Consider the following 53,243-nt stretch of genomic DNA (forward strand, 5'->3'; position numbering starts at 1 on the left):
GCCGACATGGTGGGAACGAGCCGGGACGGCAGCGGCTTCGGCGGGCTTGTCCTCACTTACGTCGTCCGCAGCGAGGCGCGGGTCGACGAGATCATGGCAGAGGCCGAGAAGGCCGGTGCCACGATCCTCAAGCCTGCCGGCGCGCTGCCGTGGGGCGGGTACGGCGGCACCTTCGCCGACCCGGACGGCTACATCTGGAGCCTCGGCTACAGCGCCCAGGGACAGGACCAGCCGTACGCCGAGTGACTCCGCCGGCGGCCTCAGCGGGCCTGGAGCCCCTTGCGGCTGTGGATCGACCAGTGACAGCATGCGCCGGTGCATCCATTGAGGCTGATCGAGCCGACCCCGGGAGAGTACTCACTGTTGCTGGAGGCAGGAACCACGCGGGTCGACGACGTGATCGAAGATCTCGGCCATGAGCCGAACGGATACTTCTGGGAGGGCGTCGCGCAGGTGCTCGTCGGCACCGAGGCTCCCGCTCTGGAAGGCCGATTCTCGTACGACCCCGAAGGCGACACGTTCTGCGCGTACGGAAAGGACCGCGGCGCGCTGGAGGAACTCGGCATCCTGATGGCGACCATCGTGACGGACGCCGACCGCGTGCGGCGGCTCGTGGCGGCCGCCGAGGCGAACGGTTTCGAGTTCGACGACTGACTCGCCTGCCGCTGAAAGACAGGCGCTCTGAGCTGCGGAAAACTGAGGCGGGCTCGGCGCGAAGCCGAGCCCGCCCGTTTCGGATCCGCCCGGTCCCGGCGTTGGTACGTCAGGACGTACGGGCGGGACCTGTGTCATGCCTTGGCGCTGCAGGGTCAGCAGGCCCGGGTGCTAAGGCAGGAGACCATGGTCGCCGCCGGAGCTGGGGCTGCGGCCCTGGTAGAGGAGCGGCAGGTTGCAGGGGTCGACGGTCTTGGTCTGGTCGGGGTTGCTGTGGACCAGGTCACCGTGGCTGATGTCGTTGGTCCAGGCGGCGCGCTGTTGGCCTTGCCGGCGAACGGGTTGCTCTCGGTCGCGGCGTTCGGCGTCCACGAGCCGTCCAGGCGCAGTGGCTCATGCGGTCATCGAATTGATGACTGCCTCAGTGATTAGAGAGGACGCTGGCCTGGCTTACCGCTTGTCGCCGTCTGGCCCTCGACTACGAACGAGACCCGAAGATCTCCGCGGCCGTCATCCGCTGGGCCGCCATCGCCGGTATGGCCCGCCGTCCCACCCGCACGGGCCCCGCTCGGCGACAGGCCAGAATCGTCTGCGACTGACGAAGCATCATGCCGCGGCGGCGTAGACCTCACACCTCAAGAATCAAGGCCTGTGATCACCAGGCAGGGCTTTGACCTGTTCGGAGATTTTCGGCATCCACAGGCTGGGCGGATGCCGTGGTCACGAGGCCGGTGCGCAGGCCCGGCGTACGGCGGGCAGATGGGTAGTCAGGGTCTGCGCGTAGGCGATGAGCACCGCCGGAATCTCATCGCCGATCTTCATCCAGGCGATTCCCTGGGCTTCAGTCTGTACGGCTTGCTGTTCCTGACCGGCGCCATCCATCTCGACGGCGGCCTCCATCAGCAGGTGGCTGTGGATCGAGGCGGCCAACGCCGCTGAGCTGGGGCTTCACCGTTGCAGGGCCGGAGCCTCGTAGGCAGCCGCAGGCCGCTGGAAGCCGCCGGATGCCGAGCGCCGAGTTGCCCCGTGCCTACGTTCACCGGAAGATGCCGCGGCGCCACGCCGCCCATCCCACGAAGGCCGCAGCGACCCCGGGACGTGGATGCGCGCGCGGCCGGGGAGGATGGGCCGGGTGGCCGTCAGCTTCGGGCGGGGTGCGTGATGCGTTCGAGCCATCGCCGCAGAAGGGCGGCCTCGACCGGTTCCAGTGCCTGCGTCCCGGTGAGATCGAGCTGTGCGTGCAGGCGCAGCGCCGCAGTGTGCAGCGGGTCAGCGTCGTTCGCGGCGGCCGGTTCAGCCAGTACGTGTGAGAACACGGCGTCCCTCATGCGGTGGGACAGCGCGGGGTCGCCGAACGGGTCGGGTCTGGCGATGTGGTCAAGGGCGGTCCCGACGTTCGCCGACAGGATGAGCCGGGCGGCGGTGTGCGGCTCGACCTTGAGCGCGCCCACCGCCGCACACCGCGTGAGTGCCGCCACCAGCAGGTCCATCACGCGCTCTCGAGCTGTTGAGCGCGACCACGGCCTCGGGGTGAACATCAGCTGGTAGAGGGCCGGGTTCGCCTGTGCGAAGGCCATGTGGCCGTCCCAGCCGGCGTGCAGGTCGGCCACCGGGTCGCCGGTCTGCTCCTGGGCGGCCTTGAGCGCGGCGTAGCGCTCGTAGCCGTGGTCGGCGACGGCGTCCAGCAGGCCGCGCTTGTCGCCGAACAGCCGGTAGAGCACGGGCTGGCTCACGCCGACGGCCTCGCAGACCGTCCGTGTGGCGACCTCGTGGTCGGTGGACGACGCGAGCTGCCGCTCCGCAGCCTCGATCATCGCCGCGCGAAGCGAGTCGTCCTCTGGCATGCAATCAATGATAGCGGCAAAAGCTAGCGAGGTTACGGAGCTGTGCTATCGTCGGAGCGTAACGTCGATACGGCATTCCCATATCGGCGATAAGATCAAGGGGTCTTCCATGAATGCTCAGCGTGTGGCCGTCGTCGGCGGCGGCTCCCGTGGAATAGGCAAGGCGATCGCGGTGGCGCTGGGGGCACGGGGCTACGCGGTCGCGGTGGGTTTCCACGGATCGGACCTCGCCGCGGTGCAGGTGACCGAGGAGATCACGACATCCGGCGGCCGGGCGATCGCGGTCCAGGCCGACGTGGCCGACGAGGACGCCGTCGCGAAGATGTTCGACGTGGCGGAGAAATCCTTCGGCGGGATCGACGTGGTCGTCAATTCGGCGGGGCGGCTGTCGCTGTCCCCGATCGCCGACCTCGACCTCGACGAGCTGGACGCCCTGCACCGCACCAACATCCGCGGCACCTTCGTCATGGCCAGGGAGGCCGCACGCCGCGTGCGCGCCGGGGGCGCGATCGTCAACCTGTCCACCTCCGTGGTCGGCCTGCAGTTTCCCGGCTACGGCGCGTACGCCGCCAGCAAGGGCGCCGTCGAGGCGATGACACTGGTGCTCGCCCGAGAGCTGCGCGGACGGGACATCACGGTCAACGCCGTCGCTCCCGGCCCGACCGCCACCGAACTGTTCCTCGACGGCAAGGACGAGGCGACGATCGAACGGCTCGCGAAGCAGCCACCGCTGGAGCGCCTCGGCACCCCGCAGGACATCGCCGAGGTCGTCGCCTTCCTGGCGAGCCCGGCCGGGCACTGGATCAACGGCCAGGTCGTGCGCGCCAACGGCGGAATCATCTGATGACCGCCGTGCTAGCGGTCGGCTCACGGGCGGGGCCCGGCACGGGGCACGCCGTCGCGGCCGGCACGAGGCGGACCGCCGACCGCACCGCCCCGCCGTCACTGCCCTGCAACGGCTCGCCGCCGACGAAGACCTCACGTTGCCGGCGTCCGAGCTGGACGTGCAGTCGATCGCCGACGAGGTCGTCCCGATCGTCGCCGACCGCCTCCGCACCGAGTTCTACCGACGTGTAGGCGTCGAGGACCTGCTGTCCTCAACCGCCTCGCTCTGAATCACCACTACAGGAAGGTCATCACCATGCCATTCGCCAACCTCAAGGTGCCCGCCGACACCCTGACCCCCGAGTCCAAGAAGAAGCTCATCGACGCCGTCACAGACGCCTACGCCACGGTCTACGGAGAACGAGCCCGCGCCACCACCCTGGTCCTCCTGGAGGAGGTCCCGGACGGCGGCTGGGGCGTGGGCGGCAACGTCCTGACCGCCGAGATGCTCGGCCGTAGCTGACCCGTCCGGCGGTAGGGCCGCACCCCCGGACCTACTGCCGGGCCTCGCCCGCCCGTTCTCTCACCTGGCACGGGCGGGTCCGAGCCGGGCGGGGCAGGTCTACGAGCTGACCGGGCCCAGGCTGCTGACGTTCGCCCGGGCCACCGCCGAGATTGCCGCGGCCGCCGCGCGCGAGATCGACTACACCCAGATCCCGGTCGACGCGTACGTGCAGCACGTGCCCGAGGGCGTCGCCGGCTTCCTGACCCACCTGTTCACGACAGTGCTCGACGGCCGCGACGCCTCGCTCGGCGACGGGATCCAGCGCACGCTGGGCCGCGAGCCGCGCGCCTTCGCCGACTTCGCCCGCCAGGGCGCGGCGAGGGGAATCTGGAGCGCCGTCCGGCGGTCGCGGTCGGTTCGCGCTGTCGGTGGTGATGCTGCGTGGTCACCCTGGCGGCGAACGTGCCGCTCAACGACGCGCTCGCCGCGGGTCAGGTGACGCGGTCCGGGTTCGAGGGCGTCTGGGACACCTGGAACGTGGTGCGAGCGGTGGCCGCCACCGGCTCGCTGGTGCCGGACAGCTTCCCCAGGCTCGGGGGTTCCTCCGTGTGGGCGATATACGCAGCCTGCTCGGACGGGCTGAATCTTCCCTCGTCGCCTCCCGAGAGATCGCCGTCGCCTGTCGCGCCCGGCGACCAGCCAAGCGATGGGTTTTGTCCGTGATGGCGGAACAGTGCGGAGACTTCCTCCGGCTACCGCCTCGCGATCAGCCGTACGCGTGCCCATGCTGGCCCAACGGGTCGGCCAGTTTGACCGAAGAGCGGCGGCGCTACCGAGAAATGCGGGGACTGCCGCCGCTGGAGCTGTGACAGCAACGGCCACGGACGAAGGCCGATTGGTCGGCTCCGCCTCGCGGGACATACGCGGGATCGGCCTCCTGCAGGCGATGTCTGTGAGGCATTCCCAGAGGTCATCACTCGATGGCCGTTCTCATTTCACGGCACCACGCCTATGACCAGGTCAAACTCGTACACCACTTCCGTGGACGTAACCCCTCACGGGCACGGATATCGGGTCGAGCATCGCGCGCGGCCGCGCCTGAAGAGGACCTGGGTGGCGCCGAGGCATCAGCGCTATTGTTGTGAACGCATGTTCATGCTACTGTCGTGGACAGCTGTTCACGATGGCGTGAACGCTTCGATCAACCGCCTCAATGCCTGGGCGGGCCTGCGCATCCGCAACAGCCGGCGCACCTCGTCGCGGCATGCCCTCGCGTCCTAAGTGATCTGCCAGGCCCACCGGCCGGCCGAGGATGCCGCGTCCAGCACCCCATTCACGTTGGAGGCCACATGACCACTGATCGCAAAAGCCCCACCGTCTCTACGTCCAGGACGAACGTGCAGGTGCTGGCGTGGTGCAGCGCCAACGCGCTGATCACCACCGTTCATCACGTGTACGGCGCCGTCATCTACGGCACCCCTGGGCGTTATCACGCCGTCCTCGCCGCCGCGTTGCTGTTGGCTCTGGACGTGGCCGCATACGCTTGGGCCCGGCGCCCGGTGGCTTGGTGGATCCACTGGTCGGTGTCCCTGGTCGGTTTCGTACTTTCGTTCGGGCTCTTCGAGGGCCTGTACACCCACGTGCTCTCCCCGCTCCTCCAAGGGGGCTACATGACGCCTGGGCAGCCGTTCGACCTGCTCTTCCAGGCTACCGGTGTGCTGCACGTCCTCCCCGCCGCCGTGACGGCGCTGCTGCTCGTGCGCCTGTTGCGCGAGCGTGGCCAGGCGGTGACCTCGTGAGCAACAGCACCAGAGCATGGCGGCATGCGCACCGGATCGCGGGCAGGCCGTTGATGGCAGCGCCCAGCCCGCAAGGCCACGTCGGGAGCCTGTGGTCCCGGACCTTTCACGAACGAGCCACGACGAGACCCATATGAAGGTCATAGTCCTGGGCGGCTACGGTGCCGTCGGCTCCCAAGCGGTCGCTTATCTCCGGGAGATGGCTGCGCACGTCCTGGCCGCAGGACGTGATCCGAAGCGCGCCGATCTGCTGATTGACGCCGGTCATCCCCACGGCCTCGATCGCGTGTTGAAGGACGTGGACGTGGTGCTCAACTGCGCCGGCACAGAAGACGCCGCCCTGGCGGACCAGGTCACCCGCCACGGCGCGGCTTTCGTGGACATCACGGCGAGCGTGGAATACACATCCGCCGTCGAACGCCTCAAGCCGTCCGCCCCCATCCTGCTCAGCGTGGGCTTGGCCCCAGGTTTGACCAACCTGCTCGCTGCCGCTGTCCAGCAGGAAGCGCCGGCCCAGCCCATCGACATCGCTTTGTTGCTCGGCGCCGGTGAGCGCTACGGCAAGGCTTCCACCACCTGGGCCTACCAGTTGCTCGGTCAGGACTTCGCCGATCCGGCGACGGGCGAAAGAATCCGCAACTACAGCCGTCCCCGGCGCTTCCACCTGCCCGTGTACGGGGTACGCCGGCTGCTTCGGGTCGACTACAGCGACCAGCACGTCCTCCACCGCGACCTCGGCGTGCCCGTCCGTACGTACTTCGGACTCACGTCCCGTCTGGCGACCGCCGCCCTGGCCGCCCTGACACGTCTTCCCGCGGCCGCTCACGCGGCGCCTTCCTGGCACCTCCCAGGCGATCAACGATGGTTGGCCCTGGCGCGCAGCGCCGACGGCCGCACCCATACGCTCGGCGGCCGGGTCCAGGCGCATGCCACCGCCGCGATAGCGGCCATCGCCGCTGTGAAGGCCGCCCGCCTACCGCGCGGGGTCCATCACCTCCACCACGTACTGGATCTGTCGGACCTCGCAGCTCTGCCGATCAGGCTCCATCCCTGGTATCCGCCGACCCCCGAGCCCAACCACTGAAGCCCACTAGAGAACAGGTACGGTTATGCCTCTTATCACGGTCACCCGGTTCCAGATCGATCCCGCCGACGCCGAACAGTTGCGGGTCCGGCACGCCGCCCTCGTCGCCGCGACCAGAGCCGCAGTGCCAGGGCTGGAGGAGGCGTGGCTGGGCAGAGTCGACGATGAGCACTGGGCCGGCATCTGGCGCTGGGACTCGGCCGCCAGCCTGGCGACGGCCCGGCAGGCAGCGGCCGGCAGCCCTGAAGTCGCCGCCGCCTTCGCGCTGACCCGGGGGGCCGGCGCAGAAGACTTCGAGATCCTCGACGAGCACTGACGATCCGCAGCCGACGCCGGCCAGATCACCTCAGGGGACCCCGTAGTCCCAATGGGACGCGGCAGGCGACAGCGGCCACTCAGAGCATCCGGTGACGCTGCGGGAAGCGCGGAAGGGAATCCAGCAGGTCGTGCAAGTCCGCGGGCGCATGAATCCGGCGTCACCGAGAACGGCTCGCTGAGGGTACCGCCTTCGCAGTGAAGAAGCTCTCCGCGTGGGCAAACCCCTGAAGCAGGGCGAGAATCAGGGCTTCACGGAGACCTGCCAGCGGCTGGCGGGCCAGGCTGGAGGCCGCGCTGAAGCCGTACGAGAGCTCTGCGGGCGTGCTGCTGCCGGGTGCCCAGTGGCTGGTCACCGCGCACGCGCCGGGCTCGCTCGGGACACGCCGCCAGCTATCATGAACAATTGTTCATGGTAGGCTTCGGGGTCACGATGCAGTCGCGACACTGTGGAGGGGTCATAGCACCGGCCCGACGTGGGGCCGCCGCGACGGCGGCGCTGCACGCTTCGATGATCGACCACGCCGCCCAGCTCGTCCGTCGTGACGGGGCCGACGCGCTCACCATGCGGGCGCTGGCCCAGGAGGCGGGATGTTCCCTCGGCATGCTGTACAAGATCTTCGACAGCCGGGAAGCGCTCGTTCTCGCGGTCGTGGACCGACAGTTCCGGGACCTCACGGCGAGCCTGGAGGAGATCGTGGCGCGGGCCGGCACGGGCACCGTGGCGGAAAACCTGGGACGGTTCGCCGAGGTGCTGCTGGGCCCGGCCGCCGAAGTGATCAAGCTGGCCGCCGGGGTGCCCGTACAGGAACGGGGCTTCCACGACTCGGCCATGGGCAGCGGGTTCGTCGACGCCCTGCCGACCACCGTCACCCGCTACATCGCCGCCGAGAAGCGCCTGGACAGGATCGGGGCTCGGGTGGACGAGCACGCGATCGGGTTCCTGGTGACCGGAGCGGTGCACAACCTGCTCGTCTCCGGCGAGGCGTATCCCCGGCCGTCGCTGTCCGAGGTGCGGGAGTTGCTGGGCGCACTCGCCGAGCTCCTGGTGGACGGGTCCTGAGCCCGGCGAGGCCATAGCCCGTCCCACGGCTGGACTCAGGCATGTCGGCGGCTTCGGTAGGCGGCGGTCTTGGCGCGTGCCGTGCACGCGCTACTGCAGTAGCGCCGCGATCCGTTGCGGGTGAGGTCGATATAGACGGCGTCACACCGGTGAGCTGCGCATTGCCCGAACCGGTCCGGACCGTAGCCGTCCACGATCAGGGCCAGCGCGGTGGCGAACTCGCCTCCCAACGCTTCCACGCAGGTGCCGCCTGCCCCGTGAAAATGCAGGTGGAACGGCTGGCCGGCATCCTCGACCAGGTACGGTTGGGCGCCGTACCTACGAATCATGGCGTTGATGAGCGCCGCCTGATCCGCGGCCTGATCGGCCACCAGCACCTCGCGTAGTTCCCTGGCGAGTTCCCCGAGACGAACATCCGCGTCGAGATCGTCCAGCACCGCTTTCCGGGTGCGCTCGCCGACCATGGCGACGAATGCCCTCACCAGCTCATCGCCCTCCAGGCATGGCGTCTCGGCACCGCCCCGCCAGGGGGAGGTGGCCACGTTGACCAGTTCGGCGATCACCGGAGCATGACGTACGACGTTACAGGCTATTTCCACTTGACCAGTAACCACCCCTCATGGTTCGTTATGTGCTAAACACGTTTTGATGGTAACGGAGCCTTCGTGGTCACCTCCTACCGCCGTCTCCTGTCCCACTCAGGTGTCCCCTACCTGCTTGTCGTCGCGCTGACGGTCAAGCTGAGCACGCCGGTGCTCAGTCTCGCGCTGCTCCTGGCAGCCCTCGATCGACTCGGCTCATACACGGCAGCCGGGTTCGTCCTCACCGGACATGCCCTGGCGCTCGCCATGTCCGCGCCGCTCGGCGGCCGGCTCGTTGACCGCCACGGCAGGCGCAGGGTCCTCACGGTCTACCTCGCTGCCCACGCGGTGTCCTACGGTCTTCTGCTGGTGGCCCACCAAGCCGGGTCCGCCGCGATGGTCGGCACGGCGGTCCTCCTGGGCGCGACCACCCCGCCCGTCACGGCCGTCGTCAGGGGCCTCTGGCCGGAGGTCGTCCCGCCTGACGCGGTGCAGGCCGCCTATGCGGTGGACAACGCCGTCAACGAGGTGATGTTCATCGTCGGCCCGTTGCTCGTCCCACTGCTGATGCTGCATATGCCCGCGTCCGGCGTGGTGGCCGCAGCGGGTGCCTTCCTGCTGGTCGGGACCGCATTTCTGCTCCTGTTCCCAGCTGTACGCGCATCGGCATCCGTACGGTCCGCATCTGCCTCGTCGCCCCGGATCCCCGGACGCCGGCTGAGTCGCCTGGCCGGACCGCTCGCCCACCGCCCGACTCTGGTGCTGCTGGTCCTGGCCGCTTTCGGCACCTTCTCCTTCGGCAGCCTGCGCATCGCCACGGTGGCCGCGGCCACAACGTTGAACTCGCCGTCCGCGGCCGGCGTGCTGATGGGGCTGCTGTCGGTCGGTGCGCTCATCGGCGCGCTGGGCTACGGGGCCCGTGACTGGGGCGTCCCGGCCAAACTGCTCCTCATCGGGCTGTCTCTGGCCGACAGCGCGAGCATGCTGGCCGGAGCCCATGTCTCGGGGTTCCTCGCCCTCGCCGTGCTGATCACTGCGATCGGGCTCCTGACGGGACCGCGAGACGCGGTACATCCCGCCCTGCTCGCGGAGCACACCCCTGCTCGATACCGGACGGAGGTCTTCGCATGGCTGAACACCTTCATGTGGACCGGGTACGGCCTGGGCACCGCCGTCGCCGGCCGCTTGACCGGCCCCGACAACGACGCAAGCCCCGCATTCCTCACCGCGGCGGTGGTCTCCATGCTGGCCGCGCTCGTGGCCGGCCTCGCCTATCGCCCTACGACCCGCCCTACGACGGCCGCTTCGACGCCACCTGACGACCACGACGACCCGGATCGTGCCCGGGCGAACCGGTCTGCATGACGACGTCATTCATGACACGCGTCCATCCAGAGATTTGGAATGCAGGTCCGTGCGTACCGTGATCCGTACCAGTCACCTTCCAGAGGCGGACCGATTCGAGTACTGGACCGAATCGGTCTCCCGGGTTCTCATGCCGGTGAATCCGTACACCCGCGATCCCGCGAGGTTCCGGGGCTCCATGCATCTGCTCGACCTCGGTCCTGTGCAGATCAGCCGCGTGACTTGTCCATCCCACATGGCGCCCCTTCTCGTTGAAGGCGTACGCGAATGAGGCGGGCATCGTGGACGGCGTCCTCGCCATGGTGCCCCGATCATTCCTTCCCCGCCCTCGTGGCGTCCACTACGACCGGCCCATGGCCCTGACCGATGCCGACGGGACCAACACCGTGTTGCGTGATTTCCTGACCAGCGCGCTGGGCGAGATCGGCGTACTCCGACGCCCCAAGGCGGCACGTCTCAGCCTCGCCGTCGCCGACCTTGTCGCGGCGGCGATGATCCATGACATGGGGCACGACGCGCCACAGGCAGACGCGTCACAGGGTAGGCAGCGACGTCCGTGGCCGGGACGATCGCCGGGAAGGCGCGTGAACCCGTGAACCTGACCCGTCTGAGGCGGGGGTGGCAGTTCGCCGGAGAGTGCCTGCTTCCCGTTGCGGTGGCCGTTCCACTGGTGGCCGACCTGTTCTGTGCGCCCGGTCGGGACGCTCTCGACCTCACCGCCGCCATAGTCGGTTCGCTCGCGCTCGTGGCCTGGCGCCGGGCTCCCCTGGTGCCGCTACTCGTCACCACCGCCAGCATGCTGGTGCACGTGCTCCATGCCCCAGCCGGCCTGTCGGCCGCTCTCCCGGTTCTGGTGTCAGTGTTCGCCGCGGCACGGGCCGGACATCAGCTGCTCGCCGCGCTGGCCGGCGTGGTCTTCCTCGGCGCCGGCCAGGCGATGAGCCCGGCCGCCGTCTCCGGCCACCCCGGCCACGAGTTCGTCGGAAGCACGGGCCTGCTGCTCGGCTGGTTCATCGCCGCCGGGCTGGTCGGCGTGGTGATCCGGCTCCGGCAACCGTGCCTGCGGAAGGCGGAACAAGACCCGGTCGACGCCGAGCGCGCACGCGAGGAGGGCGCCAGGTGGCGGGCGGATCACGAGCGGCTGCGTATCGCCCGGGAACTGCACCACTCTCTTACCCAGAACATTTCGGTCATCAAGGTCCAGGCCGGGGTGGCGGTCCATCTGGCCCGCAAGCGTGGCGAAGAGGTCCCGGCGGCCCTCCTGGCCATTCAGGAGGCCAGCGGTGACGCCATGCGCGAACTGGGCGCCACCCAGCACGTACTGCACGACCCTCGTTGAGAGGCGGAGGCAAGCCCGTACGGCCGGCGCGGCCGGACGGTGCCGCACACAGCAGGAACGCCCTCCGTGCCGTCCTATGACTGGTCCGACCGGGAGCTCGTCGCCTCATGGCGACGCCAGGACGCGGCCAGTGCCAGAGCGGCGAAACCGACCACCTGGCCGCGCCGCTCCGGTGGCGACGGATTTGTGGCCGCGCCATGATGACCCGATGCACAAGGCGACCGCTTACCATGACGCACTCGGCGATCACTTCGCCGAACACGCAGAGACGAGCCCCTACAACGCCTACACCGACAGACCCGCAATGCTCGTACTCGCGGGCGATGTTGCCGGGGCCAGAATCCTGGATGTCGGCTGTGGGGCAGGCCACTATGCGGCTGAACTCTCGGCCCGCGGTGCTCAGGTGGTCGGAATCGAGGGCAGCGCCACTTTGTTGCGCCACGCACGAGCACGCGTGAACGGCCAGGCGGAACTGCTTCTCCATGATCTCGAAGAGCCGCTTGATTTCGCCGCTGACACATCGTTCGACGGGGTGGTCTGCGCCCTCGTGTACGAGCACGTCAGGAACCGTGCGCAACTGCTGGGTGAACTGCGCCGCGTCCTGCGACCAGGTGGATGGCTCCTGGTGTCGACCACCCATCCCACAGCCGACTGGCGTCACTTCGGAGGCTCGTACTTCAGCCACGACTGGAGAGACCTGCCCCTCGGAGACACCGAGCTCTCGATCCACTACCAGCGCCTGCCATTGGAGACCTTCCTGGGCGAGCTACTGGCCGCAGGGTTCGTGCTGGAGCAGCTGATCAAACCGCGCCCCACGGACGGCCTACGGGAGATCGACGAAGCCGCCTACGACAAGCTTCACCAAGTCCCTTCCTTCCTCGCGGTGAAGCTAAGGCGTCCTTGATCCCAACCCCCATGTGGGCATCGGCACGTATGTCCTCGGGCCCCTGCTCATCTCCTCGTCCAGGCGAACGCCGCTTTCCAACTCGATTACCGCAAGACACGTGCCCAGCACCGATACCTCGGGGTTGTCCGACCATGTGTCGTAGACGGCAGCGAACTTGTCCGCGTAGGGTGCCAGCGGCCCGATCTGTTCGGTCCAGGGAATGAAGGGCAACCAATCAGGTTCGGGAAATTGAAGCTGCCCGTTGCTCTCTCCATAGGAGGCGTACAGGGTGGTGTTGCCCTCGATGTCGTTACTCAGGTACCAGTGCCGGAATCCGTGGCCCCCGAGTCGGTCCGTCAGCTCCCTGCCGTCGGGATAAGGGTTGTCCGACCATGTGACGACGCCCGAGCCGGCTTGTTGAAGTTCGAGGTCGCTGGGCTCGACCTCTCTCGCAGCGCGCAGGATGGCGGCATCCAGCCCGAGCCGGCGCACCGCGTCCTCGACCGTCATCACACCGCGGTCGGGAAGCGTCACCGTGCACGCCATCCCTTCCCACGGCACCCGGCGAACCAGCTCGGCGTAACGCTCGACGACCTCACTGAACACAGGACAACCAGCTTTCTCGGACGGATCGACGCCGACAATCCAAAGCACTGCCTCGGTTGGGCGTAGCGGGGGTCAACGACGAAGTAGCTCCGTGAGTGGCCCGTGCACATCTGCGGGGTACAGGTTCAGCTGCTCGAACTCGGCGGCCGTCGCCCATCTGAGCTCGAAGCTGTTGTCCGGTCCGTGTTCCCTGGCCTCCTCGCCGGAGAGCAAGGGGGTGCCGTTGATGTCACGCATGAGGAAGTAGAAGGCCGGCCGGCCATTGTGCGAGCCGGAAAAGAGCAGCCGGTCGATCGTCCCGGTGAGAGTCGTCTCCTCGTGGAGTTCGCGCACTGCCGCGTTCTCCGGCGACTCGCCGTCCTCCACATGCCCTCCGGGAAGAAGCGTGTAGTGGTGCCCGGGACATCTCTCCCCCTGCCGGCCCGCGCCGGCGCACATGTGGCAGGTGACGCCGGGGGCGCGCCGGAGGAACCGCTTGATGACCAGGACTCGGGTGCCGTCGACGACCACGGCGACCGCTCTGGGGATCGGCATGAAGCGGATCATACGATGCTGGTCCGGCGGAGTTCGATGAGTTCCGCCGGGCCGCCGATCTGCGGCGGGAACGCCGCCACCTCCAGCCCGGCGCCTTGCCTCACCGGGCATCCATCGCTCGTCAGCCGAGGCCGCTCACTCCTGACTATATCCTGATTATCAGGATATAGTGGAGGCGTGAAGATCACGGAGCCCATGTTCCTGGCGCTCACCGCGCTGGTGGGCGAGCCGCGTCACGGCTACGGCATCGTCCAGGAGGTCGACCGGCTGTCCGTCGGGCGCGTCCAGCTCAAGATCGGCACTCTGTACGGCGTGCTCGACAAACTCGCGGCCGAGGGCCTGATCGCGCTCGACCGCGAAGAGGCACAGCAGGGACGGCTGCGGCGCTACTACCGACTCACCGACGAGGGCGCCGAGGCCCTGCGCGTGGAGGCCGCCCGCATGGAGGAGACCGCGCGCGTCGCCACGACCCTGCTCCGCGCACGCACGGCCGGAGGCGCCGCATGACCCTGCTCGAACAGCGTTACCGCTCGGTGCTCCGCCTGCTGCCCGCCTCCTACCGCGCCGAGCGCGAGGAGGAGATGGTGGACGCGTTCATGGAGATGTACGGCGACGCGCCCGACGAGACCAGCCCCCGGCCGCCCTGGGGCGAGATCGCCAGCGTGCTGGCCCTGTCCGTACGGATCCGGCTCGGCGCCGCGGGCTCGGCGCCCCGCTTCCTCGTCTGGGGCGAGACCGTACGCCTCGTGGCCCTGGTCGGGCTGGCCTTCCAGGCGGCCGTCGCCCTCTCGGGCGTGGGTGACCTGCTGCGCGGGGTGAGCGCGGACAGCGAATCCGACTACTTCGGCGCTCCCGGTTCGCCGGAGCGGCTGCTCGCGATCGTGGTGACGATCATCGGTGCCTGCACCGCCGTCGCGTTCACGGCGATCATGCGCGGCCGCCCGCGTGCGGCGAAGCCGGCGGCGCTGCTGGGACTCCTCCCTGCGGTCTACGTCCTCGTCAAACACGTGGTCGCGGGCGAGCTCATCCTGCCGCTGGAGAACTCGGCCCAGCTCGCCTCGGCCGCGGTGCCGGTGATCGCGCTCTTCGCCGGGTTCCACGCCGACGTGTCTCCGGTGCGGCGGTCATGGTGGCTCGCGCTGCTGCCGGTGGGTGGCGCGCTCGCCCTGCAGGGGTGGGCGCAGGTCAGCCTGGCCTGGGGTGAGGTCGACTCGCCCTGGATGTACCTGTGGATGGATCCCACCGGGGCGGGGATAGCGGTGTTCGCCGTGATCGGGGTGTTCGTCCTGGCTCGAAGGCGCTCGTCGTCGTGGCCGCTCGCGCTGTCGATCTATGGCCTGCTCCTGCTGCTGCCCCGGCTGTCGCTGCTCGCCTACGCCCACGAAGGCGAGGTCGGCAGGATCCTGTGGGCGACGGTGTGCGGGCAGTGCGCGCTGCTCGGGGTGCTGTCCACGGCGCTGGCCCTCGCGGGGCTGCGGGCGCTGCCGCCGGCACGGCCCGCGCTCGGCGACGGCCTCGTACGTCCCTGAACCCGTCCTGAACACGCAACCGTCGCCGAGCTCACTCCCCCAGGCCGTGACGGTAGGCGTAGGTGACGGCCTGGGCGCGGTCTCGTAGGCCCGCCTTGGCGAACAGGTTGTTGATGTGGGTCTTGACGGTGCCCGCCGAGATGAACAGCTCACCGGCGATCTCCGCGTTCGACCGGCCCGCCGCGATCAGCCGCAGCACCTCGCCCTCGCGCGCGGTCAGCCCGTCGGGGAGGTCGCTGGGCCGGTGGGGCCGCCGGGCGACCTCCTCGGCCAGCCGCCGCTGCACCTCGGGATCGAAGTGCGCCTGCCCGCCGGACACGGTGGCGATGGCCCTGGCCAGCGTCTCGGGGTCGGTGTCCTTGGTCAGGTAGCCGCGGGCGCCGGCCCGCAGCGCCGCGAACACCGATTCGTCGTCGGAGTAGGTCGTCAGCACCACCACCTGGACGCCGGGATGCGAGGCGCGGATCCTGCGGGTCGCCTCCACGCCGTCCATCCTGGGCATCCGCAGGTCCATCAGCACCACGTCGGGAAGCTCGGCGGCGGCCAGCCGTACCGCCTGCTCGCCGTCGGCCGCGGTGCCCGCGACCTCCACGCCGGGCAGCAGCCCGAGCAGCAGCACCAGACCTTCCCTGACCACGGTCTGGTCGTCGGCCACCAGCACCCGTACGGTCACGACGCCGCCTCCGCGGGCAGCCGCAGCAGGACGCGGAAGCCCTCGCCCTCCGGGCCGGTGGTGAGCGACCCGCCGAGCAGCTCGGCGCGTTCCCGCATGCCGACCAGGCCGTAACCGCCGCCGTCCGGCGCCGGCGGGGCCGCGCCGCCGTCGTCGCGGACCTCCAGCTCGCACCAGCCGCGGACGTTGCGCAGGGTGACCGTGACCGCCGCGCCGGGCGCGTGTCTGCGCACGTTGGTGAGCGCCTCCTGCGCCGTACGGGCCACCGCCAGGCGGGCGCCGGCGGGCAGGGCGGAGACGTCGCCGCTGACCTCCACCTCGCACGGCGCGCCGCCCGCCGAACGGTGCTCCGTGGTGAGGCGCTCCAGGAGCTCCAGCAGCCGTACGTCCTGGCCGCGCAGCGCGTCCACGGCCCGCTTGGTCTCCTCCAGGCCGCTGCGGGCCAGCCGTACGGCGCGGCTGACCCGGTCCAGCGCGGTGGCCACGTCGCCGCGCTCCAGCAACAGCCGTGCCCCCTCCAGGTGGACGATCTGCGCGGACTGGGCATGGGCCAGGATGTCGTGGATCTCCCTGGCCAGGTGGGCGCGCTCGGCCTGGGCGGACTCGCGGGCCCGCGACTCGGCCAGCTCCCTGGTCAGCGTAAGCTGGCGCAGCAGGAAGGCCAGGATCACGCTGTAGCAGAGGCCCATCGTGTTCCCGAACGTCTCCGCGACCGGCAGACGGAGCAGAAGGGACACCAGGGCGGTCCCGCCGATGTCAACGGCCACCAACGCCGCCGCCCACCTCAGCGGCAGCCGGTACGGCGCGGCGAAGACGACCACGTACAACACCGCGAGACCGCTGTAGGGGGACACGGCGTGCATCGCCAGGCCGCCGGCGAGGGCCGGCGGCAGCAGACGGCCGGCGCCGGGGAACACCGCACCGCGCACGCCCGCGGCGAACGTCGCCGTGGAGAGCAGGAGCACCCCGGCCCCGGCCGCCCAGCCGAGCCTCGGCCACGCGTCCGCCACGGCGTACACCGACCCGAACAGCAGGTACGACACCACCAAGGCGCGGAACACCACGCGGACGAGGGGACGACGCAGGAAGGACACACCGGCAACCGTAACCACCGCCCCCGGACGGGACCATCCACCCCACGGTGGAGATCGTCATATCCACCCACGCGGCCATGAATCCCCCGCCCGGCGCCGACCATGCTGCACACCATGACAGCGATCACCGTCACCGACCTGAGCAAGTCGTTCGGCGCGGTCCGCGCGGTCGACCAGGTGTCGTTCACCGTCGAGCCGGGCGCGGTCACCGCCTTCCTCGGACCCAACGGCGCGGGGAAGACGACCACCCTGCGCATGATCCTCGGGCTGGTCGCCCCCACCTCGGGCACCGCGCTGATCGGGCGCACGCCGTACGACCGGCTCGACAATCCGATCACCAAGGTCGGCGCGGTGCTGGAGGCGACCGCCTTCCACCCCGGCCTGTCCGCCCGCGCTCACCTGGAGGTGCTGCGCACGGCCGCCGGCCTGGACCCGGCCCGCGTGAACCTGGTCCTGGAACAGGTCGAGCTGACCCATGCGGCCGACCGCAGGGTCGGCGGCTTCTCCCTCGGCATGCGCCAGCGCCTGGCGATCGCCGGCGCGCTGCTCGGCGACCCGGAGGTTCTCATCCTCGACGAACCCTCCAACGGGCTGGACCCCCAGGGGATCTCCTGGCTGCGCGGGTTCCTGCGCGCCCACGCGCTCGACGGGCGGGCCGTCCTGGTGTCCACGCACGTGCTGGCCGAGATCGAGCGCATCGCCAACCGCGCCCTGATCATCTCGGGCGGCCGGCTGGTACGGCAGGCGGAGCTCACCCCCGACTCCACCGACCTCGAACACCTCTACCTGGAGGCGACCCGATGATCCGCAACCCGCTGGTCCGCGCCGAGCTGGTCAAGGCGCGCGCGGGGCGTACCGGCCCGGCCCTCGCCGTGATCGCGCCCGTCACCTGCGCCGTGTGGGCGGCGCTGCAGGTCCTGGTCTTCGACGGCCTCAGCGACGTGCCCGAGACCGCGCGGGTGGAGAACGTCTACGCCATGGCCCAGCAGGCGTACGTGTTCACGCTGATCCTCGGGGTGCTCGCGATGACCGGCGAGTACCGGCACCAGACGATCACCTGGACCTTCCTCGTCACTCCGGTCAGGAGCCGCGTGGTGAGCGCCAAGCTAATGGCCTGGGGGCTCGTCGGGCTGGCCGTCGCGTGCGTGTCGGCGCTGGCCACGCTGGCGTCGGGGGCGGTGCTGCTCGCCGTACGCGGGTTGCCGGTGCTGACCCCCGGCGTCCCGCTCGTCCTGCTCGGCGCGGTGCTGAGCACGGCCGCGTACGCGCTGCTGGGCGTGGGGCTCGGCGCGCTCATCCGCAACCAGGTGGTGGCGCTGGTCGTGGCCCTGCTGTGGTTCATGTACGGGGACTACATGCTCACGTCGGTGGCGCCTGACGTCGGACGCTGGCTGCCCACGGGCGCGGCCCGCGCGCTGAGCGGCATGCACCTGCAGGCCGGCGCGCTCCTGCCGGCCTGGGCCGGGGGGCTGCTGTTCGCCGCGTACGTCGCCGCGGCCGCCCTCGCGGCCCGGCTGGTGACCCTGCGCCGCGACGTCACCTGAGTCTGTCGGACTCCCCTGCGAAGATCGCCTCGATCGTCCATCTTCTCGGGAGGGCGCACGATGGTCATGGTCAAGGCGACCGCCGCCACTTATGAGTGGCTCCACCAGGAGTTCACGGACGGCGTGGGCGACACCTGGCTCTGTGTCTGCTTCGTGCAGGACGTGCCTCCCGATGAGGCTCTGCGACGGATCGGCGTGGTCGCAGGCGGCCCTCTGGAAGGGTTCGGCGTCGCGGCGTACCGCGCCAGAGGCGGGACAGTCCTGGTCGAGTACGGATGGGGCGCCATCGTCTACAACAACGCCGGGCTCCTCTCGGAGGGCTCGGCAGCCGCCGCAGTCAGCGTGACGATCAACGGGGCCGGCTTCAAATTCCACGAGAACGGCGATCTGCTCACCACCTTCAGCCTGTACAGCTATCGCTACCGAGAGGGTGCCGAGCCCGACCGTCTTGAGGCTGACGTCACCGACCTGGAGCTGCACATCCGCGGGGACGAACCCGCCGCCGCGGCGCTCGCCCTCGCGGAGCGAGCCACCGGCGTCCACCTCTCGCCCGCGGCCTACAGGCGCACCGCGCTGGTCGGCTCGACGGAGCACCTCCACCCCTACGTGTAGGGAGCGGTCAGTCGGGGGGCGGCGGGACCGCGACGAACACCCCTCCGTCCTCCACCTTGACCGGGTACGTGGTGACCGGCAGCGTGTTCGGGGCGACCGGTTTGCCGGTGCGGATGTCGAAGCACGAGCCGTGCAGCCAGCACTCCAGGGTGCCGCCGTCCACCTCGCCCTCGCTCAGGGTGGCGCCCGCGTGCGGGCAGACGTCGTGCAGGGCGAAGACCTCGCCGCCGTCGCGCACCAGGGCGAGCGGGGTTCCGGACGTCTCGACGCCGAGCAGGCCGCCCTCGGGGATGTCGGACAGGTGGCAGACGAGTCGGTAGGTCATGGGGACACGGCTCCTTCCTGGCTCACTGGGGCAGGTTGTCGTGGCGGAAGCCGGGCCGCAGGGACGGCAGCAGGGCCGCGAACGTCCGTACGAGCTCCTGCCGGGTGTCGTCCGGCGTGACCTCACGGTCCACGGACATCCGTTCCAGTGCCCGGTCGCCGCCCACGCCGGCGGCGCGGTAGCGGTCGAGCAGGTGCGGCCGGGCCGCCGGGTCGGCGGCGAGCTCGCGGTGGAACACCACCTCGACGGCCGACTCCTCGCCCATCACCGCGATCTCGGCGCCGGGCCAGGCGAGGACCGCGTCGGCGCCGAGGTTGCGGGAGTTCATCACGATGTACGCCCCGCCGTAGGCCTTGCGCAGGATCACGGTGACGCGCGGCACCGTGGCCTCGGAGAAGGCGAACAGCAGCTTCGCCCCGCGCCTGATGACGCCTTCGGCCTCCTGGCGGCGTCCCGGCAGGAAGCCCGGCGTGTCCACGAGGACGAGCAGCGGGACGCCGAAGGCATCGCACATCCGGACGAACCGTGCGCCCTTCTCGGCCGCGCGGGCGTCGATGACGCCGGCCAGCCGGAGGGGCTGGTTGGCGACGACCCCGACCGGGTGACCGGCCAGCCGGGCGAACCCGGTCACCAGGTTCGGGGCGTAGCGCGGCTGGAGTTCGAGGAAGTGGGCGCCGTCGGCCAGCCCCCGGATGACGCCGCGCACGTCGTACGCCTTGCGCCCGTCGCGCGGCACGCCGGGCAGTGCGCCCGGAGGTTCGGGGGCGGCAGGCGGCGGGAGCTCCCAGCACGACCCGGGCAGGAACGACAGGAGCCTCCTGGCCTGGGCCATCGCGTCCGGCACGTCGTCCGCGACCAGGTGGACGACGCCCGATCGGGTGGCGTGCACCTGGGAGCCGCCGAGTTCGGCCGGGGTGACCTGCTCCTTCGTCACGGCCTGGACGACGCGCGGGCCGGTGAGGAACATGGAGGAGCGGTCCTTGGTCATGATCACGACGTCGGTGAGCGCGGGCGAGTAGACGGCGCCCCCGGCGCAGGCGCCGAGCACCACGCTGACCTGCGGGACCCGGCCGGACAACGCGACGTTGAGCCGGAAGACGGCCGCGTAGGCGTCGAGGGCGCCCACGCCCTCCTGGATGCGGGCGCCGCCCGAGCTGATGGCGCCGACCACCGGCATGCGGCCGCGTAGCGCGTGCTCCAGGACCCGGGCCATCTTCTCGCCGTGGATCTCGCCGAGGGTGCCGCCGAGCTGGTGGGGGTTCTGCGCGTACGCGGCGACCGGCCGCCCGTCCAGCCGCCCGAGCCCGGCCAGGACGCCGTCGCCGGCGGGGCGCCGGTGCGACATGCCGAGTGCCGTCTCCCGGTGCCGGCCGTGGGCGCCGAACTCGACGAAGGACCCGGCGTCGAGCAGGCCGTTCACCCAGGCGCGGGCCGGGTCGGCCGCCCCGTTGCCGGCGTGCGCCGAGGGGACGGCGGCGAGTTCGGTGAGCCCGCTCACGCCGCGCCCTCCCCGCTCAGTGAGCGAGCCGGCACCTCGGCGGCACCGCGCCCGTCCAGGACCGTGCTCAGCCACGACCGTAGCCGGGCCTCCCACTCCGGGAGGCGGTTGAAGCACATGTGGTCGCCGTCCTCCAGGAAGAGCACCGTGAGCCGCTCCCCCAGCGCCTCCCGCAGCCGGCGCGCGTGCGGCCACGGCACCGTCCGGTCCGCGCCGCCGTGGATCTGCAGCACCGGGCAGGAGATGCCGGGCAGGACCTCGTCCACGTGGAACGCGCCGAGCGCGGCCACGGCCCGGCGGCCGGACAGCCCGAGGTTGTACTCCATGGTCTGCGGGATGGGCGGGGGCGCGACGCGGTGGACCTCCAGGAGGTCCAGGGGGGCCGAGATGACCGCGCAGGCCGCGACCCGCCGGTCGGCCGCCGCCGCGCGGAGCGCGAAGTAGCCCCCCGCGCTGCCGCCGACCACGGCGATCCGGTCCGCGTCCAGGTCGGGCAGCCGGGTGAGCGCGTCCAGCACCGTGGAGATCACCACCTCTGCGTCGGCCCGCCACGGGACGTCGTGGAAGCGGCGCAGCTCGCCCTGCCCCGGCAGGTCGAGGGCGGCGGCGGCCCAGCCGCGGGCCACGTACGCCTCGGAGATCCGGTGGAACTCCTCCTTCACCCCGTCCACCCCTCCGAGGGTGAGCACGCAGGGAGCGGGCCGCCCGCCGGCGGGCACGCGGAGGGTGACGGGGACGGCGACGCCGTCCACGGGGATCTCCAGCCGCCGGGCGGGCGGGCTCAGCAGGTCGCCAGCCGCCGTCCCGGCCGCCACGAGCCGCCGCCAGAGGCGGGCACGTTCCGCGGGCTGGAACTCCATGTACTCGGCGGCGCGGTAGCAGGCCACGGCCCGCTGGAGAGATTCGGCGGCGGTGACGCGGTCGCCGTCCGCGGCGAGCGCGCGGCCCGTCCGCTCGTGCCGCTCGGCGAGCCGTTCCCAGACGGAGCACCACGCGCCGGGCGACCGGATGGCGCGCAGCGCGTCGAGTGCCTCCCCGGGGTCGGCGCCCATGAAGACCAGGCGTGGCAGGAGCGGCTCGCCGCGGCGCAGGCCGAGCAGGGGCAGCGCGCCGCGGACCCGCAGGGCGGCGCGGAACGGCAACGGCGGTCGTCGGGCCCCCATCTCAGGCCGCCTCCTCCCCGGTGAGCTGGGGGACGACCTTATCCGCGAAGAGCCGCATCGACCGCTCCACCGTCTCGACCGGCTGCCCGAAGTCGAACGTGCCGGCGACCGTGGTGACGTGCAGGTTGTCGATGAGTTCGGCCAGCTTGGCGGCGCAGTCGTCGGGGGCGCCCACGACGATCGTGCCCTTGTCGGCCGCGTCCTCGGGGGTGAAGCCGCCCCAGCGCATGCCGAGGGCCGGGTAGTGGGTGAAGTCGCGGGGCACGCCGTCGCGCTTGAACGAGGCGATGGTCGACGCCCCGGCCGCCCGCGTCTCGGCGACGTAGCGCAGCACGTGGGGGGCGGCGGTGTCGAAGGCGGCGTCGAAGGTGTCGTCCACGTGGACGTGCACGTTCATCAGCACCCGGCCGGTCGCGGGGTCGTGGCCGGCCCGTTCCCTGGCGGCGAAGTACAGGCCGATCTTCTCCGCCAGCGAGGCCAGGTCGGGCGAGAGCAGCGGCGCGATCATCAGGTGGTGCGCGTTCTCCCCCGCCCAGGTGAACGTCTCCGGCGTCGTGGCGGCGGCCACCCACACCGGCGGGTGCGGACGTTGCAGGCACCGGGGCTCAACCCGCAGCTCGGGGAAGCGGAAGAACCGGCCCTCGTGGGCGAAGGTCTCCCCTCGCAGGGCCCGGAGCAGGATCTCGCTGTTCTCGGCGAAGCGGGCCCGGCTCTCCTCCATGGGGACGCCGAACCCGTCGTACTCGCACTTCAGGAACGCCCTGCCGAGCCCCAGTTCGAGGCGTCCGCCGCTCACCTGGTCGAGGGTGGCGACCCGCTCGGCGACCGACAGCGGGTGGTGGTAGGGGATCTGGACGACGCCGAGGCCGAGCCGGATGCGCCGGGTCCGGGCGGCGAGCGCGGCCAGCAGGACGTCGGGGGCCGACAGGATCCCGCCGTGCGGCTGGAAGTGGTGCTCGGCCAGCCAGACGCTGTGGAACCCGAGGTCCTCCGCCAGGACGGCGAGCGACTGGACGCGGGCGAGCATCCGGTCGGGCGGACCGTCGGCGCCGGGGTCGAAGGTGGGCAGGTTGAAGCTGCCGAAGGTGAGCGGCAATCGGATCACTCCCGCAGTTCGGCCAGGACTCTGGCGGTTTCGTCGGGGTGGGACTTGGACAGGTGCCTGCAGGCGTTCTTGATGGTCCAGGCGCCGGCGGGGTCCGTGCGTGTCCAGCCGGACAGCGTGGCGAGGACCAGCTCGGGGTGCTTCTTGCTGATGTCGCTGAGGGCGTTCGCGGCGGACTTGCGTACGTAGGAGCTCTCGTCGGCCCGGACCAGGCCGAGCAGCCGCAGCGCCTGGTCGGGGTGGTCGGCGAAGTAGGGCCGGCCGGTCCACACGCGGGGGCCCTCGGCCGCCGCCCGGCGGACGTGGGGGTGCGCGTGGGTGAGCCAGGACTCCAGGAGGGGCACGCTCTCCTGCCAGCCCCGCAGCGCGCAGTGCCGGTCGAGCCCCTTGGCCAGTGCCTCCTGCACCCGCCAGTCGGGGTCGTCGGCGCAGGCCGTGGTCATGGCCTCCAGGGCCGCCCGCTCCTTCACCGCCACGGCGCCGAGCAGCATGGCGATGCCCATGCGGATCTCGCGCTCGCCGTCGGACGGCGATCGGCTCCAGAGCGCCACGAGGGCGTCGAACAGCTCGCCGGCCCGGTCCTGCCGCTGCCGCCAGAGCCGTTCGGTCCTGCGGCGCAGCTCGGGCACCGATGCGCCGGCCAGCGCGGCGCGCAGCTCCTCCACCAGGTCCGTCATCGCGCGGCCTCCTTCCCCGCCCAGGTCTCGGGCAGGAACGCGGCCAGGACCGCGGTCGCGGCCAGCACCGCGGCCAGGATCCAGTAGCGCGCGCCCAGCCCGGCCCGCTCGGCGAGCAGGCCGCCCGCCGCCGGGCCGAGGATCGGGCCGAGGCCCTGGACGAGCCGGTTGGCGCCCAGCGCCGCGCCCACGCGGCGCGGGTCGGTCTTGAGCACGTCGTCGGTGACCATGGTCGTCGACAGCGAGATGACCGGGCCTTCGGCGAGACCGACGAAGGCGTAGACCAGGGCCACGCTCCACACGGTGACCCCGGCGACCGGCAGGCCGGCCAGGGCCACCGCGACGAGCAGCAGCGCCAGCAGCAGCGGGAGCCGCCGCCCCACCTTGTCGGAGACGGCCCCGGCGAGCACGGTGCCGGCGGAGGCCATCACCTCGTACGGGACGAACACCAGCGCGATCACGAACGGCGAGGCGGCCAGCCCGGCCAGGCTGAACGGGACGAGGAAGGTCGCCGCGACGCCGACGGCGAACGACAGGCCCGCCACGACGCCGGACAGCAGCACCACGCGCCGCCGGTACCAGGCGAAGGTCTGGGCGAGCGCGTTCCGCAGCGGCGCCGCGTGCAGCTCCCTGGCCGTCTCCGGCAGCGCAAACCAGGTCAGCGCGCACGCCGCCACGAGCAGCACGGCGTCCGCCATCAGCACCGTCTGCCAGGTGGCGACGGTCAGCGCCAGGCCGCCGGCCACGTAGCCGAGCACGGAGCCGGCCCCGATGGCGCCGGCCAGGATGCCGATGGCCTTGCCCCGCTCCTGCGGCCCGTAGGTGTCGGCGGGGACGGTGAAGGCCGGTGAGGTGAACAGGCCGCGGCCGATGCCGAAGATCACCCAGCCGGCCAGGAACGGCCAGGCCGCCGCCCACAGCGCGGACACCAGCACGCCGAGGGCGCTGAGGGCGAGGCCGGCGACGATGACGGGCCTGCGCCCGCGGCGGTCGGCGGCCACGCCGGCCGGGACGTTGAGCGCGGTCATGAGCAGCGACGACACCATCATCACCAGGCCGAGCGCGTCCGGGCCGATCCGGAGGGCGCCGGAGATCGACGGAAGCGCGGGGAAGACCGACATCATGGCGGCCCACTGCACCAGGACGGCGCCGGACAGGACGGCCAGCGCCCGGCCGCGTTCCGTGGTCAGCAGGCCGGCCGGCCTGAGGTCGGCGCCGGGCGCGGCGCCGCGACTTGGTTCAGCTCGTGTCATCGGACCAGTTCCTCGGGTACGGGCGGGGCAGGGTTCAGGATCAGGACCCGCAGCCGCATCCGGAGCCGCAGCCTCCGGAGGCGCCGAGCGGGACCCCCAGGAATTCTGCGATCGTCGCCGCCACAGGTACGGGCTTTTCCATGAACATGAAGTGACCGGTTCCAGGAACCACGTGCAGGCGCGCGTCGGGGATCGTCTCGGCCAGGTAGCGCGCGCTCTCCACGGGCGTGCTGCGGTCCAGCTCGCCGGCCACGACGAGGGTCGGCGCGCCGATCTTCTGTACGCGTTCGCGCAGATCGGGGTGGGTGAGCTGGATGAGGTTGCGGTGCACGGAGAAGGGCACCCATGACCAGCTCGCGATGACCCGGTTCGCCACCTCGGGGTAGCCGTCGAGGAAGAAGAAGGGCCCGGCGCGCTTGTTGGACTCCTCGATGACCTGGCGGTAGGTCTCCTCGGTCACCTCCGGGCGTTTCCACTTCATCTCGTAGTGCGCGGCCGAGCCCATGAGGACGAGGCCCGCGACCCGCTCGGGGTGCTCCAGCGCCAGCACCATGGCGGTGACGGAGCCGAGGGAGTGCCCGACCAGGATGACCTGGTCCCAGCCGAGGTGGTCCAGCACCTCGATCACGTCGGCGGCGCACTGGCCGGCCGACAGCGGGTGGTCCTCCTTGGACGACAGGCCGTGCCCGCGCAGGTCGAGCGCGAGGCAGCGCAGCGCCGGGTCGAGCAGCGAGATCAGCTCGGCGAAGTGGGTGTGGTTGTCGCGGTTGCCGTGCAGGAACACGACGGGCGGCGCGGCGGTCTCCGGCCCCGACACGCGGTAGAAGAGCCGGGCGCCGTCGGACAGCTCCACGGCGTCGCAGGTGGTGGGGAGTTTCCAGGTGGTCGGCATCATGGCCGTGCTCCTCGGTTGGCCACGGACAGGTTCAGGCTGCGCATCTCCCTGACGATCTCCTCGATCTCGGTGACGATCTCCCGGGTGGTGTTGGTGCCGGTGATCGCCCTGCGCAGCCGTCCTTCGGGGGTGAGCAGGACGACGTGCGGGTCGACGTTCGCCGCCAGGCCCAGCTCCTGGGCGAAGGCGCGATCCCAGTCGACCAGTACGGGCACCTGGTGCTTCTGCTCGGCGATCCGCTCCTTGACGAAGTCGCGGGTGATGAAGTGCGGCAACTGGTCCACCACGGCGACCAGCCGCACGTCGAGCCCCGGGACGCGCTTGAGTATCGCCTCGATGCGGCGTACCGCCTCCTCGCTCTTGTCCTGGCCGGCGATGACCAGCACGTACGGACTCAGGCCGCCGCCCTCGGGCAGCGCGAAGGGCCGGTCGGTCAGGTCGCTCAGCAGGCCGAGCTGTTCGGTGCAGTCGCGGCCCTCGGAGCCGCCGAGCCGCGGCGAGGCGCCGTGGACGTTGAAGGTGGAGAACCCGATGGCGGCGGTCACCCGGCGGCCGACCTGCCGGGCGATCTCGACGGCGAACTCGGCGTTGTCCACGCCCACGCCCCAGGGCTTGGTCCTGATGCCCGGCTGCTCGTCGAACTCGATGAGGCTGAGCCCGACGCTGATCACCACGGACAGCTTGACGTTCGTCCAGAGGGGCATGAGCTGGGCCATCGCCCACTCCTGGCCGATGCCGCCGGAGGTGATGATCTGCCCGGCGACCTTGCCCTGGAACGCCTTGCCCTTGACGTCGGCGGCGACCTCGTAGTTGTAGTACTGGTACTCCAGGTCGTCCTCGTCGGCCGGTTCGCACCGGTCCAGCCACTGCTTCCAGGTGAAGGGCAGGCCGAGCGCGTAGACCGGGGAGGCGAAGACGAAGGCGTCCGCCCAGCGGACCTCCTTGTACAGCCGGGTGTAGCGGTCGTCGGGGTGCTTGAACAGGTGGCACTGGGTGCGGTTCATGCAGTCGCCGCAGCCGTCGCAGTCCACAATCGGGTAGTCGACCAGGCGGACGAGCCGTGTCTGCGCGCCCACCTCCTCGGCGCCCTTGAGCGCCTCCCTGCACAGGAACTCGCTGGCGCTCTTGGCGGTCGTCTTCGGCGAGCCGCAGATCCCGAGCACGTTCTTCGACTTCATCGCCGTTCTCCGATCAGTCCCTGATGCGCCGGGGCGCGGCCTGCCCGGCCTTCATGAGCCGCCCGCGGGCGAGCACCTCGCGGGGGATCGCCTCGATCTCGGTGTAGCGGGCGGAGAAGAACTCGCGGCAGACGTTGTTGCCCCAGAAGACGCCGTCCTCGGTGAGGCGGATCTCCTCGTCGGTGACCTCCAGCAGGCCCTGCGCGGCCAGTTTGTCGATCTTCTCGCCGAACACGTCGGTGGGGTCGCAGCCGAACAGGGAGCGGAACCTGCGCCGGGAGACGCTGAACAGCCGTAGGCCCTTGGCCATGGCCCCGCACATCTCCTCCTCGCGGTCGGCGCGGGAGCCGATCAGCACGGGCAGCTCGCCCTGGTCGACGGCGCCCTGGTAGTCGGCGAGGGGGCCCTTGTTGACGTACATGTACTTGCCGAGGTAGCCGAAGGCGGCGGCGCCGACGCCGAGCAGGTCCTGCTGCTCGGAGAAGTAGAGCACCGCGTGCTTGTTGATCTTTCCGGGCAGCGCGAAGTCGTAGACGGAGTACTGCTCGTAGCCGGCCTCGCGCAGCATGCCCGCGGCCAGGCGGTACATCGCGACCTCGTGGTCGTGGTCCCCCGGCGGCCTGAGCCGCTTGGTGTCGATCTTCGAGAACAGCCGGGTGAACGGCGGGATGATGAGGGAGAACAGCGTGACGTGGTCGTAGCGCCAGTCGATGGCCTCCTCGATGTCGGCCCGCCACTCGTCGAGGGTCTGCTCGGGGAGGTTGTAGATCAGGTCGATGCCGACGTTGTCGTAGCCCGCTTCGCGGGCCACCCGGGTCGCCAGGCGGGAGGTGGCCGGGTCCTGCGGGATCTCCAGCATGCCGGCGTAGCGGTCGTTGTAGGTCTGGACGCCGAAGCTGATGCGGTTGCAGCCGGCCTCCCGCGCCGCGGCGAGCTTCTCGCCGGTGAAGTTGGACGGGTTGCCCTCGGCGCTGATCTCCGCCTCCGGGCCGAAGTGCAGCACCGTGCGGCAGTGGGTGATCAGGTCGTGCAGCTGCCCGGCCGACAGGCAGCTCGGCGTGCCGCCGCCGATGGCCAGCGAGCCGAAGGTGAACGACCTGACCAGCGGGCTCTCCGCGTACATGGTGATTTCCCGCTTCAGCCGGACCAGGTAGCTCTCCAGCTTGGACTCGTCCATGAGCTGCTTGTTGAAGGGGCAGAAGTTGCAGATCTTGTCGCAGAACGGGATGTGGATGTACATGGCCTTCTCGCCGGGCCGGGTCGACGGCGAGTCCAGGTTCATCAGCATCGGCACCTCGCTGACGTCGGGCGGGTCAGCGGGCAGCGGGTAGTGCGAGACGCAGATGCGTTCGCGTTTGTCGTACGGTTTCGTCGCGGTGCTCACGCCGGGCTCCTTCGGGGTGGCGGGCCACTTGGGGGTGACGGGCTACTTGGGGGTGGCGGGCCCGGTGGGGGCCACGTCGCGCTTCCTCGCCAGCGATTCGGCGAGCTTCTGGCCGCGGGCCCTGATGTCGTCGGAGTAGAACTCCTTGGCCACGTCGTAGCCGAACAGCGTCCCCAGCTCGGTCAGGCGGATCTCGTCGGTGTCGCAGACCAGCAGGTCGCGGCGGGTCAGATCGTCGAGCAGCGGGCCGAAGACGTCCTCGGGCTCCTGGCCGTGGCGCTCGCGGAAGGTCCTGCGGGCGACGGAGAGCATCCGCAGCCCCATCGCCAGCGTCGCGCGCGGCCGCTCCTCGTGCGGCGTGAGCTGGCCGGCGTTGACCGGCGGCACGCCCTGCCCGGTCAGCTCGGTGTAGCGCTTGAGCTCGGCCACGTTGACGTAGGTGTACTCGTTGACCGTGCCCATGGCCCCGGCCCCGAGCCCGAGCAGGTCGCCGAAGTCGGTGAAGTGGATGCGGGCGTGCCGGTAGGCGACGTCCGGCAGGGAGAAGTCGGGGACCGAGGTCTGGCGCAGGCCGCGCGTGGCCAGGTGCTCGCCGGCCCGCCGGCACAGGTCGAGCTCGTGGGCGAGGTCGCCGGGGCGGCCGGCCCTGCCGTCGTTGACGTCCCTGAAGAGCTTGGTGTGCGGCATGACCGACAGCGGGAACAGCGTGATCTGCTTGACCCCGGCGTCCAGCGCGATGTCGAGGTCGGTGAGCAGCGGGGCGACGCCCTGCCCCGGCAGGTTGTAGATCAGGTCGATGCTGATGTGGTCGATCCCGGCCTCCTGCGCCCACCGGATCACCCGCAGCGAGGTCTCCCCGTCCTGAGCCACGTCCGACGCCTCGCCGATCTCCTTGTCGAAGGTCTGCACGCCGAAGCTGACCCGGTTGACTCCGGCCGCGCGCACCGCGGCGAACTTGTCGGGGTCGATGGTGATCGGGCTGGACTCCAGGGTGATCTCCGCGTCGGGCGCGAAGGTGAAGTGCTCGCGGGCGAAGGAGACGACCTCGGCGAGCTGCGGGCCCGACAGGCTGCTCGCGGTGCCGCCGCCCATGTAGAGGGAGCCGAAGACGGTGCTGCGGAAGTACGGCGTCTCCGCGTACATGGCCATCTCGCGCTTGAGATCGTCGATGTACTTGCGGACGCGGTCCTCGTCCTTGAGGTACTTCACGAACGGGCAGAAGCCGCACAGGTATTCACAGAACGGGATGTGCATGTACATGGCGGCCGGCTGTGGTGCCCTGCTGGGCCGGTCCAGCCCCATCTCCCCGGCGATCCGCTCGTACTGCGGCGGGGCCCACGGCATGGGGTAGCACATGACCGGATAGCGGTCACGGGCGGCGTACGGGAGAGCGGCGGTCGCGCTCATCGTGCCTTCCTTCCTGCGCCAGCCTGCGCGGAGATGCGTAACGAGCTGGTGGAGACCTCCGCCTCCAGGTTCTTGGGGTCGAAGTTCATCCGGACCATGATCTTGGGGTGGGTCTCGACGAACTCCTCGATCGACCGGAGGATCGTGCGGCACTCGGCGGGGCCGAGCGCCTCGTCCACGTAGAAGACGGCCTGCAGCATGTCGAGGTCCGGCCGGCCGGGCCTGCTCCCGATGTCCTGCCACAGCGGGGTCTTGGGGTACACCCGGATGCCGAAGGCGATGGTGAGGATGTCCGGGGCGCAGCGGTCCATCGTGTCGAGCGTGCGCGCCACGGTGTCCGCCGTCTCGCCCGGCCCGCCCAGCAGCAGCGAGTGGATGATCCGGACGCCGGCCCGCCGGGCGCACGCCGTGGCGTTCTCGATGTCGGCGACGGTGAAGTCCTTCTGGAGGCTGGTCAGCATCTCGTCGCAGCCGGCGTCCAGGCCGAAGTTGAGCGTCTCGCAGCCGGCCCGTTTGAACAGCAGGGCGAGGTCGTCGTCGTACTGAAGGGGGTTGGTGTAGGCCATCCAGGTGACGCCGAGGTCGGCGGCCACCATCTCCTCGCACACGGCGATGGCGTGGCGCCTGGGGAGGTTGAAGATGCTGTCGGTGATGAAGAACCGTCTGACCCCGGCCAGGTCGCGGACGTGCCGCATCTCGTCCACGATGTGCGCGGGCGAGCGCAGCCTGAACCGCTTGCCCTCGATCGAGGGCACCGGGCAGTAGGAGCAGCGGAAGGCGCAGCCGCGCTTGGTCTGGATCCCGTACGTCGGCTGCGGCCCGACCACCTGCGTGCTGAAGTACCGGCTGTCGGGGACGAAGTAGCGCGGCGCCACGATCGAGCCCGGGTCGCTCACCCGGGCCGGCTCCGAGACGGACACCCGCGTGCCCTCGCGCCGCAGCAGGCCGGGCGCGTCGGTGATCGGCCGGCCCTCGGCGAGCGCGTCGGCGATGGCCACCATGGCGGGCTCGCCCTCGCCGATGACGCCGAGGTCCGCGCCGAGCACGTTCATGATCTCGACCGGCATCAGCGAGAAGGCCGACCCGCCGAGCACGACCGGCGCGGCGCTGGCCGCGCGGCACGCCCCCAGCACGATCTTCACGTCGCCGAGGTTGCCGCGGTACTGCAGGTACGTCTCGTTGTCGATGTTGCGGACGGAGACGCCGATCAGGTCGGGCCCGTACTCCCCGATCGCCTCGGTGACCCGGCCCTCCAGGCGGTCGTCGGGGTCGAAGCAGAGGTCGAGGATGCGGGCCTCGTGCCCGGCGTCGATCAGGGCCGTCTGGAGGTAGGCGACCCCCGCCGGCACGGCGAAGGAGGGCCGGCGCTCCCGGTTGGTGGCGATGAGCAGGACCTTCACGTGTCCTCCTCGGGGACGATGGCGACGGGACGGGTCCAGGCGGCGCCCGCGCCGCTGACGTGGATGGGCAGGAACATGACCGTGAAGCCGGTCGGGCGCGGCAGGCGGTCGAGCCCGCCGAGCCGCTCGATCTGCAGGAACTCGCGGCGGCGGCCGAGCAGGTGGCACGGCCACAGGTGCGCCGCGTCCCCCGAGCGGTAGTAGCGCTCGATCATCACGGGCGCGGGCAGGTCGAAGCCCGCCGTGTCCACGCCGATGACCGAGATGCCCTGGTCGAGGAGGTACTCGGTGGCCTCGACGGTCATGCCGGGATGGGCGGTGAAGTAGCGCGGGCCCGGCCAGAGGCGGTCGGCCCCGGTGTGCACCAGGACGACCTCGCCGGGCGACAGCGTGTGCCCGATCCTGGCCAGCTCCTCCCTGACGTCGGCCGCCGTGATGCCCTGCGCCGGCCCTTCGCCGGTCAGTCTGTGGGTCAGCCGCAGCAGCACCCCGGCGCCGACGCAGCGCTCCAGCGGGATCTGGTCCACCCGCAGCGCCGGCCGGTCCCCGGTGAGCGGCCCGTAGTGGAAGGGCGCGTCCACGTGCGAACCGGCGTGCACGGACAGCGTGAGCACCTCGTTGCCCAGGAACAGGCCGTCGGGGAAGCAGCCGGGCCCGATGCGCCGGCCGCCGGCGACGTACCGGGCGGCACGGGCCAGCCTGAGCCGGAGGGGCAGCCGGCGGTTGAACGCCGCCTTGCGGCCGATGCGCCGCCCCCCGTGCTCGTGCCGCCACAGCTCCTTGCGCATCACGGCGGGGTCGAAGGGGGTGGGTTCGATGGGCATGCTCAGGTCGATCAGCCGGCCGGTGGCCGGCAGGGCGACGCGATCCGCCGCCTGCCGCTCGACGGTCGTCATGACGGGCCTCCAGCCGTTCTGAGGACGGCCGCGGCGTTGAAGCCGCCGACGCCGCGGGTGAAGACGAGCGCCGTACGCAGGTTCGTGTCCCGGCGCGGGGCGCGTACGACGTCGAGACCGGCGATGACCTTCTGGCCGTCCAGGTCCTCGCGGGCGGGCGGGACGACGTCGTGGAAGAGCGCGAGCGCGGCCCAGGCGAGGTCGAGCACGCCGCAGGCGGAGTTCAGCCGGCCGGTGAGCGTCTTGGGCACGGCCAGCGGAACCTCCAGGGCCCGCGCGCCGAGGACGGACACCAGGGCCTCGGCCTCCAGCTCGTCCCAGCACCGGTTGCCGTCGCCGTCGGCGAGGATCACGTCCACCTCGGCGGGCGTCACGCCGGCCCGTTCGAGCGCGAGCGCGACGGCCTCGGCCATGTGGGCGGCGGTCGGCGGCGGGTCGGCCGGGTGGTGGGCGTCGTGCGTGCACGCCACGGAGGCCAGCTCGGCGTAGACCTGCGCGCCGCGGGCCCGCGCCGTGTCCGCCCGCTCCAGGACCAGCATGGCGCCGCCCTCGCCGGGGACCGACCCGGCCGCCCGCTCGCTGAAGGGCAGATAGGCGCCCCTGGCCGTGTCCGCGCCGCTGTGCCGGCCGAGCGAGGACTGGCAGACCAGCGCGTACGGCGACAGCGGCGCCTCGGCCGCCCCGACCAGCACCTGGTCGGCCTGCCCGCGAAGGAGCAGGCGGCGCGCCTGGGCCGCGGCGTGCAGGCCGCCGGCCGCGTCGGCGACCGCCACGCCGCAGCGCCCCTTCGCGCCGTGCCGGATGGAGACCTGGCCGGCGAGCGCCGCGTAGAACCAGGCGATCGACTGGTAGGCGCTGACCGCACGGGGGCCCTCGCGCCACAGCGCCTGGATCTCCCGCTGGCCGTACTCGTTCCCCCCGGCGGACCCTGCGGTCAGCACCGCGAGCCGATAAGGGTCGAACGTGCCGACCGCGGCGTCGGCGAGGGCCAGCTCGGCCGCCGCCAGGCCCATCCAGCACCACCGGTCGGTCTGCACCTGCAGCCGCCGGGGCAGGAAGTCGGCCGGGTCGAAGTCGGGCACCACGCCGGCGACCCGGATGCCGCTGCCGCCGGACAGCGCCGCGTCGATCGGCTGGATCCCGGAGCGCCGGTCCAGGGTGCCCTTCCAGTGCGCGGCGACGCCGATGCCGACCGGCGAGACGACGCCGATGCCGCTGATGACGAGCGAGGCGGGATCCGTCACGCGACCCTTCCCTTCGACGACTCCGCCAGGGCGGAGACGACCATGGCGGACTGGAACCCGCCGAACCCGCTCCCGACCGACAGGGCGTGGCCGACGGGGTGCTCGCGCGCGGTCACCGGCACGTAGTCCAGGTCGCACTCGGGGTCGGGCGTGGTCAGGTTGGCCGTGGGAGGCACGACCTGGTGCCGGATCGCCAGCGCGCACGCGGCCATCTCGATGGCCCCGATCGCGCCCAGCGAGTGACCGACCACCGACTTGATCGAGCTGATCGGCACCCGGGCGGCGGCCGGGCCGAGCGCCCGCTTGAACGCGGCCGTCTCGTGCCGGTCGTTCTGCCTGGTGCCGGAGCCGTGCGCGCTGACGTAGCCGAGGTCGCCGGGGGCGAGGCGGGCCTGCCGCAGCACGTCGAGTATGGCCTCGCTCATCTCGATCCCGTCGGGGCGCAGACCGGTCATGTGGTGGGCGTTGGCGCGGCCCGCGTACCCGCCGACCTCGCAGTGGATCCGCGCGCCGCGGCGCCGGGCGTGCTCCAGCTCCTCCAGCACCATGACGGCGCTGCCCTCCCCGAGCACGAACCCGTCGCGGGTCGCGTCGAACGGCCTGGAGGCCGTCTCCGGGGTGTCGTTCCTGGACGTCGTGGCACGGATCGCGTCGAAGCAGGCCACGGTGATGGGCGAGATGGGCGCGTCGGAGGCGCCCGCGATCATCACGTCGGCCTCCCCGTCGACGATCAGCTCGTACGCGGTCCCGACGGCGTCGATGCCCGACGTGCAGCCGGTGGAGACCATGAGGGCGGGGCCGTGGGCCCCGTACCTGGCGGCCAGCTCGCTCACCGCGCTCGACGGGACCAGCGCCTGGTAGAGGAAGGGCAGGCTGTGGTCGGCGGCGACCGTCCAGTCCCGGCCGGCGTCGCTGGCGACGACGTACTCCTCCTCCAGGCGGATCGTCGCGCCGACCGCGCTGCCGAGGCAGACGCCCACCTTCGGCCCGGCGTCCCTGCCGGCGAGGTCGAGGCCGCTGTCGTCGACCGCCTCCCGCGCGGCGGCCAGCGCGAGCAGCACGAACCGGTCGCAGCGCCGGATCTCGCGCGGCGTCAGGCCCCAGGCGGCGGGCGCGAAGTCGCACTCCGCCGCCACCTGGGAGCGGAACGGGGCCGGATCGAACGTGCTGATCCGGCGGATCGCCGAACGCCCGGAGACGAGCCTCGCCCAGAACGCGTCCGTCCCCGCCCCTCCGGGGGCCTGCACCCCGATGCCGGTGACCACCACCCGCCGGCTCATGTCGCCGCCGGAGCTTCGTCCTCGGTGTCGACGTGCCCCAGCTCCGGGCTGGGGGCGAGCGGGCCGAGCGCGAAGACCACCAGCGCCGGGCCGGTCCCGACGTTGGTCACCCGGTGGCGGACCTGGCGGGGCACGAAGACGGCCTCGCGCGGCCCCAGGGTGCGGGGTTCGCCGTCGATGTCGACCCGTACGGTGCCCTCGGCGACGAAGAGGTGCTCCTCCGAGTAGGGGTGGTAGTGCTCGTTGACCCGCTCGCCCGGAGCCAGCTCGACCGCGCCGGAGATGCCGTGGGAGCATCCGGTCGAGGCCGGGTTGAGCAGGGTGCGCATGTCCCCTCCCCGCTGCCGCACCGAGCGGGTGGCCGCGAAGCTCTGCGTACGTGAGCGGGACGCCTTGAGCCGCTGCGCGATGATCCGGAGCTGCCCGGCCGACCCGCGGTTGAGCCTGGCCTCCATGGCCGCGTCGTCCACCGGGGCGTCGGGCCGCATGGTGAAGTCCTGGACCCAGCGCAGCCGCGTGGTGTCGGGGGTGAGCGCCTCGTAGGTCCAGTAGAGGTTCATGAACTGGAACGGTCCTGGCTCCACCCGCCGAGCCCGCACGGTCCAGTGCTCCCGGTCCAGCCGGCGCTCCGACACCCACGACCACACCCTGCCCTCCTCGTCGGGGTGCATGGTGAGCCTGAAGGTGAGGTGGCCGGGCTCCTCGGACAGGACCTCCACCTTGGCGTACTCGGTGAACAGGTCCGTCCACGAGCGCAGGTCGTTGGTCCTGGCCCAGACGTACGCGATCGGTGCTTCGATCACGATGCTGTTGTCGGTGTGGCCCACGGCGCGTCAGCCCTTCGTGACGGACGCGTGCTCGCCGAGGAACGCGCCGAGCTGGGCCGGCGTGGTCTCGGCGGTCAGTTTGCCCTCGATGACGACCCCGTACCGTTCTTCGGCCCGCGCGGAGATCTCCGCCAGGGCCAGCGAGTCGACGTTCAGCGACTCGAACGTCTGGTCGAACTCCTCTGGAGTCACATCCGCGCCCACCGCGGCCATCAGTTGCGTGACGATCTCGACGTTCATGGCGACCACCTGGCCTTTCCCGCCTTCCGCCGACGGTCCGGCGCGCCTGACCCGGCGCGTTACCGTCTCCATGGCGCGGCCAGCGTAGGCAGCGGCCGTACGGCCCGTCATCAACCATGTCGCTGAAGTGGCCCTCGCCTTTCGGGCACCTTCCTCTCGTCCGCGGGACGACGTCCGCCCCTCCCGCGTGTCTCTTCGCCGAGGCGCTCGTCATCCCCCCGGCCATCCGGTCACGGCGGTTCTCGCGGTTGACGTGCCGTGACGACAATTCGAGCGACAAGAAGTCATTACTGGCGTCAATTTCGACGCGTACCACCGTTTGACGCTTCTGGAGCAGATGTGGTCAATTGGACGCATTGATGCGCGAAACGGGTGGGCTGCTACCGCAGATCCTTTATCGATCATTATCTGGGGGACCGAAATGATCAAGATCGACCCTGCCGGCGCTACTCGACTCGCGGCGCCCCGATGAGCGCCATCAGACTGGTGGTGGCCGACGACCAGCCGGTGATCCACATAGGGCTGCGCACCGCCTTCTGCGAACGCACCGGCATCGAGGTGGTCGCCGAGGCCGGCGACGGCCTCGACGCGGTCCGGCTGTCCCGGCAACTGCGCCCCGACGTGGTGCTCATGGACACGCTGATGCCCAACATGGACGGCTTCCAGGCCACGGCCGAGATCTGCGGCCCCGGCGGTGTCCCCGGCGTCAAGGTGCTGATGTTCGGCCCGACCGACCCCGACGAGGACCTCTTCCGCGCGCTCCGCCTCGGCGCGCGCGGCTTCCTCCTCAAGGACATCGGGCCCGAGCAGCTGATTCCCGCGATCCACCGGGTCCGAGCCGGCGAGGCGGTGCTGTCCAGCCACGGCGTGACGCGGCTGGTCGCCGAGTTCAGCCGCACCCAGGCCGAGCCCCCGCAGGCGCTGGCGGAGGTCGAGAGCCTCACGCCGCGTGAGCGGGAGGTCCTGGGGCTGGTGCTGCGCGGGATGCGCAACGACGAGATCGCCCGGATGCTGCGGGTCAGCGAGAGCACGGTGAAGTCGCACGTACGGAGCCTGTGCACCAAGCTGAACGTGCGCGACCGCGTCCAGCTGGTGATCTTCGCCCACGAGCACGGTCTGCACCACCGCATGATGTGCGGCCACATGGAGCACGTCCCCTCCCCCACCGCGCAGCGCAGACGACTGGTGCTCAACGGCCTCCGGCAGAACTGATCACGGGGACGTGATCCGCCTTTCTGAATATCCGGATATTTTGCGGGATCGTACAGAGGAAAGCTTTGTCCATTCTCCGCGCAATTCGCGGCGGGCGATAATTCCCTTTACGCCGGGGGCGCTTGGTCATCCGCCCAGCGACCAGTCGCGGACCTCGGGCATGTCTTCGAGGTGCTCGACGACGTACGCCTGGTGCTCGGCGAGTTTGCGCTCGCACCAGGCCATCAGGTCGGCGGCGCCGCGCGGCAGCCGCCTGGCGTTGTTGATGGCGTCCATGACCAGGTGGTAGCGGGAGGCGCGGTTGCGTACGGTCATGTCGAAGGGTGTGGTGGTGGTGCCCTCCTCGATGAAGCCGCGCACCCTGAACCGGTCGGCGTCCGGGCGACCGTGCACGAGCTGGTGGATGGCGCCCGGGTAGCCGTGGAAGGCGAACACGACATCGACGGTGTCGGTGAACAGCTCGGTGAACAGGGTGCCGCTCATGCCGTGCGGGTGGTCCTTGGGCCGCATCAGCGTCATCAGGTCCACGACGTTGACCACGCGGACCTTGAAGCCGGGCAGCCGCTCCTTGAGTATCTGCGCCGCCGCGACTGTCTCCATGGTCACCACGTCGCCGGCGCAGGCCAGCACGATGTCGGGGTCGCCGGCGCCGTCGTCGGTGCCGGCCCAGTCCCATACGCCGGCGCCGCGGGCGCAGTGCTCGGCGGCCTGGTCGATGCTGAGCCACTGCAGTTGCGGCTGCTTGTCGATGACGATGAGGTTGATGTACGACCGCGAACGCAGGCAGTGGTCGGCCACCGACAGCAGGCAGTTGGCGTCCGGCGGGAGGTAGACGCGTGCGACGTCGCCGCGCTGGGTCAGCACGACCTGGATCAGGCCGGGCCCCTGGTGGGAGAAGCCGTTGTGGTCGTTGCGCCAGGCGGTCGAGGTGAGCAGCACGTTGAGGCTGGGCACCTTGGCCCGCCAGGGCAGCCGGCTCGCCTCCTGCAGCCACTTGCCGTGCTGCACCGTCTGGGAGGCGCTGACCATCGCGAACGCCTCGTAGGTGGCGAACATGCCGTGCCGGCCGGTCAGCGTGTACCCCTCCAGCCAGCCGTGGCAGTTGTGCTCCGACAGCACCTCCATGACCCGGCCGTCGCGGCTGATCGCCACGTCGTCGGCGGTGACGCGTTCGGCGAAGGCGCGGTCGGAGACCTCGAACACGGCGCCGAGCCGGTTGCTGTTGGTCTCGTCCGGGCAGAACAGCCGGAAGTTGTCGGGGTTGTCGCGGTAGACGTCGCGCAGCAGCTCGCCGAGCCGGCGGGTCGACTCGGCGCGCGTACGCGCCGGTTGCGGCACCTCGACGGCGTAGTCGCGGAAGTCGGGCAGGGTCAGATCCCGCGTGAGCAGGCCGCCGTTCGCGTGCGGGGCGGCGCTCATCCGCAGGTCGCCCTCCGGGGCCAGGCCGCGTACCAGCTCGGTGGGCGCACCGGTGGAGTCGAACAGCTCCTCCGGCCGGTACGAGCGCAGCCAGCTCTCCAGGATCGCCAGGTGCTCCGGGTTGTCGCGCACCCCGGACAACGGCACCTGGTGCGAGCGCCACGTGCCCGCCATCTGTACGCCGTCGACCTGCTCCGGCCCGGTCCACCCCTTGGGCGAGCGCAGCACGATCAGCGGCCACCGGGGGCGGCTCCCGTCCCACCCGCCGGTACGGGCCAGGTGCTGGATCGCGCGGATCTTGCTCCAGGCCTCGGCCAGCGTGGCCGCGAAGCGGTGGTGCATGCCCGGCAGGTCCGCGCCCTCCACCTCCAGCACCTCGTAGCCGTGGCCCTCCAGCAGCCGGCGTACCTCGGCCGGGTCCTTACGGGACAGGACCGTCGGACCGGCGATCTTCGCGCCGTTGAGGTGCAGGACCGGCAGTACGGCGCCGTCGCGCTCGGGGTTGAGGAACGACACGCCCTTCCACGACCCCTCCAGCGGCCCGGTCTCGGCCTCGCCGTCGCCCACCACCGCGACCGCCAGCAGGTCGGGGTTGTCCATGACGGCGCCGAAGGCGTGCACCAGCACGTACCCCAGCTCGCCACCCTCATGGATGGAGCCCGGGGTGGTCACCGAGACGTGGCTGGGGATGCCGCCCGGGCTGGAGAACTGCCGGAACAGCCGCGACATCCCGGCCTCGTCCTGGCTGACGTGCGGATAGATCTCGCTGTAGGTGCCCTCCAGGTATCCGGCGGCCACCAGTGCGGGCCCGCCGTGCCCGGGTCCGGCGAGATAGATCGCCTGCTGTCCGGTGTGCCGGATGAGCCGGGAGACGTGCGCGTAGATCAACGAAAGTCCCGGGCTGGTGCCCCAGTGGCCCAGCAACCGCGGCTTGATGTGCTGCGGGGCCAGCGGCTCGCGCAGCAGGGGATTGCCCTGGAGATAGATCTGGCCGATCGTGAGGTAGTTGCCGGCCCGCCACCAGGCGTCCAGCTGTTCGACCTCCTTGTCCTCCGGAGAGGCCAGTCTCCGCAGCATTTCCTCATCGACGGCCAGTTGCTCATCCGGAACTGCGGTCATGGGCACGTTCCCTTCTCGGCGTGGTTGCGGTGTCCGGGTCGTACGCGATCACCACACCATGGGACCTCAGCCGGGGGACGTGCGGACAGGGCCGGAAGTCCCGGTGGCCAGGGGCCAAGGGCCACCGCACCTTTTCTCGCCGCCCATCCCCGTCAGGTGGGGAGCAGCTCCAACCCGGCGGGCCCGGCGAGGGGGGTGAACAGGGCGCCGAGCCTGTTCAGCGTCTCCGGGACGACGCGGTAGTAGACCCAGGTGCCGCGCCGCTCGCCGTCGATCAGGCCCGCCGTACGCAGGACCTTGAGGTGGTGGGAGATGGTCGGGGCGGTCAGGTCGAAGGCGCCGGTCAGGTCGCAGACGCACGCCTCGCCGCCGGCGTGGGAGGCGATCATCGACAGCAGGCGCAGCCGCACGGGGTCGGCGACCGCCTTGAGCATGACGGCGAGCTCGGCGGCGGTGTCCTCGGCCAGCGGTTCGCGGGTGATCGGGGCGCAGCACCCGCCGGTCTGGACGGTCATGACAACCCCTCCTGATTCGATGTCTGTCGAAATTATATGCGGGCGGGCCACCTGCCAGGCGAGCTGGAGGTCCGGCGAGGGCTTTCCGTAAGGGTTGTAGTGCATAAGGCCGTTACGTCAGCCTGATCCTCATGACACTTCAAACTGACGTTCGCCAGGCGTCCGAAGACGACATCGCCGAACTCGTCCGACTGCGGGCGTTGCTCTTCGATGACCTCGGCGGCGACTTCTTCAACCCCTCGTCGGCAGGCGACGACTGGCGGGGCGAGCTCGCCGCGGTGCTGAAGGAGAAGCTGGCGCGGGACGACGCGCGCATCCTGGTCGTGGACGGGGACGACGGGCTCGCCGCCTGCGGCATCGGCACCGTCGAGCAGTGGTTCCCCGGACCGCACTCACGCAACGGCCGGATCGGGCACGTCATCGGCGTGGTCACCGATCCGGCGTACCGGCGGCGCGGCCACAGCCGCGCGATCATGCTCGGCCTGCTCGACTGGTTCCGGGAGCGTGAGGTCGCCCGGGTGGACCTGTACGCCTCCCGCGAGGGCGAGTCGCTCTACCGGAAGCTCGGCTTCTTCGACCATCCCGACCCCGCGCTGTGCTGGCGCCCGTGACGGAAGCCCGGCTTCCAGGTGATCTCTCCCAGCTTGTCATAAATGTTCTAAAAGTCTGTTTTATGTAGGAATCAGGTGGCTTGGGGCGGTTATCAGTGCTTACTGAGGAGGAGGGGAGGTGACGGACGTGTCGGACACCATGTCCAGTCGAGCCACGGAAACCGGCCAGACCGCGACCGTGCCGAAAGCCAGGACGTACGAGGGCAGCCCGGGAGCCGCGCTGGTCACCGAGAAGGGCACCACCAGGATCGAAGACACCGTCGTCGCCAAGATCGCCGGGCTCGCCGCCCGCGAGATGTCCGGAGTCTTCGCCATGGGCGGTGGCGCGGCGCGTGCGCTGGGCAGCGTACGCGGCATCGTCGGTGTCGACGAGAGCGTCACGCAGGGCGTGTCGGTGGAGGTGGGCGAGCGGCAGGCCGCCGTCAACCTCGACCTGGTGGTGGAGTACGGCATGGCGATCCCCGAGCTGGCGGGGGCGGTGCGCAAGAACGTCATCAACGCCATCGAGCGCATGTGCGGACTGGAAGTGACCGAGGTCAACATCCGCGTCGACGACGTCCACCTGCCCGAGCAGGACCGCGGCCGGGAAGGCGACAAGAGCCGCCGGCAGGACACCGGGCCGGAGCCGGGAGTTCGATGACGGACACGGGCCCGGCCCCGAAGTCCGGTGCGAGCCCGGCGGGCTCCGGGGTGGACGACGGCTTCGGGACAGGCCCCGAGGACGAGGCGCCGGCGATCGCCGAGCGGGTCCGGTCGTGTGACGGCGTGGCCGGGTTGTCCAGCGGCCCGTTCGGGACCGTGGCCACCTACCTGCCGGGCCGGCGGCTGACGGGCGTCTCCGTGAACGACCGCGCGGTCGAGATCGCCATCGTCGCCACCCTGGACCGCCCGCTCCTGGAGACCGCCGACGAGGTACGGCGAGCCGTGACGGACCTGGCCGGCGAGCGCCAGGTGAACGTGCGCATCGACGACATCGCGCACGGCGTCGCGGACGACAGCGCGGACGACAGCGCGGACGACATCGTGGAGGGATCATGAACAACCAGTGGCTGCCGTTGATAGGGCTGGCCGTCGGCATCGTTCTCGGGATCGTCGGGGCGTTCGGCGGGCTGGTGCCGTTCCTGATCGTGCTGGTGCTCGGCGCCGTCGGCTGGCTGGTCGGCCGGCTCGCCGAGACCGGTGAAGTGAACCTGTCCGTGAGGCGGAAGTGACCGCTGCCACCGGCGCGGGCATCGTGACCGTGCCCGGGCAGCGTCCGGCGCCTCCGCCCCCCGAGGTCCGCGGGCGCACCCGGATCGCGGACGAGGTGGTCACCAAGATCGCCCGCTGCGCGGCCGGGGAGGTTCCCGAGGTGCTGGGGGTGCACCCCGGCGGCGGGTGGCGGTCGCCCTCGTCGGACGCCGAGGTCCGCGGTGAGCGGGCCGCGGTTCACCTGAGCGTGAGCGTCGCCTACCCGTCACCGTTGCGGGACGTGGCGGCGCGGGTCAGGCAGCACGTGATCGCCCGCGTCGCCGCCCAGACCGGCCTCAACGTCACCCATCTGGACGTGACCATTACCGACTTCGGCGGTGACCTGCCGTGACCGAGCGAACGTTGACGCAGGAGTACGGCGCCGTCCCTCCTGAGGACGGCCCCGCAGGCGCCTACCAGGCGAAACGCGACAAAGCCGCCGACCGGGCGGCCGTGCGGGCGTTCCGCCCGTCCCGGAGGGTCCCGGCCATCGTGGTGTCCGTGCTGCTCACGCTGCTGGGCCTGCTCGTGGCCGCCGAGACCGTCTCGGCGCTGGTCGGCGCTCCGCTGCGCCTGGTGCCGTACGACCGGATGCTCGGCTGGGCGGCCTCCACGCCGTGGTCGAACCCGCTGTTCGTGCTGGGCTCGGTGGTCGTGGCGCTGATCGGGCTGGCGCTGCTGATCACCGCTCTGGTGCCGGGACGGCCGCGCCTGCTGGCGGTACGCAGCCACGACCCCGACGTGATCATCGGGCTGCGCCCCAAGAGCGTCACCAGGGCCCTGGCGCACGCGGCCGAGGAGGTGCCGGGCGTGCACACGGCCCACGCCACGCTGCGGGGCGGGACGGTCACCGTCACGCCCACCACGTCGGGGTGGGACAAGGAGAGGTTCGCCCAGGAGGTGCGCGCCGCCGTGCTCACCAGGCTGGCGGGACTGGATCTCGTGGAGCCGTACCGGGTGACCGTGGACGTCAAGGAGCGCAAGTGAACAGGAAGACCAGCCGGGGCAACCGATGGGCACTCGCGCTGATCGGATCGGTGCTGTTGGTCCTGGGCGGGCTCGCGGCCGGCCGCGGGCTGGGCGGCCTCGGGTCGGCGGACACCCCGATCGTGGACGGCGGCGTACGGGGGTTCTTCGCCGGCAACAGCCCGGCGATCTGGTGGGCCGTGGCGGTCGTGTCGATCGTGGTGGCGCTGCTGGCGCTGCGCTGGTTGCTGGTGCAGGGCCGCAGGGAGGTCACGCACCGCCCGATCCGGCTGGAAGGGTCACCGGCCGGCTTCTCGGAGGTGTCCGTGGACGGGGTGTCGCAGGCGGTCGCCGCCGACGTGGCGTCGAGCCCGGCCGTGGTGAGCGCCGATGCGCGCGTGGCCGACTCGCGCTACCCCCCTGAAGTGCGGCTACGCGTCGTCGCCGACGAGAGGGCGCCCATCGGGGAGCTCAGATGGCACCTGTCCGCGGTCGCGCTTCAGCACCTGCGCGACGCTCTACGCACTGATCATGTCCACACGGTGGCCCGCGTCAGCCTGGAGCCGCCGCCCGCCCCGCACCGGATGGTGCGCTGACCCCACCGGCGTTCCGGGAAGCGGATTCGGAGAGCGTCGCCATTGGTGATGACCATCGCTGTCTCTCTGGGTGCGGCTTGCCTGCTGGGCCTCGGCTTCGTCGCCCAGCAGCATGCCGCGTACCGCCAGCCTCTGGACGAGATGCTGCGCCCACGCCTGCTGCTCGACCTCATGCGCACGCCGTTGTGGCTGTTCGGGCTCGGGCTGATGGCGTGCGGCCAGATCCTCGGCGCCATCGCGCTCCGAGACGCGGACGTGGCGCGGGTGGAGCCGCTGCTCGCGATGAACCTGCTGTTCGCCCTGACCGCGGCCCATGTCGTCTACCAGGAACCGTTCGGCCGCATGCTGCAACTGGGCGCCGTGCTGGTGTGTGGAGGAGTGGCGCTGTTCCTGTTCGCCGGGCAGCCGCACGGCGGCCGCCTCCCCGATCCGCTCTCCCCGCGCTGGCTGGCGGCGCTCCCGGTGGTCGTGGTGGCGGCCGCGCTGGTCGTCTTCGGTCTGCGGCGGTCACTGAAGGTCAAGGCGATTCTGCTGGCCGGCTCCGCGGGGGTGCTCTACGGGTTGCAGGACGTCCTGACCCGTAACGCCCTGCTCACGTTCGACCACGGACAGAACGTGCTCATGACCTGGCAGCCGTACCTCCTGCCGTGCGTCGCCGTGGTGGGCCTGCTCCTCAACCAGAGCGCGTTCGACGCCGCTCCGCTCCAGATCTCCCTGCCGGCCACCACGGTCGCCGAACCGATCTGCGGGATCGTGCTGGGCGTGGCGATCTTCGCCGAACGCCTGCAGGTCACCCCGGCGGCGCTGGCAGGCGAGGTGGCCGGTCTGATCGCGATGGCGACCGGCATCGTCGTCCTCGGCCGATCCCCGTTCCTGGCGAAACCCGGGCAGACCGCCCTCCAAGGACGGAACGGACCGCGCAAGGAGGAACGGTGATCAGGGGGAGAGGCGCCGATGTCCGCGAAACCGTGGAATGAGCGGCACCGCAGGCTCAGCCGCTTCTCGCATGCCGTGTTCGACGGGGTCTGGCGGAGAATGCTGGTCCTGCTGGGCGGCCCCACGCGGTTCCGGGTCGTCGCGATGCTCGCCGGCGTTCTCGCGCTCGTCACCGCCGACCAGGGGGCCGTCGCCGCGGTGGGGCCGGAGATCCAGGAGTCGATGGGCATCGGCAACACCGAGCTCGGGTCGCTGACCGCCGTCTCCTCCGCGGCCGGCGCCGTCGCCGTCCTGCCGGTCGGCGTCCTGACCGACCGCGTCAACCGGGTACGGTTCCTCACCGCCTGCATCGTCCTGTGGAGCCTGGCCATGATCTCCGGCGCCCTGGCCGACTCGCTCCCGTGGCTCCTGTGCTCCCGGGTGGCGGTCGGGGGCCTGACCGCCGCCGCCGCGCCCTCGGTCGTCTCGCTGGTCGGCGACTTCTTCCCGGCCGCCGAACGGGGCCGGATCTACGGTTTCATCCTGAGCGGCGAGATGGTCGGCGCCGGTCTCGGCCTGCTGGTGGGAAGCGCCCTCGCACGGCTGCTGACCTGGCGCTCCACGTTCTGGCTCCTCGCGCTCGTGGGTGTCGCCTTCGTCTTCGTCATCGGGCGGAAGCTGCCCGAGCCCGAACGCGGCGGTCAGAGCCGGCTGCCCGCGGTGACACCTGGCGGGAAGTTCACGGTGGCGACGCCCGGTGGAGAGGCGGACCGCGCCGGGCCGGACCGCGACGACACGGCGCGGCGCGCGGTGCGCCGCCGCGGGATCGGGCCCGATCCCGCGGCGCTGCTGCGCCGTGACCCCGTGCACATGTCCCTGGGGCAGGCGATCCGGTACGTGCTGAGCATCCGGACGAACGTCGCCCTGATCGTCGCCTCCGTGGTCGGATACTTCTTCTTCGCCGGAGTGCGCACCTTCGCCTTCGTCTTCGCCCGTGAGCAGTACGGCCTCGGCCAGGTCGCGCTGACGGGCGTCGTGCTGCTGGTGGGCCTCGGGGCCCTGCTGGGGGTGCTCAGCGGCGGACGCCTCGCCGACCGGCTCACCCGCCGCGGGCACATCAGCGCCCGCATGGTGGTCCCCGCGATCGCCTACGCCGCCGCCGCCGTCTTCTTCGTCCCCGGGCTGCTCACCACGTCGCCGACGCTCGCGCTGCCGTTCCTGTTCGTCGCGGCCGCCTCGGCGGCGGCGGCCAATCCCCCGCTGGACGCCGCCCGCCTCGACGTCGTCCACTACCGGCTCTGGGGCCGCGCGGAGAGCATCCGGACGTTCCTGCGCGTGGGCGGGGAGGCCGTCGCCCCGGTGCTCTTCGGCGTTCTGGCCGACGCGCTCGGCCCGGGCGCGCAGGGGCTGCGGTACGCGTTCCTGATCATGCTGGTGCCCCTGGTGGCGAACGCGGTCGTGCTGCTGCGCGCCAGGCACGCCTATCCGCACGACGTCTCCGCGGCCGCCGCCTCCGAACGCCTGCGCGGCTGAGCCGCGCGGGTCAGCGCAGGACCGTGGGAGTCATCGTGGGTGCCCGCCGTGGCGTCTGCTCATCATGCCGAGCGAGGCGCAGGCCAGGCCGGTGACGAGGATGACCACTCCCGTGATGACGTTGTTGACGATCGTCGAGGCGCCGGCTCCGTGTGGCGGCAGGACCCACGGCGTGATGATGGTCCATACGCCGATGACCGGCAGCGTCCACGCGAGACTGTGGAAGCGGCCGTTGGCCGAGGCGATCCCGGCCGCCAGCAGGACCACCGCTATCCCGGTGATCAGGTTGCTGACGGTCAGGTTCGTGCGGCCGAAGATGCCCACCACCCATGGCGAGATGGCCAGGTAGAGCCCGCTCAGGAAGGCGACCCCACTGACGGACTGCCCTGCCGGCTGCTGGGCCGCCATGTCGTAGCGGGCGCGCAGCGCGGCTATGTCGGGGTGATGACCGATGTCGTAAGTGGCTCGCGTCGGCTGGTCAGCCATGTCGCACACCACCTTTTCTCTCGTGTAGAGACAGGAATGATGGTCAACTGCCCGTTTCGTCCTGCCGACACCCCCGAGCAGGTAAACGTCTCCCCAAATCCTGACGCGGTGGCGCGGCCGATCAGTGCTGGATCAGACCGCCGACCGGGACGGGACCGACATGGCCGCTCGCCGGGAGGGTCCGCGCCAGAGCGAGGCCGACGTCGACCAGCGATGAGCGGCGGAGGCGCGCGACGTCGGCGAACGCGGTCCAGACCGACTCGGCGACGTCGCCGTCGGGCTCGGGACGCAGCCGTCCGCCGGTGAGGCGGACGCGGTAAAAGACGCCGACGTTCTGATGCTCGACGCCGGCGCGGGCGACGGCGGCGGGGATCACACGGGAGTCCACGCCCAGCAGGCGTTCGACGACCGCGTCGCAGCCGGTCTCCTCGGCGACCTCCCGGATGACCGCGTCGAAGGGGTCCTCGCCGTGCTCGACCCTCCCGCCGGGTAGGGTCCAGACCCGCTCGCCGTCCGGCTTCACGTGGTGGGCGAGCAGGACTCGGCCGTCCTCGACGCACACGGCGTACGCCGCCAGTCGGAAACTCATCCGCCGCAGCCCACGCGGTGGTCACAGCGACGGCCGGGCCAGTTCGGACAGGGCCGCGTACCGTCCGCCGAATCGCATCAGCTCGTCGTGGGTGCCCTGCTCGGCCACCTGGCCGCCGTCGATGACGAGGATCTGGTCGGCGTCGCGTACGGTGCTCAGCCGGTGGGCGATCACGATTCGGGTCAGCGGCAGGCCCGCGAGATTGCGTTCGATGGCGGCCTCGGCCACGGTGTCGAGGTGGCTGGTGGCCTCGTCGAGCAGCAGGATGCGCGGCTCGGGAAGCAGGGCCCGCGCGAGGGCGATCCGCTGCCGCTGGCCGCCGGACAGGCCGCCGCCCTCGGTGAGCATCGTCTCGTACCCCATGGGCATGGCCATGATGTCGTCGTGGACGTGCGCCATCCTGGCGGCGGCCACGATCCGCTCCAGCGGGGCGCCGGGGACGGTCAGGGCGATGTTCTCCCTGATGGTCCCGGTGAACAGGTGCGGGTCCTGGGTGACCACGCCGAACCGGCCGCGCAGCCAGCTCGGGTCCAGGTCGCGCGCGGGCGTGCCGTCGTAGCGGATCTCGCCCTCGACCGGCTCGTACAGGCCGAGCAGGATCCTGCCCAGGGTGCTCTTGCCCGAGCCCGAGCTGCCCACCAGCGCCACCTTCTGACCTGGGGCGATCCTCAGCGTGACGTTCCTGAGCGTCCAGGGCGAACGAGGGTCGAAGCGGAACCCGACGTCGCTCAGCGTCACCTCCCCGCGCAGCGGCGGGCGCACGCCGCCGGTGCGTTCCGGCTCGGCCTCGATGATGTCGGCGAGCCGTTCGACGTGGGCGCCGGCCTCCTGGAGCTCCTGGAGACTGGTCAGCAGCGAGGTCAGCGGGGTGAGCGCGGAGACGGCGAGCGCGTTGAGCGCGAGCATCGTCCCGAGGCTCAGCCCGCCGTCGAGCACCCGGACCGTGCCCACGAGCAGCAGCAGCGCGGGAGCGAGGATCCTGATGGCGGACAGGACCGAGTCCAGGAGCCCGCGCGTCAGGCCCAGGCGCAGGTCGGCGTTCATCTGGGCGGTGAACATCGCCGACCACCGCTCGACGGCACGCCGTTCGGAGCTGGACGCCTTGATCGACTCGATGCCCTGGATGGACTCGATGAGCCGGCCCTGGGTCGTGGCGGCGGCGGTCAGGCCGCGCCCGGTGAGGTCGGCGATCCGCCTGCGGGTGAGGAGCAGCAGGACAGCCTGGACGGCCGCCATCGCGGCCAGGCACCCGCCGAGCAGGGGATCGCGCACCAGCACGAGGACCATGAGCACCACGGCGAGCGGGCCGTCGAGGAGCGCCGACAGCACCTGGCCGGACAGCATGGCCCGCAGGCTGGCCGCGCTCTGCGTGCTCATGACGAGGTCGCTCGCCCCGCGCAGGGTGAAGTACCCGTAAGGCAGCGAGAACAGCCGGCCGACGACCCCGCCCGTGAACTCCGTGTCGGCCCGTGCCCGCAGCATGAGCAGCAGGGCCGTACGCAGGTAGGTGAGTATCCCCTGGATCAGCACCACGATCGGCAGGCCGACGATGAGGACGTGCAGCAGATATCGGTCGCCGCCGGGCAGCACCTCGTCGACGACGAGCCCGGACAGCAGGGGCAGCACGAGCGCGGCCACCTGCAGCAGCAGGGAGGCGAGCAGCGCCTGGACGAGCAGGCCGCGGTGGCGGATGAGCAGGGCGCGCAGGAGGTTCGCGCGCCACGGGCGCCGCTCGGGCCCCCGGGGATCGAAGCCCGGGCCCGGCTCGAAGGCCAGCACGACCCCGGTGAAACCGAGGTCGAACTCCTCCGGCGTGAGCCTGCGCCGCCCGGAGGCCGGGTCGACGACCTCGACGACGTCCGGGCGCCACCGCTCGACGACCAGGAAGTGGTTGAACTCCCAGTGCACGACGAACGGCCCCGGCACCGCGCCGAGCCGCTCGGGCGCGATCGAGAACGCCTTGGCGTTCAGGCCGTACGACTTGGCGGCCTCGACGATCGCGAAGGCGGTCAGCCCGTCCCTGGACACCTGGACGTCCGCGACGACCTCGCGCACGCTCGCCCGGCGCCCGTGGGCCCCGAGCACCATCGCCAGGCACGCCGCGCCGCAGTCGGCCATCGTGTTCTGCCTCAGCACGGGCACCCTGACCCGCCTCATCGCGGATCACCGAGCGCGGGGAGGACGCCGAGCAGCACCACGATCGCCAGCGCCAGCGCGAGCAGGCCCACGTAGGTCCACAGCCAGACCAGGAGCGTCCTGGAGACGCGGTAGGGGCGCTCGACGTGCCGCCGGACGCCCTGATGGTGGTGGACCGCCTTCTCCCGGTACGGAAGCGACTTCACCCGCCGGCCGTCCGTTCCGCGATCCCCCAGAACCATTCGATCTTGGCCGCGTTCCTGCGCGCGTCGATCCATTCGCTGAAGATGCGGCGTTCGACGAGGTCACGTACGGTCGCGTCGAGCACGGCCGGCTCCACCGCGAGGACCTTGACCAGCAGATGCCCGCCCGCCACGGGGAACGGCCCGGCGACCGTCCCCGGAGGGGCTTCGAAGATGCGTTCCGCCGGCTCTTTGTCGAGGTCGCCCCGGCGGAGGGTGGCGAACACCTCGCCAGGACGGGCGCCGCCGTCGGCGAAGGCCCGCTCGACCGCGTCGAGGAACCCGGCCGCGTCGGGCACGGCGGCCGGCTCGGCGACGAACACCGCCCGCGCGACACGGGCCACGTCGAGCTCAGCGCCGTGTTCGGCGAACCAGTCCTCCACCCGTCCCGCGGCCACCCGCGAGCGGAGCGCGGCGACGGCGGCCTCGAGGGCGACCAGCTCTTCCAGCTCCTGGTGGGAGATGCGGTTGCGCTCCATCCAGGCCCGGGTCGCCTCCACGGTCAGCAGGCCGCGGGCGCGGCGGAAGGCGTCCATCGCCTCCTGGAGGGCGGCGTCGCTCAGCGGCTCGCACGTCTCCGCCAGCTCCTCGCGTACGAGGCTGTCGGCGATGAGCCGGTCGGCCAGCGCGGACTCGTCCCAGATGAAGTCCAGGCAGGCGATCGCCCTGGCCACCGGCGTCTCGATGCCGTTGACCCGGAGCAGCAGGTGCTCGCCCGCGCGGTGCACGCCGCGCAGCGGCCACGGCAGGGCCTGCTCGGGGCACCAGGACAGCGAGACCGTGGCGTCGCCGTCCTTCATGAGCAGGGCGTGGTGCAGCGATCCGTCGAACTCCTCGCGCTGGGCGACCAGCCGCGTCCGGACCTGCGGGTACGCCGCGCGGAACCCCTCCAGGCCGCGCTCGGGCTCACCCGAGCTGAGCAGGCCGACCGCGTCGGCGAGCATCGGCCCGTACGTCATCGCTTCACTCCGCTCTTCAGCAGCTCGCCGATCGCCGCGCTGATCGGCAGCCCGGTCGCGTCCTCGATCCACAGGAACTGGCCGTTGGGGTTGATCTCCAGGAAGACGTGGCGGCCGTCCGGCGTGAGGATCAGGTCGATCGCGCCGTAGCACAGCCCGAGCCGTTCGACCAGCTCCAGGCAGCGCCGGGAGACCTCGTCCGGCAGGTCGTGCGCCAGGATGGGGGTGGCGCCCGGGTCGTAGTGCCGCCAGTCGTAGCGGGTGTGGTTGCTGACCTGCGAGTGGATCTCGGCCGCGAACAGCTCGCCGCCCACCACGGTCACCCGCACCTCGACCCGCTTGGGGACGTACGCCTGGACGATGACCGGGCACAGGCGCAGGGCGTCGGCGTGACCGAGGTCCGCCGGCGTCACGGGCGCCGCGAACCGACCGAACCGCTCACCGTCCGCCTCCAGCTGGTTGCCGTGCACCGGCTTGGTGATCACCCGGCCTTCGTGCTGGACGTAGAAGTCGAGGAAGCGCTCGGGATCGTTCGTGATCAGCGTCGCGGGCAGCTCGAAGCCCAGCCGCCTGGCCACTTCGAGCTGGTACGCCTTGCGCCCCGCCCGGTCGATGACCGGCCTGGAGGCGGGGACCTTCAGGCACCCCAGGCCGTCCCACAGGCTCTCGACCAGCACCCGGCACTCCTCCTCGACGTGCTCGCGGGCGAGGGCCTGCGGATGGGCCACCGGATTCCCCGGGCGGCGGTACCAGATCGCGGTCAGCTCGTCGAGGTCGACACGGCGTCCGCCGTGGCCGAGGGTCCGGACGGTCGAGCCGTCGCCCGGATGGCCGATCTCCAAGGTGGCGGCGGCCGGGAACCACGCGGGGTCGAAGACGGTGACGTCCGCCGCGGCGAGCGTCCCCACGACGCGCTCGGCGTGCTCGTCTCCGTCGGAGGTCAGTACGAGGATCATCAGGATGGTTCCGGTGGGGGGCGCGACCCGGCCGCGCCCCCCGCGGCTGACTAGTTGCTGTCGCCGGAGGTGTGCGTGTGGTTGCCGCAGATCACGATGACCTGGCTCTTGGCGCCGCCGCTCACCTGAAGGAGCTGACCCTCGTCGAGCTCAGCGCCCAGGGCCGCGATGTTGTCGAGGCTGGTACGCGTCTTCCCCGTGCTCATTCATCATCCTTTTGTCCGCATGGGGAGCCGAATGCCCCCCATCGCATGGAGCACGTTAGGGAGACGGCGGGCAGAGCGTCGTCCGTCGCGTGGATGATCAACCGTCATCCTGGAGACGGAGCAACGTCACTCGGGGGCGGCCGGGAAAGGCTCGTGAGAGTCGGCGTATTCGACCGCCGGCTCGGGAGGAAGGGATGCTCCGGTGCGCGCATCGGTGCAGCAAGCCTGCCTGATCTCGGCGGCCTTCAGCGGACGGACCACTCCTTTCACGATGGCCCAGCCCCGGACGATCTTCACCGGCAATCCGCTGTCCGGATCGGTCCTGGGAGTGAAGGAACGCATGACGACGCCGCCCGCGGCTCCGGCGGCCCGGGCGAAGCTCAGTATCAGCGCCAGGGCCGGGAAATCCACGCTCATGACTCGCATCGCGTTCTGCTCCAGCTCGACCTCGGCGACGATTTCCAGGGGGTCGTGCGTTCCGGCGCCCACGTGGCAGGTGAAGATGTGCCGGCCTGGGCCCCCGTGGGTCGAAAGCCGCACGAGCAGCTCCGCGGCATGTTCCTTCGCCTCCAGCACCGCTTCGGGCGGAAAAGCGGCCAGCAGATCCATCGCCCGGATGCTGAGCGCCCGGAGCCGCTCGCGATGCGCGAGCGAGGCCACGATCACGCCGATGGGTTCGCCCTGGTAGGGGAAAGGATCATCCTCCTCGCACACCGCCTGGGCGTATCGGGCCCTGCTCACGGCCGAGTCGGGCGACAACTGCTCCGTCTGGCAGTATGCGGAGTATTCGGCGGGAATGAAGGCCCCGATCATGACTCTGTGTCCAGCCTTGAGCATATAGCGCAAGATCTGCTCACATGTGGCGAGGTATTGGCCGTAATCCTCGAACTCGAATGACGGGTAGGACGCCCTCATCGTGGCCAGGTCAAGCTCGTTCAGGAGCAATGCCATACCGATGACGCCGCCTCGGCGGGTGTTCCGCCTTCGCTTCTTTCCCATGCGCGGACAGTAGTGAGGGCCGCCCGGTCGCCGATTCCCCGAACCGCATTCTGTGGATAAGGCGGTTGCCCGAGGACGAAAACGCCTCGATCATGACGATGGTGAAGACAATGGCACGGCACCTGCTGCAGGGCCTGGGTGGTGCGGCGGCGGCTGCTGCCGCCTACCTGGTTGTTGCCGTGTTTGCCTTTTTCCTGTTCTTCAGCCTTTTGCTTCTGCCGATCCTCCTGCTGTACACGCCGTTCGCCATCCTCGTCATCGGCTTGGCAGGAGTCGTCGTGTCGTTCGCGCGACGGCCCTCGTCATCGGGGTTCGTCGCGTTCTGGTCGGGTTGGGCCCTCTGCCCTGCCGTATATCTCGTCATTGTCCTCACCAAGTGAAGCGCGAGCGGGATACCCGGGTATCAGGACGGGTCGGGGCCGCAGGTCCACGACACTTCTTCCGTCTGGAGAGCGCCACCGTACTGGTAGGGGTCCCAGCCGTCGCGCATGAAGAGCTGCGCCACCACGTCCGAGGGGGCGCCCAGCAGGTCTTCGGACTCCGTATCGCCCAGCAGGCGCTCGGCGGCCTCCACGTCGGGTACGCGGATCCGGTAGTGGGCCTCCAGATGCACCACCGGGCTGTACTCGGTCGGGGTGTCGCCGGCTTCCTCCTCTTCCTCGCCGGGGGCCGGTTCGTTCTCCAGGTCGCTGAACGGGTTGCCCCATCCTGCGTGGTCGGCGCAGAGGGCGGCGTACGCGATGGCGGCGGCGCGGAGGTCGTTGACGGCCGCCACCACCCGCTTGTAGTCGTCGGGGGCTTCGGTGAGGATCAGGGCGTGCCGCTCGATGGCGGCGCCCAGGTCGGCGGCGCCCGCCAGCAGGTGGTCCCGCCCGGTCGCGCCGTTGTCTGCCTGGGAGTCGTTCACGATGATCTAATCCTCGAAGTCGA

65 protein-coding genes and 1 pseudogene (2 of these 66 only partly in view) are annotated in these 53,243 nt (G+C 71.0%); 30 read left to right on the forward strand and 36 right to left on the reverse strand.

Annotation, left to right across the window (positions count from 1 at the left end; all coding sequences use genetic code 11):
* Both ABD292_RS29730 and ABD292_RS29735 read left to right on the forward strand, forming a co-directional pair.
* Positions 1-246, forward strand: the 3' portion of a protein-coding gene (locus tag ABD292_RS29730) for a VOC family protein (RefSeq protein ID WP_150935602.1). Its footprint begins 168 nt before the window's first position; only the last 246 of its 414 coding nucleotides appear in the window; the start codon falls outside the window, past its left edge; its stop codon occupies positions 244-246.
* A gap of 78 nt (positions 247-324) precedes the next feature.
* Entirely contained in the window at positions 325-654 is a 330-nt protein-coding gene (locus ABD292_RS29735) for an Imm51 family immunity protein (protein ID WP_344213024.1), read from the forward strand.
* A 171-nt stretch (positions 655-825) separates the two neighbouring features.
* Here ABD292_RS29735 and ABD292_RS29740 read toward each other — a convergent pair.
* The 3 genes and pseudogenes from ABD292_RS29740 to ABD292_RS29750 form a co-directional block, all read right to left on the reverse strand.
* Positions 826-1,043: pseudogene (locus ABD292_RS29740) on the reverse strand (non-reducing end alpha-L-arabinofuranosidase family hydrolase).
* Between the two features lie 331 nt (positions 1,044-1,374).
* Positions 1,375-1,584 carry a hypothetical protein gene (locus ABD292_RS29745; RefSeq protein WP_344213029.1) on the reverse strand — a complete coding sequence of 70 codons (210 nt, stop codon included), beginning with the start codon at positions 1,582-1,584 and terminating at the stop codon, positions 1,375-1,377.
* A 209-nt stretch (positions 1,585-1,793) separates the two neighbouring features.
* Positions 1,794-2,498 carry a TetR/AcrR family transcriptional regulator gene (locus ABD292_RS29750; RefSeq protein WP_344213031.1) on the reverse strand — a complete coding sequence of 235 codons (705 nt, stop codon included), beginning with the start codon at positions 2,496-2,498 and terminating at the stop codon, positions 1,794-1,796.
* A gap of 109 nt (positions 2,499-2,607) precedes the next feature.
* On the opposite strand from ABD292_RS29750, the gene ABD292_RS29755 reads away from it, so the two are divergent.
* The 8 genes from ABD292_RS29755 to ABD292_RS29790 all read left to right on the forward strand — a co-directional run bounded on the left by ABD292_RS29755 (position 2,608) and on the right by ABD292_RS29790 (position 8,089).
* A complete protein-coding gene (locus ABD292_RS29755; RefSeq protein WP_344213033.1) occupies positions 2,608-3,342 on the forward strand; it encodes an SDR family oxidoreductase in 735 nt (244 codons plus the stop codon).
* 139 nt (positions 3,343-3,481) lie between these two features.
* On the forward strand, positions 3,482-3,613 hold the full coding sequence (locus ABD292_RS29760) for a hypothetical protein (protein WP_344213035.1): 132 nt from the start codon (positions 3,482-3,484) through the stop codon (positions 3,611-3,613).
* A gap of 26 nt (positions 3,614-3,639) precedes the next feature.
* Positions 3,640-3,846, forward strand: coding sequence for a 4-oxalocrotonate tautomerase family protein (locus ABD292_RS29765; RefSeq protein WP_344213037.1), 207 nt, complete (start codon positions 3,640-3,642; stop codon positions 3,844-3,846).
* 217 nt (positions 3,847-4,063) lie between these two features.
* Positions 4,064-4,327, forward strand: a complete 264-nt coding sequence (locus ABD292_RS29770; RefSeq protein WP_344213039.1) for a hypothetical protein — start codon at positions 4,064-4,066, stop codon at positions 4,325-4,327.
* Positions 4,328-5,177: 850 nt separating this feature from the next.
* Positions 5,178-5,627 carry a hypothetical protein gene (locus tag ABD292_RS29775; RefSeq protein WP_344213041.1) on the forward strand — a complete coding sequence of 150 codons (450 nt, stop codon included), beginning with the start codon at positions 5,178-5,180 and terminating at the stop codon, positions 5,625-5,627.
* A gap of 133 nt (positions 5,628-5,760) precedes the next feature.
* On the forward strand, positions 5,761-6,711 hold the full coding sequence (locus ABD292_RS29780; protein WP_344213043.1) for a saccharopine dehydrogenase family protein: 951 nt from the start codon (positions 5,761-5,763) through the stop codon (positions 6,709-6,711).
* 25 nt (positions 6,712-6,736) lie between these two features.
* Positions 6,737-7,027, forward strand: coding sequence for an antibiotic biosynthesis monooxygenase (locus ABD292_RS29785; RefSeq protein ID WP_344213045.1), 291 nt, complete (start codon positions 6,737-6,739; stop codon positions 7,025-7,027).
* Between the two features lie 510 nt (positions 7,028-7,537).
* Positions 7,538-8,089 (forward strand): TetR/AcrR family transcriptional regulator, encoded by a 552-nt coding sequence (locus ABD292_RS29790; protein WP_344213047.1) that lies wholly within the window; start codon positions 7,538-7,540, stop codon positions 8,087-8,089.
* Between the two features lie 35 nt (positions 8,090-8,124).
* On the opposite strand, the gene ABD292_RS29795 is transcribed toward ABD292_RS29790, so the two are convergent.
* A complete protein-coding gene (locus ABD292_RS29795) occupies positions 8,125-8,652 on the reverse strand; it encodes a CGNR zinc finger domain-containing protein (protein WP_344213049.1) in 528 nt (175 codons plus the stop codon).
* A gap of 102 nt (positions 8,653-8,754) precedes the next feature.
* Between ABD292_RS29795 and ABD292_RS29800 the strand changes: the two genes are divergently transcribed.
* From ABD292_RS29800 to ABD292_RS29815, 4 genes are all read left to right on the forward strand, one after another.
* Positions 8,755-10,035, forward strand: coding sequence for an MFS transporter (locus tag ABD292_RS29800; RefSeq protein ID WP_344213051.1), 1,281 nt, complete (start codon positions 8,755-8,757; stop codon positions 10,033-10,035).
* Between the two features lie 353 nt (positions 10,036-10,388).
* A complete protein-coding gene (locus ABD292_RS29805) occupies positions 10,389-10,631 on the forward strand; it encodes a hypothetical protein (RefSeq protein WP_344213053.1) in 243 nt (80 codons plus the stop codon).
* Positions 10,628-11,374, forward strand: a complete 747-nt coding sequence (locus tag ABD292_RS29810) for a histidine kinase (protein WP_344213055.1) — start codon at positions 10,628-10,630, stop codon at positions 11,372-11,374. Before ABD292_RS29805 ends, ABD292_RS29810 begins: the two co-directional genes overlap by 4 nt.
* Positions 11,375-11,582: 208 nt before the next feature.
* A complete protein-coding gene (locus ABD292_RS29815) occupies positions 11,583-12,278 on the forward strand; it encodes a class I SAM-dependent methyltransferase (protein WP_344213057.1) in 696 nt (231 codons plus the stop codon).
* On the opposite strand, the gene ABD292_RS29820 is transcribed toward ABD292_RS29815, so the two are convergent.
* Both ABD292_RS29820 and ABD292_RS29825 read right to left on the reverse strand, forming a co-directional pair.
* Positions 12,264-12,866, reverse strand: coding sequence for a hypothetical protein (locus tag ABD292_RS29820; protein ID WP_344213059.1), 603 nt, complete (start codon positions 12,864-12,866; stop codon positions 12,264-12,266). The two genes, ABD292_RS29815 and ABD292_RS29820, sit on opposite strands and share 15 nt — an antisense overlap.
* Before the next feature lie 72 nt (positions 12,867-12,938).
* Positions 12,939-13,400 (reverse strand): NUDIX hydrolase, encoded by a 462-nt coding sequence (locus ABD292_RS29825; protein WP_344213061.1) that lies wholly within the window; start codon positions 13,398-13,400, stop codon positions 12,939-12,941.
* Between the two features lie 177 nt (positions 13,401-13,577).
* Here ABD292_RS29825 and ABD292_RS29830 point away from each other — a divergent pair, with 177 nt between their 5' ends.
* Entirely contained in the window at positions 13,578-13,907 is a 330-nt protein-coding gene (locus tag ABD292_RS29830) for a PadR family transcriptional regulator (RefSeq protein WP_344213063.1), read from the forward strand.
* Positions 13,904-14,929, forward strand: a complete 1,026-nt coding sequence (locus ABD292_RS29835; RefSeq protein WP_344213065.1) for a hypothetical protein — start codon at positions 13,904-13,906, stop codon at positions 14,927-14,929. Before ABD292_RS29830 ends, ABD292_RS29835 begins: the two co-directional genes overlap by 4 nt.
* A gap of 31 nt (positions 14,930-14,960) precedes the next feature.
* Here the strand turns inward: ABD292_RS29835 and ABD292_RS29840 are convergent, their stop codons facing one another.
* Positions 14,961-15,602 carry a response regulator gene (locus ABD292_RS29840; protein ID WP_344213067.1) on the reverse strand — a complete coding sequence of 214 codons (642 nt, stop codon included), beginning with the start codon at positions 15,600-15,602 and terminating at the stop codon, positions 14,961-14,963.
* Positions 15,599-16,696, reverse strand: a complete 1,098-nt coding sequence (locus tag ABD292_RS29845; protein WP_344213069.1) for a sensor histidine kinase — start codon at positions 16,694-16,696, stop codon at positions 15,599-15,601. Before ABD292_RS29845 ends, ABD292_RS29840 begins: the two co-directional genes overlap by 4 nt.
* Positions 16,697-16,810: 114 nt before the next feature.
* Between ABD292_RS29845 and ABD292_RS29850 the strand changes: the two genes are divergently transcribed.
* The 3 genes from ABD292_RS29850 (at position 16,811) to ABD292_RS29860 (ending at position 18,852) form a co-directional block, all read left to right on the forward strand.
* A complete protein-coding gene (locus ABD292_RS29850; protein WP_344213071.1) occupies positions 16,811-17,500 on the forward strand; it encodes an ABC transporter ATP-binding protein in 690 nt (229 codons plus the stop codon).
* Positions 17,497-18,240, forward strand: coding sequence for an ABC transporter permease (locus ABD292_RS29855; protein ID WP_344213073.1), 744 nt, complete (start codon positions 17,497-17,499; stop codon positions 18,238-18,240). The genes ABD292_RS29850 and ABD292_RS29855 overlap by 4 nt, the downstream gene beginning before the upstream one ends.
* Before the next feature lie 66 nt (positions 18,241-18,306).
* Complete coding sequence (locus tag ABD292_RS29860) at positions 18,307-18,852, forward strand: DUF6461 domain-containing protein (protein WP_344213075.1); 546 nt, start codon at positions 18,307-18,309, stop codon at positions 18,850-18,852.
* A gap of 7 nt (positions 18,853-18,859) precedes the next feature.
* Here ABD292_RS29860 and ABD292_RS29865 read toward each other — a convergent pair whose 3' ends face one another.
* From ABD292_RS29865 to ABD292_RS29940, 16 genes are read right to left on the reverse strand one after another with little or no spacing between them, the layout of a single operon-like run.
* Positions 18,860-19,177: a Rieske (2Fe-2S) protein gene (locus tag ABD292_RS29865; protein ID WP_344213078.1), complete on the reverse strand. Its 318-nt coding sequence runs from the start codon at positions 19,175-19,177 to the stop codon at positions 18,860-18,862.
* A gap of 22 nt (positions 19,178-19,199) precedes the next feature.
* Complete coding sequence (locus ABD292_RS29870; protein WP_344213080.1) at positions 19,200-20,675, reverse strand: acyl-CoA carboxylase subunit beta; 1,476 nt, start codon at positions 20,673-20,675, stop codon at positions 19,200-19,202.
* A complete protein-coding gene (locus tag ABD292_RS29875) occupies positions 20,672-21,838 on the reverse strand; it encodes an alpha/beta hydrolase family protein (protein WP_344213082.1) in 1,167 nt (388 codons plus the stop codon). Before ABD292_RS29875 ends, ABD292_RS29870 begins: the two co-directional genes overlap by 4 nt.
* Before the next feature lies 1 nt (position 21,839).
* Positions 21,840-22,943 (reverse strand): LLM class flavin-dependent oxidoreductase, encoded by a 1,104-nt coding sequence (locus tag ABD292_RS29880; protein WP_344213084.1) that lies wholly within the window; start codon positions 22,941-22,943, stop codon positions 21,840-21,842.
* Positions 22,940-23,620 (reverse strand): DNA alkylation repair protein, encoded by a 681-nt coding sequence (locus ABD292_RS29885; RefSeq protein ID WP_344213086.1) that lies wholly within the window; start codon positions 23,618-23,620, stop codon positions 22,940-22,942. The genes ABD292_RS29880 and ABD292_RS29885 overlap by 4 nt, the downstream gene beginning before the upstream one ends.
* The gene (locus tag ABD292_RS29890; protein ID WP_344213088.1) at positions 23,617-24,873 is read right to left on the reverse strand and encodes an MFS transporter; all 1,257 of its coding nucleotides are present in this window, start codon (positions 24,871-24,873) and stop codon (positions 23,617-23,619) included. Before ABD292_RS29890 ends, ABD292_RS29885 begins: the two co-directional genes overlap by 4 nt.
* 40 nt (positions 24,874-24,913) lie before the next feature.
* Entirely contained in the window at positions 24,914-25,768 is an 855-nt protein-coding gene (locus ABD292_RS29895; protein WP_344213090.1) for an alpha/beta fold hydrolase, read from the reverse strand.
* Positions 25,765-26,946 (reverse strand): NAD(P)H-dependent oxidoreductase, encoded by a 1,182-nt coding sequence (locus tag ABD292_RS29900; RefSeq protein ID WP_344213092.1) that lies wholly within the window; start codon positions 26,944-26,946, stop codon positions 25,765-25,767. The genes ABD292_RS29895 and ABD292_RS29900 overlap by 4 nt, the downstream gene beginning before the upstream one ends.
* Positions 26,947-26,959: 13 nt before the next feature.
* Positions 26,960-28,330, reverse strand: coding sequence for a radical SAM family heme chaperone HemW (gene hemW, locus ABD292_RS29905; protein ID WP_344213094.1), 1,371 nt, complete (start codon positions 28,328-28,330; stop codon positions 26,960-26,962).
* 42 nt (positions 28,331-28,372) lie between these two features.
* On the reverse strand, positions 28,373-29,737 hold the full coding sequence (locus ABD292_RS29910; protein WP_344213096.1) for a coproporphyrinogen-III oxidase family protein: 1,365 nt from the start codon (positions 29,735-29,737) through the stop codon (positions 28,373-28,375).
* Positions 29,734-31,137, reverse strand: coding sequence for a B12-binding domain-containing radical SAM protein (locus ABD292_RS29915; RefSeq protein ID WP_344213098.1), 1,404 nt, complete (start codon positions 31,135-31,137; stop codon positions 29,734-29,736). The genes ABD292_RS29910 and ABD292_RS29915 overlap by 4 nt, the downstream gene beginning before the upstream one ends.
* Positions 31,134-32,033 (reverse strand): cyclase family protein, encoded by a 900-nt coding sequence (locus tag ABD292_RS29920; protein WP_344213100.1) that lies wholly within the window; start codon positions 32,031-32,033, stop codon positions 31,134-31,136. Before ABD292_RS29920 ends, ABD292_RS29915 begins: the two co-directional genes overlap by 4 nt.
* Positions 32,030-33,277, reverse strand: a complete 1,248-nt coding sequence (locus ABD292_RS29925; RefSeq protein ID WP_344213102.1) for a beta-ketoacyl synthase N-terminal-like domain-containing protein — start codon at positions 33,275-33,277, stop codon at positions 32,030-32,032. Before ABD292_RS29925 ends, ABD292_RS29920 begins: the two co-directional genes overlap by 4 nt.
* Positions 33,274-34,557 carry a beta-ketoacyl-[acyl-carrier-protein] synthase family protein gene (locus ABD292_RS29930; protein ID WP_344213104.1) on the reverse strand — a complete coding sequence of 428 codons (1,284 nt, stop codon included), beginning with the start codon at positions 34,555-34,557 and terminating at the stop codon, positions 33,274-33,276. Before ABD292_RS29930 ends, ABD292_RS29925 begins: the two co-directional genes overlap by 4 nt.
* Positions 34,554-35,360: a cupin domain-containing protein gene (locus ABD292_RS29935; protein WP_371252279.1), complete on the reverse strand. Its 807-nt coding sequence runs from the start codon at positions 35,358-35,360 to the stop codon at positions 34,554-34,556. Before ABD292_RS29935 ends, ABD292_RS29930 begins: the two co-directional genes overlap by 4 nt.
* A gap of 30 nt (positions 35,361-35,390) precedes the next feature.
* Positions 35,391-35,696, reverse strand: a complete 306-nt coding sequence (locus tag ABD292_RS29940; RefSeq protein ID WP_344213108.1) for an acyl carrier protein — start codon at positions 35,694-35,696, stop codon at positions 35,391-35,393.
* A gap of 396 nt (positions 35,697-36,092) precedes the next feature.
* On the opposite strand from ABD292_RS29940, the gene ABD292_RS29945 reads away from it, so the two are divergent.
* Positions 36,093-36,836, forward strand: coding sequence for a response regulator (locus ABD292_RS29945; protein WP_344213110.1), 744 nt, complete (start codon positions 36,093-36,095; stop codon positions 36,834-36,836).
* 126 nt (positions 36,837-36,962) lie between these two features.
* On the opposite strand, the gene ABD292_RS29950 is transcribed toward ABD292_RS29945, so the two are convergent.
* Entirely contained in the window at positions 36,963-39,332 is a 2,370-nt protein-coding gene (locus tag ABD292_RS29950) for a phosphoketolase family protein (protein ID WP_344214063.1), read from the reverse strand.
* A 194-nt stretch (positions 39,333-39,526) separates the two neighbouring features.
* On the reverse strand, positions 39,527-39,889 hold the full coding sequence (locus ABD292_RS29955) for a metalloregulator ArsR/SmtB family transcription factor (protein WP_344213112.1): 363 nt from the start codon (positions 39,887-39,889) through the stop codon (positions 39,527-39,529).
* A gap of 131 nt (positions 39,890-40,020) precedes the next feature.
* Here ABD292_RS29955 and ABD292_RS29960 point away from each other — a divergent pair, with 131 nt between their 5' ends.
* The 9 genes from ABD292_RS29960 to ABD292_RS30000 all read left to right on the forward strand — a co-directional run bounded on the left by ABD292_RS29960 (position 40,021) and on the right by ABD292_RS30000 (position 45,740).
* Positions 40,021-40,500, forward strand: a complete 480-nt coding sequence (locus tag ABD292_RS29960; protein WP_344213114.1) for a GNAT family N-acetyltransferase — start codon at positions 40,021-40,023, stop codon at positions 40,498-40,500.
* 139 nt (positions 40,501-40,639) lie between these two features.
* Positions 40,640-41,140 carry an Asp23/Gls24 family envelope stress response protein gene (locus ABD292_RS29965; protein WP_425565207.1) on the forward strand — a complete coding sequence of 167 codons (501 nt, stop codon included), beginning with the start codon at positions 40,640-40,642 and terminating at the stop codon, positions 41,138-41,140.
* The gene (locus tag ABD292_RS29970) at positions 41,137-41,538 is read left to right on the forward strand and encodes an Asp23/Gls24 family envelope stress response protein (protein WP_344213118.1); all 402 of its coding nucleotides are present in this window, start codon (positions 41,137-41,139) and stop codon (positions 41,536-41,538) included. Before ABD292_RS29965 ends, ABD292_RS29970 begins: the two co-directional genes overlap by 4 nt.
* Positions 41,535-41,711 carry a hypothetical protein gene (locus ABD292_RS29975; protein ID WP_344213120.1) on the forward strand — a complete coding sequence of 59 codons (177 nt, stop codon included), beginning with the start codon at positions 41,535-41,537 and terminating at the stop codon, positions 41,709-41,711. The genes ABD292_RS29970 and ABD292_RS29975 overlap by 4 nt, the downstream gene beginning before the upstream one ends.
* Positions 41,708-42,082: an Asp23/Gls24 family envelope stress response protein gene (locus tag ABD292_RS29980; RefSeq protein WP_344213122.1), complete on the forward strand. Its 375-nt coding sequence runs from the start codon at positions 41,708-41,710 to the stop codon at positions 42,080-42,082. The genes ABD292_RS29975 and ABD292_RS29980 overlap by 4 nt, the downstream gene beginning before the upstream one ends.
* Positions 42,079-42,717: a DUF6286 domain-containing protein gene (locus ABD292_RS29985; RefSeq protein ID WP_344213124.1), complete on the forward strand. Its 639-nt coding sequence runs from the start codon at positions 42,079-42,081 to the stop codon at positions 42,715-42,717. Before ABD292_RS29980 ends, ABD292_RS29985 begins: the two co-directional genes overlap by 4 nt.
* Positions 42,714-43,292: a hypothetical protein gene (locus tag ABD292_RS29990; RefSeq protein WP_344213126.1), complete on the forward strand. Its 579-nt coding sequence runs from the start codon at positions 42,714-42,716 to the stop codon at positions 43,290-43,292. Before ABD292_RS29985 ends, ABD292_RS29990 begins: the two co-directional genes overlap by 4 nt.
* A 24-nt stretch (positions 43,293-43,316) precedes the next feature.
* Positions 43,317-44,228 carry a DMT family transporter gene (locus ABD292_RS29995; RefSeq protein ID WP_486348469.1) on the forward strand — a complete coding sequence of 304 codons (912 nt, stop codon included), beginning with the start codon at positions 43,317-43,319 and terminating at the stop codon, positions 44,226-44,228.
* Positions 44,229-44,246: 18 nt separating this feature from the next.
* Positions 44,247-45,740, forward strand: coding sequence for an MFS transporter (locus ABD292_RS30000; RefSeq protein ID WP_344213130.1), 1,494 nt, complete (start codon positions 44,247-44,249; stop codon positions 45,738-45,740).
* A 30-nt stretch (positions 45,741-45,770) separates the two neighbouring features.
* Here the strand turns inward: ABD292_RS30000 and ABD292_RS30005 are convergent, their stop codons facing one another.
* The 8 genes from ABD292_RS30005 to ABD292_RS30040 all read right to left on the reverse strand — a co-directional run bounded on the left by ABD292_RS30005 (position 45,771) and on the right by ABD292_RS30040 (position 52,313).
* Positions 45,771-46,226, reverse strand: a complete 456-nt coding sequence (locus tag ABD292_RS30005) for an SPW repeat protein (protein WP_344213132.1) — start codon at positions 46,224-46,226, stop codon at positions 45,771-45,773.
* Between the two features lie 121 nt (positions 46,227-46,347).
* Positions 46,348-46,815: an NUDIX hydrolase gene (locus tag ABD292_RS30010; protein WP_344213134.1), complete on the reverse strand. Its 468-nt coding sequence runs from the start codon at positions 46,813-46,815 to the stop codon at positions 46,348-46,350.
* A gap of 21 nt (positions 46,816-46,836) precedes the next feature.
* On the reverse strand, positions 46,837-48,957 hold the full coding sequence (locus tag ABD292_RS30015) for a peptidase domain-containing ABC transporter (RefSeq protein WP_344213136.1): 2,121 nt from the start codon (positions 48,955-48,957) through the stop codon (positions 46,837-46,839).
* Positions 48,958-48,968: 11 nt separating this feature from the next.
* Positions 48,969-49,157, reverse strand: a complete 189-nt coding sequence (locus tag ABD292_RS30020; RefSeq protein ID WP_344213138.1) for a hypothetical protein — start codon at positions 49,155-49,157, stop codon at positions 48,969-48,971.
* Positions 49,154-50,152 carry a TIGR04500 family putative peptide maturation system protein gene (locus ABD292_RS30025; protein ID WP_344213140.1) on the reverse strand — a complete coding sequence of 333 codons (999 nt, stop codon included), beginning with the start codon at positions 50,150-50,152 and terminating at the stop codon, positions 49,154-49,156. Before ABD292_RS30025 ends, ABD292_RS30020 begins: the two co-directional genes overlap by 4 nt.
* The gene (locus tag ABD292_RS30030) at positions 50,149-51,108 is read right to left on the reverse strand and encodes an MvdC/MvdD family ATP grasp protein (RefSeq protein WP_344213142.1); all 960 of its coding nucleotides are present in this window, start codon (positions 51,106-51,108) and stop codon (positions 50,149-50,151) included. Before ABD292_RS30030 ends, ABD292_RS30025 begins: the two co-directional genes overlap by 4 nt.
* 50 nt (positions 51,109-51,158) lie before the next feature.
* Positions 51,159-51,314 carry a hypothetical protein gene (locus tag ABD292_RS30035; protein ID WP_344213144.1) on the reverse strand — a complete coding sequence of 52 codons (156 nt, stop codon included), beginning with the start codon at positions 51,312-51,314 and terminating at the stop codon, positions 51,159-51,161.
* Positions 51,315-51,440: 126 nt separating this feature from the next.
* Positions 51,441-52,313: a hypothetical protein gene (locus ABD292_RS30040; protein ID WP_344213146.1), complete on the reverse strand. Its 873-nt coding sequence runs from the start codon at positions 52,311-52,313 to the stop codon at positions 51,441-51,443.
* A 65-nt stretch (positions 52,314-52,378) separates the two neighbouring features.
* On the opposite strand from ABD292_RS30040, the gene ABD292_RS30045 reads away from it, so the two are divergent.
* Positions 52,379-52,693 (forward strand): hypothetical protein, encoded by a 315-nt coding sequence (locus ABD292_RS30045; protein ID WP_344213148.1) that lies wholly within the window; start codon positions 52,379-52,381, stop codon positions 52,691-52,693.
* Between the two features lie 23 nt (positions 52,694-52,716).
* On the opposite strand, the gene ABD292_RS30050 is transcribed toward ABD292_RS30045, so the two are convergent.
* Positions 52,717-53,220: a hypothetical protein gene (locus ABD292_RS30050; RefSeq protein WP_344213150.1), complete on the reverse strand. Its 504-nt coding sequence runs from the start codon at positions 53,218-53,220 to the stop codon at positions 52,717-52,719.
* Positions 53,221-53,226: 6 nt separating this feature from the next.
* Positions 53,227-53,243, reverse strand: the 3' end of a protein-coding gene (locus ABD292_RS30055) for a hypothetical protein (protein ID WP_344213152.1). Its footprint extends 883 nt past the window's final position; only the last 17 of its 900 coding nucleotides appear in the window; its start codon lies off the right edge, out of view — the gene reads right to left on this strand; it ends in the stop codon at positions 53,227-53,229.

The organism is Nonomuraea bangladeshensis (assembly GCF_039529455.1).
GTDB classification, from domain to species: Bacteria; Actinomycetota; Actinomycetes; order Streptosporangiales; family Streptosporangiaceae; genus Nonomuraea; species Nonomuraea bangladeshensis.

What these genes read in the sequence shown, in the direction of transcription:
- ABD292_RS29750 (WP_344213031.1), bottom strand. Translation starts at nt 2,498, where the DNA reads ATGCCAGAGGACGACTCGCTTCGCGCGGCGATGATCGAGGCTGCGGAG.
- ABD292_RS29755 (WP_344213033.1), top strand. Translation starts at nt 2,608, where the DNA reads ATGAATGCTCAGCGTGTGGCCGTCGTCGGCGGCGGCTCCCGTGGAATA.
- ABD292_RS29765 (WP_344213037.1), top strand. Translation starts at nt 3,640, where the DNA reads ATGCCATTCGCCAACCTCAAGGTGCCCGCCGACACCCTGACCCCCGAG.
- ABD292_RS29775 (WP_344213041.1), top strand. Translation starts at nt 5,178, where the DNA reads ATGACCACTGATCGCAAAAGCCCCACCGTCTCTACGTCCAGGACGAAC.
- ABD292_RS29780 (WP_344213043.1), top strand. Translation starts at nt 5,761, where the DNA reads ATGAAGGTCATAGTCCTGGGCGGCTACGGTGCCGTCGGCTCCCAAGCG.
- ABD292_RS29785 (WP_344213045.1), top strand. Translation starts at nt 6,737, where the DNA reads ATGCCTCTTATCACGGTCACCCGGTTCCAGATCGATCCCGCCGACGCC.
- ABD292_RS29790 (WP_344213047.1), top strand. Translation starts at nt 7,538, where the DNA reads ATGATCGACCACGCCGCCCAGCTCGTCCGTCGTGACGGGGCCGACGCG.
- ABD292_RS29805 (WP_344213053.1), top strand. Translation starts at nt 10,389, where the DNA reads ATGGCCCTGACCGATGCCGACGGGACCAACACCGTGTTGCGTGATTTC.
- ABD292_RS29815 (WP_344213057.1), top strand. Translation starts at nt 11,583, where the DNA reads ATGCACAAGGCGACCGCTTACCATGACGCACTCGGCGATCACTTCGCC.
- ABD292_RS29825 (WP_344213061.1), bottom strand. Translation starts at nt 13,400, where the DNA reads ATGCCGATCCCCAGAGCGGTCGCCGTGGTCGTCGACGGCACCCGAGTC.
- ABD292_RS29835 (WP_344213065.1), top strand. Translation starts at nt 13,904, where the DNA reads ATGACCCTGCTCGAACAGCGTTACCGCTCGGTGCTCCGCCTGCTGCCC.
- ABD292_RS29850 (WP_344213071.1), top strand. Translation starts at nt 16,811, where the DNA reads ATGACAGCGATCACCGTCACCGACCTGAGCAAGTCGTTCGGCGCGGTC.
- ABD292_RS29855 (WP_344213073.1), top strand. Translation starts at nt 17,497, where the DNA reads ATGATCCGCAACCCGCTGGTCCGCGCCGAGCTGGTCAAGGCGCGCGCG.
- ABD292_RS29860 (WP_344213075.1), top strand. Translation starts at nt 18,307, where the DNA reads ATGGTCAAGGCGACCGCCGCCACTTATGAGTGGCTCCACCAGGAGTTC.
- ABD292_RS29865 (WP_344213078.1), bottom strand. Translation starts at nt 19,177, where the DNA reads ATGACCTACCGACTCGTCTGCCACCTGTCCGACATCCCCGAGGGCGGC.
- ABD292_RS29875 (WP_344213082.1), bottom strand. Translation starts at nt 21,838, where the DNA reads ATGGGGGCCCGACGACCGCCGTTGCCGTTCCGCGCCGCCCTGCGGGTC.
- ABD292_RS29885 (WP_344213086.1), bottom strand. Translation starts at nt 23,620, where the DNA reads ATGACGGACCTGGTGGAGGAGCTGCGCGCCGCGCTGGCCGGCGCATCG.
- ABD292_RS29890 (WP_344213088.1), bottom strand. Translation starts at nt 24,873, where the DNA reads ATGACACGAGCTGAACCAAGTCGCGGCGCCGCGCCCGGCGCCGACCTC.
- ABD292_RS29895 (WP_344213090.1), bottom strand. Translation starts at nt 25,768, where the DNA reads ATGATGCCGACCACCTGGAAACTCCCCACCACCTGCGACGCCGTGGAG.
- ABD292_RS29900 (WP_344213092.1), bottom strand. Translation starts at nt 26,946, where the DNA reads ATGAAGTCGAAGAACGTGCTCGGGATCTGCGGCTCGCCGAAGACGACC.
- ABD292_RS29910 (WP_344213096.1), bottom strand. Translation starts at nt 29,737, where the DNA reads ATGAGCGCGACCGCCGCTCTCCCGTACGCCGCCCGTGACCGCTATCCG.
- ABD292_RS29920 (WP_344213100.1), bottom strand. Translation starts at nt 32,033, where the DNA reads ATGACGACCGTCGAGCGGCAGGCGGCGGATCGCGTCGCCCTGCCGGCC.
- ABD292_RS29930 (WP_344213104.1), bottom strand. Translation starts at nt 34,557, where the DNA reads ATGAGCCGGCGGGTGGTGGTCACCGGCATCGGGGTGCAGGCCCCCGGA.
- ABD292_RS29940 (WP_344213108.1), bottom strand. Translation starts at nt 35,696, where the DNA reads ATGGAGACGGTAACGCGCCGGGTCAGGCGCGCCGGACCGTCGGCGGAA.
- ABD292_RS29945 (WP_344213110.1), top strand. Translation starts at nt 36,093, where the DNA reads ATGAGCGCCATCAGACTGGTGGTGGCCGACGACCAGCCGGTGATCCAC.
- ABD292_RS29950 (WP_344214063.1), bottom strand. Translation starts at nt 39,332, where the DNA reads ATGCTGCGGAGACTGGCCTCTCCGGAGGACAAGGAGGTCGAACAGCTG.
- ABD292_RS29955 (WP_344213112.1), bottom strand. Translation starts at nt 39,889, where the DNA reads ATGACCGTCCAGACCGGCGGGTGCTGCGCCCCGATCACCCGCGAACCG.
- ABD292_RS29960 (WP_344213114.1), top strand. Translation starts at nt 40,021, where the DNA reads ATGACACTTCAAACTGACGTTCGCCAGGCGTCCGAAGACGACATCGCC.
- ABD292_RS29965 (WP_425565207.1), top strand. Translation starts at nt 40,640, where the DNA reads ATGTCCAGTCGAGCCACGGAAACCGGCCAGACCGCGACCGTGCCGAAA.
- ABD292_RS29970 (WP_344213118.1), top strand. Translation starts at nt 41,137, where the DNA reads ATGACGGACACGGGCCCGGCCCCGAAGTCCGGTGCGAGCCCGGCGGGC.
- ABD292_RS29975 (WP_344213120.1), top strand. Translation starts at nt 41,535, where the DNA reads ATGAACAACCAGTGGCTGCCGTTGATAGGGCTGGCCGTCGGCATCGTT.
- ABD292_RS30000 (WP_344213130.1), top strand. Translation starts at nt 44,247, where the DNA reads ATGTCCGCGAAACCGTGGAATGAGCGGCACCGCAGGCTCAGCCGCTTC.
- ABD292_RS30005 (WP_344213132.1), bottom strand. Translation starts at nt 46,226, where the DNA reads ATGGCTGACCAGCCGACGCGAGCCACTTACGACATCGGTCATCACCCC.
- ABD292_RS30010 (WP_344213134.1), bottom strand. Translation starts at nt 46,815, where the DNA reads ATGAGTTTCCGACTGGCGGCGTACGCCGTGTGCGTCGAGGACGGCCGA.
- ABD292_RS30025 (WP_344213140.1), bottom strand. Translation starts at nt 50,152, where the DNA reads ATGACGTACGGGCCGATGCTCGCCGACGCGGTCGGCCTGCTCAGCTCG.
- ABD292_RS30030 (WP_344213142.1), bottom strand. Translation starts at nt 51,108, where the DNA reads ATGATCCTCGTACTGACCTCCGACGGAGACGAGCACGCCGAGCGCGTC.
- ABD292_RS30035 (WP_344213144.1), bottom strand. Translation starts at nt 51,314, where the DNA reads ATGAGCACGGGGAAGACGCGTACCAGCCTCGACAACATCGCGGCCCTG.
- ABD292_RS30040 (WP_344213146.1), bottom strand. Translation starts at nt 52,313, where the DNA reads ATGGGAAAGAAGCGAAGGCGGAACACCCGCCGAGGCGGCGTCATCGGT.